At 68.7% G+C, this 57240-nt stretch carries 51 protein-coding genes (2 of these 51 cut by a window edge); 23 read left to right on the forward strand and 28 right to left on the reverse strand.

Annotated features, from left to right (window positions below; translation table 11 throughout):
* From P2PM1_RS16140 to P2PM1_RS16180, 9 genes are all read right to left on the reverse strand, one after another.
* Positions 1–597: the 5' portion of an ABC transporter permease gene (locus tag P2PM1_RS16140; protein ID WP_186387837.1), read on the reverse strand. 498 nt of this gene lie to the left of the window's left edge; only the first 597 of its 1095 coding nucleotides appear in the window; the start codon lies at positions 595–597; its stop codon lies beyond the left edge, outside the window.
* Positions 594–2150, reverse strand: coding sequence for an ABC transporter ATP-binding protein (locus P2PM1_RS16145; protein ID WP_186399754.1), 1557 nt, complete (start codon positions 2148–2150; stop codon positions 594–596). The genes P2PM1_RS16140 and P2PM1_RS16145 overlap by 4 nt, the downstream gene beginning before the upstream one ends.
* Before the next feature lie 82 nt (positions 2151–2232).
* Positions 2233–3237: a BMP family protein gene (locus P2PM1_RS16150; protein ID WP_186387835.1), complete on the reverse strand. Its 1005-nt coding sequence runs from the start codon at positions 3235–3237 to the stop codon at positions 2233–2235.
* A gap of 274 nt (positions 3238–3511) precedes the next feature.
* Positions 3512–5119 carry a murein biosynthesis integral membrane protein MurJ gene (gene murJ / locus P2PM1_RS16155; RefSeq protein WP_186399755.1) on the reverse strand — a complete coding sequence of 536 codons (1608 nt, stop codon included), beginning with the start codon at positions 5117–5119 and terminating at the stop codon, positions 3512–3514.
* Between the two features lie 104 nt (positions 5120–5223).
* The gene (locus P2PM1_RS16160; RefSeq protein WP_186395922.1) at positions 5224–8055 is read right to left on the reverse strand and encodes a [protein-PII] uridylyltransferase; all 2832 of its coding nucleotides are present in this window, start codon (positions 8053–8055) and stop codon (positions 5224–5226) included.
* 179 nt (positions 8056–8234) lie between these two features.
* Entirely contained in the window at positions 8235–8606 is a 372-nt protein-coding gene (locus P2PM1_RS16165; protein ID WP_186387832.1) for a helix-turn-helix domain-containing protein, read from the reverse strand.
* On the reverse strand, positions 8603–9190 hold the full coding sequence (locus P2PM1_RS16170; protein ID WP_186387831.1) for a Smr/MutS family protein: 588 nt from the start codon (positions 9188–9190) through the stop codon (positions 8603–8605). Before P2PM1_RS16170 ends, P2PM1_RS16165 begins: the two co-directional genes overlap by 4 nt.
* Positions 9187–10248 (reverse strand): murein transglycosylase A, encoded by a 1062-nt coding sequence (locus P2PM1_RS16175; RefSeq protein ID WP_186399756.1) that lies wholly within the window; start codon positions 10246–10248, stop codon positions 9187–9189. The genes P2PM1_RS16170 and P2PM1_RS16175 overlap by 4 nt, the downstream gene beginning before the upstream one ends.
* Before the next feature lie 103 nt (positions 10249–10351).
* A complete protein-coding gene (locus P2PM1_RS16180; RefSeq protein WP_186387829.1) occupies positions 10352–11065 on the reverse strand; it encodes a Tim44/TimA family putative adaptor protein in 714 nt (237 codons plus the stop codon).
* A 355-nt stretch (positions 11066–11420) separates the two neighbouring features.
* Here P2PM1_RS16180 and P2PM1_RS16185 point away from each other — a divergent pair, with 355 nt between their 5' ends.
* The 3 genes from P2PM1_RS16185 to polA all read left to right on the forward strand — a co-directional run bounded on the left by P2PM1_RS16185 (position 11421) and on the right by polA (position 16235).
* A complete protein-coding gene (locus P2PM1_RS16185; protein ID WP_186399757.1) occupies positions 11421–11957 on the forward strand; it encodes an FxsA family protein in 537 nt (178 codons plus the stop codon).
* A gap of 106 nt (positions 11958–12063) precedes the next feature.
* On the forward strand, positions 12064–13140 hold the full coding sequence (locus P2PM1_RS16190; protein ID WP_186399758.1) for an acyltransferase family protein: 1077 nt from the start codon (positions 12064–12066) through the stop codon (positions 13138–13140).
* 77 nt (positions 13141–13217) lie between these two features.
* Complete coding sequence (gene polA, locus P2PM1_RS16195) at positions 13218–16235, forward strand: DNA polymerase I (RefSeq protein ID WP_186399759.1); 3018 nt, start codon at positions 13218–13220, stop codon at positions 16233–16235.
* 29 nt (positions 16236–16264) lie between these two features.
* Here the strand turns inward: polA and P2PM1_RS16200 are convergent, their stop codons facing one another.
* A complete protein-coding gene (locus P2PM1_RS16200; RefSeq protein WP_186399760.1) occupies positions 16265–16708 on the reverse strand; it encodes a MarR family winged helix-turn-helix transcriptional regulator in 444 nt (147 codons plus the stop codon).
* Between the two features lie 112 nt (positions 16709–16820).
* Here P2PM1_RS16200 and hmgA point away from each other — a divergent pair, with 112 nt between their 5' ends.
* From hmgA to P2PM1_RS16265, 13 genes are all read left to right on the forward strand, one after another.
* On the forward strand, positions 16821–18146 hold the full coding sequence (hmgA, locus tag P2PM1_RS16205; RefSeq protein ID WP_186399761.1) for a homogentisate 1,2-dioxygenase: 1326 nt from the start codon (positions 16821–16823) through the stop codon (positions 18144–18146).
* A 3-nt stretch (positions 18147–18149) separates the two neighbouring features.
* Complete coding sequence (locus tag P2PM1_RS16210) at positions 18150–19166, forward strand: fumarylacetoacetate hydrolase family protein (RefSeq protein ID WP_186399762.1); 1017 nt, start codon at positions 18150–18152, stop codon at positions 19164–19166.
* A 37-nt stretch (positions 19167–19203) separates the two neighbouring features.
* Positions 19204–19743 carry a hypothetical protein gene (locus P2PM1_RS16215; protein WP_208985310.1) on the forward strand — a complete coding sequence of 180 codons (540 nt, stop codon included), beginning with the start codon at positions 19204–19206 and terminating at the stop codon, positions 19741–19743.
* Between the two features lie 55 nt (positions 19744–19798).
* Positions 19799–20758 (forward strand): MBL fold metallo-hydrolase, encoded by a 960-nt coding sequence (locus P2PM1_RS16220; protein WP_186395931.1) that lies wholly within the window; start codon positions 19799–19801, stop codon positions 20756–20758.
* An 87-nt stretch (positions 20759–20845) separates the two neighbouring features.
* Positions 20846–22474: an FAD-dependent oxidoreductase gene (locus P2PM1_RS16225; protein WP_186399763.1), complete on the forward strand. Its 1629-nt coding sequence runs from the start codon at positions 20846–20848 to the stop codon at positions 22472–22474.
* Between the two features lie 35 nt (positions 22475–22509).
* Positions 22510–22734, forward strand: coding sequence for a DUF2783 domain-containing protein (locus tag P2PM1_RS16230; RefSeq protein WP_186399764.1), 225 nt, complete (start codon positions 22510–22512; stop codon positions 22732–22734).
* Between the two features lie 121 nt (positions 22735–22855).
* Positions 22856–23398 carry a VOC family protein gene (locus P2PM1_RS16235; RefSeq protein WP_186387918.1) on the forward strand — a complete coding sequence of 181 codons (543 nt, stop codon included), beginning with the start codon at positions 22856–22858 and terminating at the stop codon, positions 23396–23398.
* Positions 23399–23611: 213 nt separating this feature from the next.
* The gene (locus P2PM1_RS16240; RefSeq protein WP_208985312.1) at positions 23612–24649 is read left to right on the forward strand and encodes an OmpA family protein; all 1038 of its coding nucleotides are present in this window, start codon (positions 23612–23614) and stop codon (positions 24647–24649) included.
* Positions 24650–24749: 100 nt separating this feature from the next.
* Positions 24750–25988 (forward strand): lipase family protein, encoded by a 1239-nt coding sequence (locus tag P2PM1_RS16245; protein ID WP_186399765.1) that lies wholly within the window; start codon positions 24750–24752, stop codon positions 25986–25988.
* A gap of 501 nt (positions 25989–26489) precedes the next feature.
* A complete protein-coding gene (locus P2PM1_RS16250) occupies positions 26490–28046 on the forward strand; it encodes an ABC transporter substrate-binding protein (RefSeq protein ID WP_186399766.1) in 1557 nt (518 codons plus the stop codon).
* Entirely contained in the window at positions 28043–28972 is a 930-nt protein-coding gene (locus P2PM1_RS16255; RefSeq protein WP_186387817.1) for an ABC transporter permease, read from the forward strand. The genes P2PM1_RS16250 and P2PM1_RS16255 overlap by 4 nt, the downstream gene beginning before the upstream one ends.
* On the forward strand, positions 28969–29805 hold the full coding sequence (locus P2PM1_RS16260) for an ABC transporter permease subunit (protein WP_186399767.1): 837 nt from the start codon (positions 28969–28971) through the stop codon (positions 29803–29805). The genes P2PM1_RS16255 and P2PM1_RS16260 overlap by 4 nt, the downstream gene beginning before the upstream one ends.
* A complete protein-coding gene (locus P2PM1_RS16265) occupies positions 29802–31286 on the forward strand; it encodes an ABC transporter ATP-binding protein (RefSeq protein WP_186399768.1) in 1485 nt (494 codons plus the stop codon). Before P2PM1_RS16260 ends, P2PM1_RS16265 begins: the two co-directional genes overlap by 4 nt.
* A gap of 14 nt (positions 31287–31300) precedes the next feature.
* On the opposite strand, the gene nikE is transcribed toward P2PM1_RS16265, so the two are convergent.
* The 11 genes from nikE to P2PM1_RS16320 all read right to left on the reverse strand — a co-directional run bounded on the left by nikE (position 31301) and on the right by P2PM1_RS16320 (position 42012).
* On the reverse strand, positions 31301–32134 hold the full coding sequence (gene nikE, locus P2PM1_RS16270; RefSeq protein WP_186399769.1) for a nickel import ATP-binding protein NikE: 834 nt from the start codon (positions 32132–32134) through the stop codon (positions 31301–31303).
* Positions 32131–32964, reverse strand: coding sequence for a nickel import ATP-binding protein NikD (locus P2PM1_RS16275; RefSeq protein WP_186399770.1), 834 nt, complete (start codon positions 32962–32964; stop codon positions 32131–32133). Before P2PM1_RS16275 ends, nikE begins: the two co-directional genes overlap by 4 nt.
* The gene (gene nikC, locus P2PM1_RS16280; RefSeq protein WP_186387813.1) at positions 32961–33854 is read right to left on the reverse strand and encodes a nickel ABC transporter permease subunit NikC; all 894 of its coding nucleotides are present in this window, start codon (positions 33852–33854) and stop codon (positions 32961–32963) included. The genes P2PM1_RS16275 and nikC overlap by 4 nt, the downstream gene beginning before the upstream one ends.
* Complete coding sequence (gene nikB, locus P2PM1_RS16285; protein ID WP_186399771.1) at positions 33851–34795, reverse strand: nickel ABC transporter permease subunit NikB; 945 nt, start codon at positions 34793–34795, stop codon at positions 33851–33853. The genes nikC and nikB overlap by 4 nt, the downstream gene beginning before the upstream one ends.
* Positions 34796–34800: 5 nt before the next feature.
* On the reverse strand, positions 34801–36336 hold the full coding sequence (gene nikA / locus P2PM1_RS16290) for a nickel ABC transporter substrate-binding protein (protein ID WP_371636873.1): 1536 nt from the start codon (positions 36334–36336) through the stop codon (positions 34801–34803).
* A 215-nt stretch (positions 36337–36551) separates the two neighbouring features.
* Positions 36552–37103, reverse strand: a complete 552-nt coding sequence (gene nikR / locus P2PM1_RS16295) for a nickel-responsive transcriptional regulator NikR (protein WP_186399773.1) — start codon at positions 37101–37103, stop codon at positions 36552–36554.
* A gap of 89 nt (positions 37104–37192) precedes the next feature.
* Positions 37193–38314: a hypothetical protein gene (locus tag P2PM1_RS16300; protein ID WP_186399774.1), complete on the reverse strand. Its 1122-nt coding sequence runs from the start codon at positions 38312–38314 to the stop codon at positions 37193–37195.
* Positions 38315–38399: 85 nt separating this feature from the next.
* A complete protein-coding gene (locus tag P2PM1_RS16305) occupies positions 38400–39098 on the reverse strand; it encodes an MgtC/SapB family protein (RefSeq protein WP_186399775.1) in 699 nt (232 codons plus the stop codon).
* Positions 39099–39116: 18 nt separating this feature from the next.
* Positions 39117–39353, reverse strand: a complete 237-nt coding sequence (locus tag P2PM1_RS16310; protein ID WP_186399776.1) for a hypothetical protein — start codon at positions 39351–39353, stop codon at positions 39117–39119.
* Positions 39354–39537: 184 nt separating this feature from the next.
* Positions 39538–40920, reverse strand: coding sequence for a magnesium transporter (gene mgtE / locus P2PM1_RS16315; RefSeq protein ID WP_186399777.1), 1383 nt, complete (start codon positions 40918–40920; stop codon positions 39538–39540).
* 684 nt (positions 40921–41604) lie between these two features.
* Positions 41605–42012, reverse strand: coding sequence for a helix-turn-helix domain-containing protein (locus P2PM1_RS16320; RefSeq protein ID WP_186399778.1), 408 nt, complete (start codon positions 42010–42012; stop codon positions 41605–41607).
* 267 nt (positions 42013–42279) lie between these two features.
* Here P2PM1_RS16320 and P2PM1_RS16325 point away from each other — a divergent pair, with 267 nt between their 5' ends.
* Positions 42280–43023 carry an alpha/beta hydrolase gene (locus P2PM1_RS16325; RefSeq protein ID WP_186387806.1) on the forward strand — a complete coding sequence of 248 codons (744 nt, stop codon included), beginning with the start codon at positions 42280–42282 and terminating at the stop codon, positions 43021–43023.
* A 213-nt stretch (positions 43024–43236) separates the two neighbouring features.
* On the opposite strand, the gene P2PM1_RS16330 is transcribed toward P2PM1_RS16325, so the two are convergent.
* Both P2PM1_RS16330 and P2PM1_RS16335 read right to left on the reverse strand, forming a co-directional pair.
* Complete coding sequence (locus P2PM1_RS16330) at positions 43237–44487, reverse strand: DUF5996 family protein (protein WP_186399779.1); 1251 nt, start codon at positions 44485–44487, stop codon at positions 43237–43239.
* 26 nt (positions 44488–44513) lie between these two features.
* Positions 44514–45449: a pirin family protein gene (locus P2PM1_RS16335; protein WP_186399780.1), complete on the reverse strand. Its 936-nt coding sequence runs from the start codon at positions 45447–45449 to the stop codon at positions 44514–44516.
* A 360-nt stretch (positions 45450–45809) separates the two neighbouring features.
* Here P2PM1_RS16335 and P2PM1_RS16340 point away from each other — a divergent pair, with 360 nt between their 5' ends.
* The 4 genes from P2PM1_RS16340 (at position 45810) to P2PM1_RS16355 (ending at position 50515) form a co-directional block, all read left to right on the forward strand.
* Positions 45810–46463, forward strand: a complete 654-nt coding sequence (locus P2PM1_RS16340) for a hydrolase (protein WP_186399781.1) — start codon at positions 45810–45812, stop codon at positions 46461–46463.
* Positions 46464–46636: 173 nt separating this feature from the next.
* On the forward strand, positions 46637–47323 hold the full coding sequence (locus P2PM1_RS16345; RefSeq protein WP_186400059.1) for a type 1 glutamine amidotransferase domain-containing protein: 687 nt from the start codon (positions 46637–46639) through the stop codon (positions 47321–47323).
* A 130-nt stretch (positions 47324–47453) separates the two neighbouring features.
* Positions 47454–49109, forward strand: coding sequence for an acetolactate synthase large subunit (locus P2PM1_RS16350; RefSeq protein ID WP_186399782.1), 1656 nt, complete (start codon positions 47454–47456; stop codon positions 49107–49109).
* Positions 49110–49132: 23 nt separating this feature from the next.
* Complete coding sequence (locus tag P2PM1_RS16355) at positions 49133–50515, forward strand: aldehyde dehydrogenase family protein (protein ID WP_186399783.1); 1383 nt, start codon at positions 49133–49135, stop codon at positions 50513–50515.
* A gap of 10 nt (positions 50516–50525) precedes the next feature.
* Here P2PM1_RS16355 and P2PM1_RS16360 read toward each other — a convergent pair whose 3' ends face one another.
* Entirely contained in the window at positions 50526–51989 is a 1464-nt protein-coding gene (locus P2PM1_RS16360; RefSeq protein ID WP_186399784.1) for a catalase, read from the reverse strand.
* 238 nt (positions 51990–52227) lie between these two features.
* Positions 52228–52839, reverse strand: coding sequence for a TetR-like C-terminal domain-containing protein (locus P2PM1_RS16365; protein ID WP_186399785.1), 612 nt, complete (start codon positions 52837–52839; stop codon positions 52228–52230).
* 251 nt (positions 52840–53090) lie between these two features.
* Here P2PM1_RS16365 and P2PM1_RS16370 point away from each other — a divergent pair, with 251 nt between their 5' ends.
* Complete coding sequence (locus tag P2PM1_RS16370) at positions 53091–54032, forward strand: helix-turn-helix domain-containing protein (protein ID WP_186399786.1); 942 nt, start codon at positions 53091–53093, stop codon at positions 54030–54032.
* Complete coding sequence (locus tag P2PM1_RS16375; protein WP_186399787.1) at positions 54029–54940, forward strand: AraC family transcriptional regulator; 912 nt, start codon at positions 54029–54031, stop codon at positions 54938–54940. Before P2PM1_RS16370 ends, P2PM1_RS16375 begins: the two co-directional genes overlap by 4 nt.
* Positions 54941–54976: 36 nt before the next feature.
* Here the strand turns inward: P2PM1_RS16375 and P2PM1_RS16380 are convergent, their stop codons facing one another.
* The 3 genes from P2PM1_RS16380 to P2PM1_RS16390 form a co-directional block, all read right to left on the reverse strand.
* Positions 54977–56005: a homoserine dehydrogenase gene (locus P2PM1_RS16380; protein WP_186399788.1), complete on the reverse strand. Its 1029-nt coding sequence runs from the start codon at positions 56003–56005 to the stop codon at positions 54977–54979.
* 122 nt (positions 56006–56127) lie between these two features.
* Entirely contained in the window at positions 56128–56958 is an 831-nt protein-coding gene (locus P2PM1_RS16385) for an alpha/beta fold hydrolase (RefSeq protein ID WP_186399789.1), read from the reverse strand.
* Between the two features lie 75 nt (positions 56959–57033).
* Positions 57034–57240: the 3' end of an MFS transporter gene (locus P2PM1_RS16390; protein WP_186399790.1), read on the reverse strand. Its footprint extends 1377 nt past the window's final position; the window shows 207 of its 1584 coding nt (coding positions 1378–1584); the start codon falls outside the window, past its right edge; its stop codon occupies positions 57034–57036.

The following is a 57240-nucleotide window of genomic DNA, read 5'->3' on the forward strand; positions in this document are numbered from 1 at the left end:
GGCATGGACACGCATGCGGTCGAACAGCTTTGGCAGCGTCGCCGCATCCGCCATCGGCTCGGATTGCGGCCAGCCCATGCCCATCGGGTCCTTCATCGGCCCTTCCAGCATCATCTGCACGAAGAGCACCACGACGAAGTTGAGCAGCAGGGTGGTGACCACCTCGTCGGCGCCGAGCCGCAGCTTCAACAGCGCCGGCACCAGCATCATCATCGCCCCCGCCAGCGCGCCGGCGAGCAGCACCAGCGGGATCATCACCGCCGGCGGGGCGGAGATCGCCCCGGACCCAATGGCAACGGCGGCAAGCGCGCCGGCATAGAGCTGGCCCTCGCCGCCGATATTCCACAGCCGCGCCCGAAAAGCGAGGGCGGCGGCAAGGCCGGTGAGGATCAGCGGGGTCGCCCGCGACAGCAGTTCGGAGACGGCGAAGAACGAACCGAAGGCACCCCTCGCCATCAGCACATAGGCCTGCAGCACCGGCGCACCCGCCGCCATGATCGGCAGGGCGGCGAGCGCCAGGGCGGCCAGCGCGGCGGCGACCGGAACGCCGGTGCGCAGGAGAGGCGAGACGGTCTCGCGCGGCTCGAAGCGGATCATGCGGCCTCCTCCGCGTGGCCGGCCATCATCAGGCCGACAGTGGCGCGGTCGAGCTCGCCGGCATCGCGCGCCGGGGTGAGATGGCCGCGATGGATCACCGCGATGCGATCCGACAAGGCGAAGAGCTCGTCGAGATCCTCGGAAATCAGGATGACGCCGGCCCCACGTGCCCGCGCGGCGAGCAGGCGGCGATGCACCTCGCCGGTGGCGCCGATGTCGAGCCCGCGCGAGGGCTGCGCGGCAAGCACCACCGCCGGCTCGGCGTCGAGCGTGCGCGCCAGCACGATCTTCTGGATGTTGCCGCCCGACAGCAGCCGCGAGATCGCGGAGCCGCCCCGGCAGCGGATGTCATGGGCGGCGATCGCCTCACGGGCGCGCGCCGCGATCGCCCCGAAATCGAGGAAGCCGAGGCGCTGGTAGCGGGCGGAGCGGATTTCCTCGATCACCAGGTTCTCGGCAACGCTCATCGCCCCGACGATGCCGTCGCGGTGGCGATCCTCCGGGATCCGGGCAAGGCCGGCGGCGATCATCGCCCGGGCATCCTGCGCCGTGATATCGCGTCCTGCGAGCAGGATGCGGCCCGACGTGGCGCGCTCCAGACCGGAGACGAGGCGGGCGAACATCGCCTGACCATTGCCGGAAACCCCGGCAATGCCGAGGATCTCACCCGAGCGCAGGGCCAGCGAAAGGTCCCTGACCGCCTCGCGGCCGCTGCCGGCGGAGACGCCCTCAAGCGCCAGCAGCACCTCGCCGGGGGCGCGCGGCTCGCGCCGGCTCTGGGACAGCGAATGGCCGACCATCAGTTCGGCGAGCTTCTGGCGGTCGCACTCGGCGGTCGGCAGGTCGGCGACCTTGCGGCCCATGCGCAGCACCGCCACACGGTCGGAGGCGCTGAGCACCTCGGCCAGCTTGTGCGAGATGAAGACGATGGCAAGGCCGCTGTCCGCGAGCTGGCGCAAGGTGGCGAACAGCCCTTCGGACTCCTGCGGCGTCAGCACGGCGGTCGGCTCGTCCAGCACAAGGACGCGCGCATCGCGATAGAGCGCCTTGAGGATTTCCACCCGCTGCTGTTCGCCGACCGACAGGCGCGAGACGCGCAGGTCGAGATCGACGGTCAGCCCGCTGTCGCGCATCAACGCTTCCAGCCGCTGCCGGTCGGCGCGGGAGGAGGTGGAGGGGGCCAGCAGCGGCCTTGTGCCCAGCACGATGTTCTCGAAGGCGGTGAGGTTCTCGGCCAGGGCGAAATGCTGATGCACCATGCCGATGCCGGCATTGAGCGACGCATGGGGCGAGCCGGGCTCGAGCGGCACGAGTTCGCCGTCAGGACCGACGATGCGCACTTCGCCCTCATCGGCGACATAGTGGCCGAACAGGATGTTCATGAGCGTGGTCTTGCCGGCGCCGTTCTCGCCGAGCAGGGCGACGATCTCGCCCGCATGCAGGTCGAGATCGACCGCCTCGTTGGCGGTCATCGCGCCGAAGCGCTTGGTGATGCCGGCGAGCGACAGCACGGTCTTGCGCTCGTGCGGCCGGCCGGGCAGCGGCTCGCTCATCTCCACTCCGGGGCAAAAGGGAAGCACGGCGAGCCCGCCCCCGGTCTCTGTCTGAGACCGGGGGCGGGCCGCGATCAGGCGATCACATGGTCGACTTGGGCTCGGCGTCGTTGACGTTGACGCGGAACAGGCCGCCGAGAATGTCCGCCTCCGTCTCGCGGGCGGCCTTCACCACCTCCGCATCGGCAAGGCTCTCGTCGACGACGAAGCTGCCGCCGCCATAGGACATGAAGGAATACTGGCCGTAGTCCGAAGGCTCGAAGCTGTCGGAGGTGACCGCCTCGATCACCCGGTCGATGGTCGGCTCCATATGCCACAGGGCGCTGGCGAGAATGGTGCCGGGATAGTCGCCGGCGGTGTCGATGACATTGCCGATGGCGAGGATGCCCTTCTCCTTGGCGGCATCCGACACGCCGAAGCGCTCGGCGTAGAGAATGTCGGCGCCCTTGTCGATCATCGCAAAGGCCGACTCCTTGGCCTTGGGCGGGTCGTACCAGGAATTGATGAAGGTCACCAGGAACTTGACATCCGGGTTGACCGACAGAGCGCCCTCCATGAAGGCGTTCATCAACCGGTTGACCTCGGGGATGGCGTAGCCGCCGACCATGCCGATGACGTTGGACTTGGTCGCCTTGCCGGCGATCATCCCGGTCAGGTAGCTCGGCTCGTGGATCCAGTTGTCGAAGACCGCGAAATTCGGCTGCGCCGGACCGAAGGACGAGCCCATCAGAAAGGCGGTGTCGGGATATTCCGCCGCCACGCTGCGCGCCGCCCGCTCCACGGCGAAGGCCTCGCCGACGATCAGGTCCATGCCGCCTTCGGCATATTCGCGCATGACGCGCTCATAGTCGGTGTTGGCGACATTCTCGGAATAGGTGTAGGTCACGTCGCCGCGCGCCTGCGCCGCCTGCAGCGCCTGGTGGATGCGCCCGACCCACTGCTGCTCGACCGGCACGGTATAGATCGCCGCCACTTTCAGCGGCTTGTCCTTGGCCAGCGCCGGCAGGCCGCCTGCCATGACCGCAAACGATGCGGCAAGCCCCAGGACGGCCCGACGCGTCCAGGCGAAATGATCGTTGATTGCCATCTGACTCCCCCTCGCAGACTTCTGCACCCCGCCGCGGTTTGCACGAGGGCGCGCCCGTTTCATCACCCTGCGGAAGCCCTGCTGCGGCCCCTCGCCCGGCGAGCGAAATTGGACCACATTCCAGGCACGCTCACAATGGAGGCAGCGCCTGTTCGCGGCTGTTTTTTGAACGGATGGACAAAGTTTGATCGTCTGGTCAAAAATTAAGCCGACAAAGCACGCGGCGACGGCAACCCGACCACCTGCGCCGCGTGTTCGGCCAAGACCTCACAGCCTATCCGAGCGGATCGTCCGGGGCGGGGGGCGGGGCGGCACGGCGGCGGGCGCGAGCGGCGCGGGCGCGCGCGAGGTAACCCTTGAGATCGACCGCGCCGGTGAGTTGCACGAACAGCGCGAACAACACCATGCCAGCCGCCACCAGGAGGCCCAGCGCGGCGAAACGCACCAGCACCGAGGGCGCGCCGATCAACGGCGCCAGCAGCCAGTCGCCGAGCAGCAGGCCGCCGCCCATGGCCAGGCTCGCCAGGGCCAGCAGCGGCAGGCGGCGGCGGGCGCTGCGATCGACGCGGAAATGTCCCCGCCGCCACAGCGCCGCGCCCAGCAGTCCGGCATTGACCCAGCCGGCGAGCGAGGTGGCGAGCGCAATGCCGACATGGCCGAGGAACGGAGCGAGCGCCAGCGCGCCGATCACGTTCACCGCCATGCCGATGCCGGCGAACCACATCGGCGTCACGGTGTCCTCGCGGGCGAAGAAGCCGGGCGAGAACACCTTGTTGAGCACGAAGGCCGGCAGGCCGAACGCAAAGGCGATCAGCGCGGCGGTGGTGGCGCTGGCTGCCTCGGCCCCGAACTCGCCGCGCTGATAGAGCACCGAGACGATGGGCTCGGGCACCGCGATCAGCGCAATGGTTGCCGGCAGGGTCAGGGCGAGGGCGAATTCCATCGCCCGGTTGAGCGTGCCGTTGGCCTGACCGTTCTCGCCGGCACGCAGCGAGCGCGACAGGTCGGGCAGCAGCACCACGCCAATGGCGATGCCGACGACACCGAGCGGCAATTGGTAGATCCGGTCGGCATAATAGAGATAGGAGACCGCGCCGGCCTGGGCGGACGCGATCACCGTGCCGACGACGATGTTGATCTGGGTGATGCCGCCGGCCAGCACCCCCGGCACGCCGAGCCGGCAGAGACGGCGAACGCCGGCGGTCAGACGCGGCCGCAGGATGGGCACCGAAAAACCCATGTGGCGCACGGCGCCGACAAGCAGCGCCAGTTGCGCGAAACCGGCGACCGCAACACCGCTGGCGAGCACCACCCCGAGCATCGTGCCCGGCTCGAGCCCCGCATACCAGATGCCGGTGAGCACGGCGATCATCACCAGGTTGAGGATCACCGGCGCGAAGGCGGCGGCGGCGAAGCGGCGATAGGTGTTGAGGATGCCCGACAGGCAGGCGACCAGCGACATGCACAGCAGGTAGGGAAAGGTGATGCGCGACAGCAGCACCGCCAGCTCGAACTTCCCCGGATCCTCGGTAAAGCCGGGGGCAAGCAGGAAGACCAGCCCCTGCATGGCAAGAAGGGCAACGGCGGTCAGCGCCAGCAGCGTCCACAGCAGGGCGGCGATGATCTCACCGGCGAAGCGGCGCGCGCCCGCGTCCCCCTGTTCTTCCAGCGCCCGGGCGAACAGCGGCACGAAAGCGGAATTGAACGCGCCTTCCGCGAACAGGCGGCGGAACAGGTTGGGCAGGCGGAAGGCGACGAAGAAGGCGTCGGCCACCGGCCCGGCGCCGGCAAAGGCGGCGATCATCACGTCGCGGACAAAGCCGAGGATGCGGCTCGCCATGGTGGCGCCGCCGACGGTAACGAAGTTTCGCAGGAGACTCATCGAGCCAGCCATGGGCGGAAGGTCCGTTCAGGAGTGACGGGAAGGCGCATCGGACGGCACAGGTCAGGTAGCACGGTTCTGGACACCACGGCCGGGCAGGGCGATCAGGCGGTGCCCGCGCGGCGCGGACGACGGCGGGCCGGCGGCTCCTCGGTCGCCTCCCCCTCGACCGCCTCGCGCAGACGCTCGCGGATCGCCTCCTGCCGGCCGATATTGCCGATCTTCTGTCCGGTCAGATCGGTGACATAGAAGACGTCGACCGCCCGCTCGCCGAACGTGGCGATATGAGCGGAATTGATGTTGAGATTGAGGCCGGAGATCGCCCGCGTCAGATCGTAGAGCAGACCGGGCCGGTCGAGACCGGAAATCTCCAGTACCGTGTAGCGGTTCGACCAGGAATTGTTGACCAGAACCTCGGTCTCGACGCGGAACGCCTTCATCCGCGAGCGGGACGCCGCCTTGCGGGCGACGCTGTCGGGCAGACGCTCCTCGCCGCGCAGCGCCTTCTCGATCAGCCGGCAGACGCGCTCGCCGCGGCGGATCTCGTCGTCGTCGCCGGGCAGCTCGCGGGAAATGTAGATCGTGTCGAGGGCGAACCCGTCCGTCGTCGTGTCGATCTGCGCGTCGACGATATTGGCGCCGGCGACGAAACAGGCACCGGCGATGGTCGACAGCAACCGCGGATGGTCGGCCGCCAGCACGGTGATCTCGGTGACCTCCTCGAAGGCATGGGTGACGACCCGCGAGGAAAAGCCGGTGCCGGCGCGGTCGGCGGCGCGGATCATCTGCGCATCGGTGATCTTGCGCTCCAGCGGCACGCGCAGCCAGTAGGCCGGATAGTGACGCTCCAGATAGGCGGCCAGTTCCTCCTCGTCCCAGGAGGCGAGCGTTGCCGCGAGCTCGCGCTTCGCAGCCTCGACCCGCATGCCATGCGGCAACAGGCTGTGGCCGCCGGTCAGCACCGGCTCGCACTCGTAATAGAGCGTGCGCAGGAGCTGGCCCTTCCAGCCGTTGAAGACATTCGGGCCGACGGCGCGGATGTCGGCGACGGTCAGGATCAGCAGCAGCTTCAGCCGCTCGAGGCTCTGCACCTCGCGGGCGAAATCCTCGATCGTCTTGCGGTCGGCGAGATCGCGAGACTGGGCGATGGTGCTCATGTCGAGATGATGCTCGACCAGCCAGGCGACGGTCTCCGTCTCCGAGGGGGTCAGGCCGAGACGCGGACACAGGCGGCGGGCGATGCGGGCGCCGGCGATGGAATGGTCCTCCGGCCGGCCCTTGGCGATGTCGTGCAGGAACATGGCGACGAAGAGGACCTTCCGGTTCTGGATCGTCTTGATCAGGTCGGTGGAGAGAGGATGGTCCTCGCCCGCCTCGCCGCGCTCGATCTCGCCCAGCACGCCGATCGAACGGATCAGGTGCTCGTCGACCGTATAGTGGTGGTACATGGAGAACTGCATCATCGCCACGACCTTGCCGAAATCGGGCACGAAGCGGCCGAGCACGCCGGTCTCGTTCATCTTGCGCAGCACGGTCTCGGGATCGTTGCGCGAGGTCAGCACCTGCAGGAACAGCCGGTTGGCTTCCGGATCCTCGCGCACCTGGCTGGTGATCAGTTTCAGCGACCGGCGAACCAGCTTCAGCATCTCGGGATGCAGCATCACCGCGTGCCGGTCGGCGATCGCGAAGAGACGGATCAGGTTGACCGGATCCTTCTCGAACACATCGTCGGCAACGGCGTTGAGCCGCCCCTTGTCGATCACGAAGTCGGGCGAGCCGGTCTGGACCTGGCGGCGGCGGGCGCGGGCGGCGATACGGTCGATCAGCTTCGACAGCGGCTGCGGCGCCTTGGCGTGCTGCTCCTCCAGCGCGGCGCAGAAGATCCGGGTCAGGTCGCCGACATCCTTGGCCACCAGGAAATAGTGCTTCATGAAGCGCTCGACGTCCTTCATGCCCGGATGCTGGGTATAGCCGAGCCGCACGGCGATCTCGCGCTGGACGTCGAAGGACAGGCGCTCCTCGGCCCGGCCGGTGAGAAAATGCAGGTGGCAGCGCACCGCCCAGAGGAAATCCTCGCCCTTCTTGAAGCGCTGGAAGTCGGAGCGGGTGAAGACGCCGGCCTTGACGAGGCCCGAGCCGGAGCGCACGCGGTAGAAGTATTTGGAGATCCAGAACAGGGTGTTGAGGTCGCGCAGGCCGCCCTTGCCTTCCTTGACGTTGGGCTCGACCAGGTAGCGCGAGGTGCCCTGGCGGGTGTGGCGGGCATCGCGCTCGGCCAGCTTGGCAGCGATGAATTCCGGGCCGGTGCCGGCGACCACGCTCTTGTCGAAACGGGCGATCAGTTCGTCGGTGAGCGGCTCCTCGCCCCAGACATGGCGTGCCTCCAGCAACGCCGTGCGGATCGTCATGTCGGTGCGGGCAAGGCGGAGGCACTCGTCGATGTTGCGGGTCGCGTGGCCCACTTTCAGGCCGAGATCCCACAGCATGTAGAGGATGTATTCGACGATCTGCTCGCCCCAGGGCGTCTGCTTGTAGGGCAGCAGGAACAGCAGGTCGACATCCGAGCCCGGCGCCAGGGTGCCGCGGCCGTAGCCGCCGACGGCGACGATCGACATGCGTTCGGCCGCGGAAGGGTTCTTGACCCGGTAGACGTGATGGATGGCGAAATCGAAGATCACCCGCAGGATCTCGTCCTGCACATGGCTGAGCCGCTTGGCGCAGAGCGTGCCGCCGCCATCGGCGAAGAGCAGTTCCTCGACCCGGACGCGCGCGTCGCGCATCGCCGCCTTCAGTTCGGCGAGGACCTGCCCGCGAACGGCAAGGTCGGACCCGTCCCCGTCTTTCGCGGCAGTCAGCGCCGTTAGCCGGTGGCGCAGGTCATCGGCGTCGATCAGCCCGGCAAAGGGGTCGGCGGCGCGGGCGGAGGTCTTCGGCATCGTCACTTGCAGCGCGGTCCTTCTTGCGGCGCAGTCGTTCTCGTCGCCGCATGGCTTGGGGCGAGAGGCCCGCGCGGCCCTGCCGGCGGCGACTGCGGACCCTACGCCCGCCGCCCGCCCCGCTCAAGGGGCGCCGGAAAAGAACCGGAGGTCGTTCGATGACCTTCAGATTCGGGCAACTAGATCCTGTCTCGCGCCGCCGCCACCCGCACTTGATGCAACAGATGGGCAAGACTGTCGCGCGACAGGCCGGAAATCTTCGCCGCCAGCAGGTTTGCGAGTTCCGTCGCCTCCGGCTGCAGGCCGGCCGTGTCGATCGAGACCTTCGGGTCGGAGATCTCGGCGAGCCGCTGCAACTCCTCGGCCTCGTCCCAGATCACGTTGAAGAAGGCGATGATCCGCTGCACCATGTACCAGGTCGGGCGGCCGCGCCTGCCATGCTCCAGCGCCGAAAGATAGGCCGCCGACACGCCCAGCGCCGCCGCCATGTCGGACAGGGTGATGCCGCGTTTCTTGCGCAACTCCCGCAGCTTCGCACCGAACGGCGTCATCGTCCCCTCCGCTCTCCGCCCTTGCGGATCCTGACATAGAGTGCGCCGCCGCCGCCATGGGCGGCATGCGCCTCCTCGAACCCGACCACCAGCGGACGAAACTCGGGAAAGGCCAGCCATTGCGGCACGACGCGGCGCAGGATGCCGCGCTCTCCCGCGATCGGGCTGCCGCCGGGGGCGCCCTTGCCGGTGATCACCAGCACGAGGCCGGCACCGCTCGCCTGGGCATGGGCGAGAAACCCGCGCAGGCGCACATGCGCCTCCGCCTGGGTCAGGCCATGCAGGTCGATGCGCATGTCGATGGCGCGGCTGCCGCGGACGATCCGGCGCCGCTGGCGCGGCTCGAGCGGCGACAGGGGTGGCGGCGCCGGCGGAGCGGGCGGACGCAGCGCAGAGGCGCCCGTCGCCGCAGGCTTCGCCGGCAGAGCCGCCGCCGGCACGGGGGCGGGTGCCTCCTCGGCTTCCGCTTGTCGCGCCTCGGCCCTTGCGCGGCCGCGCGGCGCCAGCGGATCGACATCCGCCGTCACCTGCTCCCACAGGCGGCGTTCCTCGGGCGAGGGCTGGCGGCCCCGGCGACGGCTCACGGCGCGCCCTCGCGTCCGCGCGGCACCAGCAGCACCATGTCCGCCCGGTGCTGGATGCGCCCGGCCCGCTCGCCGGCCACCTCGCCCGAGCCGAAGAAGATGTCACCGCGTGCCGGGCCGACAATGGCCGAACCGGTGTCCTCGGCGATCATCAGGCGGCGAAACTGCTCCTGCGCGCCATTCGGGCCCGAGGGAAGATCGGCGGAAACGAAGACGAGCGCCCCATAGGCGTGATGCGCCGCATCGACGGCGAGGCTGCGCCCGGGCAGCAGCGGCAGCCCGGCCGCCCCCACCGGCCCCTCGTGCTCCGCCGCCTCGCTCACCTCGCGGAAGAAGATATAGGAGCGGTTGCGGCGCAGGACGGCGTCGATCTCGGCCGGGTTTTCCGCCAGCCACTTGCGCAGCACCTGCATGGTGACGGTACCGGGCTCGGCAAGGCCGCGCTCGATCATCACCCGCCCGATCGGGCTGTAGGGATGGCCGGTCTTGCCGGCATAGCCGACGCGCAGGCTGCCGCCCTCGCGCAGGCGGATGCGGGCAGAGCCCTGGACATGGACATAGAAGGCATCGACCGGATCGGCGAGCCAGACGAGTTCGAGGCCCCGTCCGTCCAGCGCCCCGTCCATGATCTCACCCCGGTCGGGCGGCGCAACCAGGCGGCCCGCGCTGTCGGCAAAGGCGAAGGGCGCGTCGGCCGGCAGGCCCTCCGGCACGGGTCGCCCGGCCAGGGCGACGAGCTCCGGCGGGCGGGCAAGCAGTGGGGTATCGTAGCCGCCGCCCGGCTGCCTTGCACCGTCATATTCGGGCTCGAAATAGCCGGTGACGAACCCGTCGGCGACAATCCGTCGCGGTTCGAAATGGCGCTCCAGGAAGGCGCGGGCGGCCAGCGGCTCGTTGCTTTCGGCGGCGGCTCGTGCCGGCGCGCAGAGCCGCGCCAGATCGCCCGGCAGGACCGGCAGCCGCTCGCGGCAATGGCGCAGGAAGGCGGAAAGGGCGGCTCGGTGGTCGTCGCCGGCCCAGCCGGACAGGTCCGCGAAGGTCAGGGGCGCAGACAGCATGAGGGGTTTTCCGCGCGCCAGAGCCGGACCCGCCACAGCGATACCGGCAAGCAGTGCCGCCGCCAGGCCGGCAGCAAGGGCCGTCCGGCCGGCGGCACGCACATCACTCGACCGATTCGGTCGCCACCAGACGCCAGTTGGGATCGCGCGAATTGGTGTCGCGGGCGAAGGTCCAGATGTCGGTGACGTCGCTGACCGCGTTCGGGTCGCCGTCGACGATGGCGCCGTTGCGGTCGCGGGTGGCGGAGATCAGTTCGGAGCGGAACTTGACGGTGACCTGGGCGATGGAGCCCTTCAGCGCCGCCTCGACGATATCGGCCTTGTCGATGCCGACAAAGGTGGACTCGATGGTCTCGCCACGCGATTCCCGGTCGGAGATGGCGGCGACGAAGCCCTCGTAAACATCCCTGGACAGCAGGTTCTTCAAGGTCTTGCGGTCGCCATTGGCGAAGGCGGTGACAATCATCTCGTAGGCCGCGCGGGCGCCCTGCAGGAAGCCCTGGGGTTCGAACGAGCGGTCGGCGGAGAGGATCTGCCGGAGCGCCTGGTTGAGCGCGCTGCCTTCCGGAGCCACCTTGTCGAGCGTCGCCGAGGCGGGAGCCGGCGACGGCCCGCCCTGCGGCGCGGTCTGCCCGGGCAGCGGGATGACGTTGTCGTCCTGGACCGGACCGCCGGCGCCATTGTCCCGCTCGGGGGCGGAATAGGGATCGAAGGGCGGGCGCTCGTTGCCAGTGCGCCGCCCGAGGACGCTGCGCAGCCTGAAGAAGATCACGACCGCCAGGATCAGGAAGATGATAGTGGTGATGTCGTTGAACATATGATCCGTTTCACATCCGGCCGGTTGCGTCGCAGACGCCGTCACGGCATTCCGCCAGTCGGGTTCGTTTCCGGGCCCGCTGCCGGGTTCGGGTGCGGCCCTGCAGCGGACCGTCACCGACGCCCCGCGCGGCAGGCCACAGCTTTGACCCCATCGTAGCTTATGTAAGCTCCCTTGAACCAACATCCAGCCTTCAACACAAGTGTCCGTCGCAGTTTTCGTGGTCCGAAACCACATAAAGCTCGCATTTGCGTCACTTGGTCCTTACCTGAGGGGCGACGATTCCGGCCCGGCGCCGCCTGTGCCGGCCGGAATCGCCGCTAATCGCACATCATGAGACCGTGTCGCCAACGCCATGCCCATCGGACTGATCCTCCTTCTTGTCGTAATCGGCCTGCCGCTGATCGAGATCCTCGTCTTCGTCGAGGTCGGTTCGGAAATCGGCGCGGTGCCAACCGTGCTTCTGACCATCGCGACAGCGGTCGCCGGCAGCCTGATGCTGCGGCTGCAGGGCCTGTCGCTGCTGCGGCGCGTGCGCGCCGAGATGGAGCGCGGCGAGGTGCCGGGCGAAGACATCCTCCAGGGCTCGCTGATCGTTGTCGCCAGCGTGCTGCTGCTGATCCCCGGTTTCGTCACCGACGCGCTCGGCCTGCTGCTGTTCGTGCCGCCGCTGCGGGCGGCCATCGCGCGGGTGATGGTGCGCAACGCGAAGGTGACCGTGGTGCGGGCCGGCGCCCGCCGCCGCGGCGAGGGTGTCGTCGATCTCGACCGGGACGACTGGGCCGATATCGATGGCGACGGCAAGGGCGGACGCGGGCCGGACGGCTCGTCCCCATGGCGGGGACAGATCGGCGACGGCCGGGGCGGCCAGGGTCCGGATCCGCGCGACTGACCGTCGCGTCGCGCCGCCGCCTCACCAAATTGTGAAAACGGGTTAACCCCCCCTACACCCGTCTGGCGCAAACTCCCCGCCAAACACAACCGGGAAGCAGGACGTCATGACCGGACGGGAGACGGGCATCGCCGGCCCTTCGGGACGCATCGCCACGGGACGCATAGACTGGGTCGATACGGCCAAGGGGCTTTGCATCATCTTCGTGGTGATGATGCATTCGACGCTGGGCGTCGAGAATGCCGCCGGCCGCGAGGGCTGGCTCGGACTGGTGGTCGAGTTCGCCCGGCCGTTCCGCATGCCGGACTTCTTCATGATCTCGGGCCTGTTCCTGGCGCTGGTCATCGATCGGCCATGGCGCCGCTATCTCGACCGCAAGGTCGTGCATTTCGCCTATTTCTACGTGCTCTGGCTGACGATCCAGTTCGCCGTCAAGGCGCCGTCCATGGCCGCGGAGACCGGATGGGGCAGCGTCGTCAGCGACTATCTTCTCGCCTATGTGCAGCCCTTCGGCACCCTGTGGTTCATCTACATGCTGCCGGTGATGTTCGTGATCACCAAGGTGCTGCACGACCGCGGCGTACCGTGGCAACTGGTGCTCGCCGCAGCCGCCGTGCTGCAGATCGCCCCGATCTCGACCGGATCGGTGCTGATCGACGAATTCAGCTCGCGCTACGTCTATTTCTACGCCGGCTACATCTTCGCCACCCGGGCCTTCGCGCTCGCCGACTGGGCCCGGCAGCATCCGGCCCTCGGCATCGCCGGCCTCATCGCCTGGGGCATCGTCAACGGCGTTCTGGTGTTCAACGGTCTCGCCGACCTGCCGCTGGTCGGCCTGGCGCTCGGCACGGCCGGCGCGCTGGCGGTGATCGTCACCTCGGCGCTGCTGACCCAGGCCGGCATCGCGGCACCGTTCGCCCATTGCGGCCGCCAGTCGATCGTCATCTATCTCGCCTTCTTCTTCCCGATGGCCGTGACCCGGATCGTGCTGTTGAAGACCGGCCTGATCCCGGATGTCGGCACGGTGTCGGCGATCGTCACCGCCGCCGGCGTCGTCGCGCCTCTGGTGCTGGCGTGGCTGATCGAGCGCACCGGCTATGGCCGGTTCCTGTTCCACCGTCCGGCCTGGGCACGGCTGGAGCGCGACCCGCCGCGCCGTCCGGTCGCGCAGGCGGCCGAATGAGCGGGGCCGAACAGGCGGGGTGAAATAAGCGGGGCAGGGGGCGAGAAGCAGGCTTTTCTCGCGCGGCCAACGCGGGCATGATCCGCGCCATGTCGAACGAAGCCGCCTCCGCCCTCACCGCCGACGACCACCTGATCCTGGTCGACGGCTCCACCTTCATCTTCCGCGCCTATCACGCGCTGCCGCCCTTGACGCGCAAGTCCGACGGCCTGCCGGTCGGCGCGGTCTCCGGCTTCTGCAACATGCTGTGGAAGCTCTTGCAGGAGGGGCTCACACCGGAGGAAGGCGACGAGCCGACCCATATGGCGGTGATCTTCGACCATTCGGCGAAGACCTTCCGCAATGAGATTTACCCCGCCTACAAGGCCCAGCGTCCGGAGCCGCCGGAGGACCTGATCCCCCAGTTCGGCCTGATCCGCGAGGCGACCCGCGCCTTTTCGGTCCATTGCATCGAGCAAGAAGGGTTCGAGGCCGACGACCTGATCGCCACCTATGCAAGGGCCGCGGCGGCGGCGGGCGCGCGCGTCACCATCGCCTCCGGCGACAAGGACCTGATGCAGCTCATCGGCCCGCGCATCGGCATGATCGACACGATGAAGAACAAGATCTTCGGCGAGGCCGAGGTCTTCGAGAAATTCGGCGTCGGCCCGGACAAGGTGATCGAGGTGCAGGCGCTGGCCGGCGACAGCGTCGACAATGTTCCCGGCGTGCCGGGCATCGGCCTGAAGACGGCGGCGCTGCTGGTCAGCGAGTTCGGCGACCTGGAGACGCTGCTTGCCAGCGCCGACACGATCAAGCAGGCCAAGCGCCGCGAGAACCTCATCGCCTTTGCCGACCAGGCGCGCATCTCCAAGCAGCTCGTGACGCTGAAGGACGACGTGCCCGTCGAGCAGCCGGTGGAAACGCTCACCGTCAACGGGCTCGACGGCACCCGCGCCATCGCCTTCCTCAAGGCGATGGAGTTCACCACCCTGACCCGACGGGTCGCCGAGGTCACCGGCCTCGACATTGCCGGCGTCGAGCCGGCGCGACTCGTCGTGCGCGGCTGGCACGAGCCGGACGGCAAGGGCCGGATGATGGAGGGCGGCCCCGGAGCCCAGCCGGACGGCGGCGAGACCAGTGCCGAGGCCGCCAGCGGCGGGTCGGGCGGCGATGCCGTCGCAGCGGCCGTCGCCGGACGGGACGGGGCGTGGACGCCCCAGGCGGTCGCCGACGCGGCGGCCGCGCAAGCGCTGGCGCAGACCATCGACCCGTCCGGCTACGAGACGGTGATGGATCTCGACCGGCTGAGGGCCTGGGTGGCGGAGGCGAGCGAACGCGGCCATGTGGCGGTCGATACGGAGACGACCTCGCTCGATGCCATGCAGGCCGATCTCGTCGGCGTGTCGCTGGCGACGGAGCCGGGGCGGGCCTGCTACATCCCGCTCGGCCATGTCGACGGCGAGGGCGACCTGCTCGGCGGCGGCGGCCTGATCCCCGGACAGATCGCCCTGGGCGAGGCGCTCGCCGTGCTCAAGCCGCTGCTGGAGGACCCCGGCGTCCTCAAGATCGCGCAGAACCTCAAATATGACTGGCTGGTGCTGAAACGCTACGGCATCGAGGTCGCCCCGTTCGACGACACGATGCTGCTGTCCTATGCGCTGGATGCCGGCAAGGGCGGCAACGGCATGGACGCGCTGTCCGAGCGCTGGCTCGGCCACACGCCAATCCCGTTCAAGGAAGTCGCCGGCTCCGGCAAGGCGATGATCACCTTCGACAAGGTGCCGCTCGACAAGGCCTCCGCCTATGCGGCGGAGGATGCCGACGTCACCCTGCGCCTGTGGCAGGTGCTCAAACCGCGGCTTGCGGCCGAGCATATGGCCGGCGTCTATGAGCGGCTGGAGCGGCCGATGGTGCCGGTGCTCGCCCGCATGGAAGAGCGCGGCATCTCCATCGACCGGCAGATGCTGTCGCGCCTGTCGGGCGAGTTCGCGCAAGGCATGGCGGCGCTGGAGGACGAGATCCGCGAGCTTGCCGGCGAGAGTTTCAACATCGGCAGCCCGAAGCAGCTCGGGGACATCCTGTTCGGCAAGATGGGCCTGCCGGGCGGCAAGAAGACCAAGACCGGCGCCTGGTCGACCTCGGCCTCGGTGCTGGAGGACCTTGCCGCGGAAGGGCACGAACTGCCCGCGCGCATCGTCGACTGGCGACAGCTCTCCAAGCTCAAGTCCACCTATACGGACGCGCTGCCGGGGTTCGTCAATCCGCAGACCGGGCGCGTGCACACGTCCTACGCGCTGGCGGCGACGACCACCGGCCGCCTGTCCTCATCCGAGCCGAACCTGCAGAACATTCCGGTGCGGACCGAGTCCGGCCGCAAGATCCGCAAGGCCTTCGTCGCCGGCAAGGGCATGAAGCTGGTCTCGGCCGACTACAGCCAGATCGAGCTGCGCGTGCTCGCCCATATGGCCGACATCGGCCAGCTCAAGCAGGCCTTCGCCGACGGGCTGGACATCCACGCGATGACCGCCTCGGAAATGTTCGGTGTCCCGATCGAGGGCATGGACCCGATGGTCCGCCGCCGAGCCAAGGCGATCAATTTCGGCATCATCTACGGCATCTCGGCCTTCGGGCTTGCCGCCCAGCTCGGCATCCCGCGCGGCGAGGCGGCGGAGTATATCTCCACCTATTTCAAGCGCTTCCCCGGCATTCGCGACTACATGGAGGAGACGAAGAAGTTCGTTCATGCCAATGGCTACGTGACGACGATCTTCGGCCGCCGGGCGCATTATCCGGAGGTGAACACCTCCAATCCGAACATGCGCGCCTTCTACGAGCGCGCGGCGATCAACGCGCCGATCCAGGGCTCGGCAGCCGACATCCTGCGGCGGGCGATGGTGCGGATGGACGACCGGCTGTCGGCCTCCAGGCTCGCAGCCCGCATGCTGCTGCAGGTGCATGACGAGCTGATCTTCGAGGTGCCGGAAGCGGAGGTGGACGCGACCATCGCCCTGGTGCGCCAGGTGATGGAAACGGCGGCCGAGCCGGCCGTGACGCTCTCCGTGCCGCTGCATGTGGACGCGCGCGCCGCCGACAACTGGGACGAGGCGCACTGACGCGCGCGCGCCCGCCCGGCGGGCACGGCTTACCCCTCGCGGAGGAAGCGCTTCTCCACCGCCGCAAGGCCGGCATCGAGCCGGTCGGCAGCCTCGAAGCCGAGGTCGCGCAGCAGCTCGGCCTGGAAGGCGCGGGCAAGGTCCACCAGTTCGCCATAGACCCTGGCACCTTCCGGCGTCAGTTCGAGCTGTTCGGCCCGGCGGTCGGCCACATCGGTCGCGCGCGACAGCCAGCCGCGCTTTTCCAGCGTCGCCACCGCCCGGCTGACCTTGGTCTTGTGCATGGCGGAGCGGCGGCCGATCTCGGTCGCGGTGGTGTGGCCGAGCTGGCCGAGAATCGCGAAGGTGCGCCATTCCGGGCGGCTGATGCCATAGGCCGCGCGGTAGCGGGCGGCGAAGCGGCGGCTGACCAGCTCCGACGCCCTGACCAGCCGGTAGGGCAGAAACTCGTCAAGCAGCAGGCGTCCGGTCATTTGCGGCCCCCATGCCGATAAAATCCGCCGAGCGGCGTCTCGCACGTTGATAGTTTCAGATAAAACAGTTACACATGCAACCATCAACTGTCTGGATCAGGAGGGATCGGACATGGCACTTTCGAACAGCCCGGCCTATATGCCGGGCTTCGGCAACGATTTCGAGACCGAGGCGCTTCCCGGCGCCCTGCCGCAGGGACAGAACTCGCCGCAGCGCGCGCCCTACGGCCTTTATGCCGAGCAGCTTTCCGGCTCGCCCTTCACCGCGCCGCGCGGCACCAACGAGCGGTCCTGGCTCTACCGCATCCGCCCGTCGGTGAAGCATTCGGGCCGCTTCTCGCCCGTCTCCCTGCCCGAGTGGAAGAGCGCGCCGACGGTCGACGACCATTCGCTGGCGCTCGGCCAGCTTCGCTGGAACCCGGTGCCGATCCCGCAGACGCCGGTGACCTTCCTGACCGGCATGCGCACCATCACCACGGCCGGCGACGTCAACGGCCAGGCCGGCATGGCGAGCCATGTCTTTGTCGCCAATACCGACATGGTCGACGACTATTTCTTCAATGCCGACGGGGAACTGCTGATCGTGCCGCAGGAAGGCGGGTTGCGCATCGCCACCGAACTCGGCGTGATCGAGGTGGTGCCCAAGGAGATCTGCGTGATCCCGCGCGGCATGGTGTTCCGCGTCGAATTGCTGGACGGCAAGGCGCGCGGCTATGCCTGCGAGAATTACGGCGCCAAGTTCACCCTGCCCGACCGCGGTCCGATCGGCGCCAACTGCCTTGCCAACCCGCGCGACTTCAAGACGCCGGTTGCCTGGTTCGAGGACAAGGAAGGTCCCTGCCGGCTGGTGGTGAAGTGGTGCGGCCGCTTCCACGAGACGAAGCTGGAGGCCTCGCCGCTCGACGTGGTCGCCTGGCACGGCAACTACGCGCCCTACAAATACGACCTGACCACCTATTCGCCGGTCGGCGCGATCCTGTTCGACCATCCCGATCCGTCGATCTTCACGGTGCTGACGGCCCCGTCCGGCGAGGAAGGCACGGCGAATATCGACTTCGTCATCTTCCCCGAGCGGTGGATGGTCGCGGAGCATTCCTTCCGCCCGCCATGGTATCATCGCAACATCATGTCGGAGTTCATGGGGCTGATCTACGGCCGCTACGACGCCAAGGAGGAAGGTTTCGTGCCCGGCGGCATGAGCCTTCACAACATGATGCTGCCGCACGGGCCCGATGCCAGCGGCTTCGAGAAGGCGAGCCGCGCCGAGTTGAAGCCGCAGAAGCTGACAGGCACCATGGCATTCATGTTCGAGACCCGCTTCCCGCAGCACCTCACGCGCTTCGCGGCGGAACTCGACACCCTGCAGGACAACTACCTCGACTGCTGGTCGGAGCTGAAGAAGCGCTTCGACGGCACGCCTGAGGGCAACTGGGACTGAGCCATGAAACTCGCAACACTTCGCGATGGCAGCCGCGACGGCAGGCTCGTCGTCGTCAACAAGGCGCTGACCCGCTGCACCGAGGCCACCCACCTCGCCCCGACGCTGCAGGCCGCCCTCGACACCTGGGACGAGGTCGCGCCGAAACTGGCGATCCTCGCCGAGAGCCTCGAGCACGATGCGGTGCCGAGCCTGCGCTTCCACGAGCACGACGCACTGTCGCCGCTGCCCCGCGCTTACCAGTGGGCGGACGGCTCGGCCTATGTCAATCACGTGGAGCTGGTCCGCAAGGCGCGCAATGCCGAGATGCCGGCGAGCTTCTGGACCGATCCGCTGGTGTATCAGGGCGGCTCGGACGCCTTTCTCGCTCCGCGCGAGCCGATCCGCATGGCCGACGAGGCCTTCGGCATCGACATGGAGGGCGAAGTCGCCGTGATCACCGGCGACGTGCCGATGGGCGCCACGCCGGACGAGGCGCGCGCGGCCATCCGCCTCGTCATGCTGGTCAACGACGTGTCGCTGCGCGGCCTGATCCCGGCCGAACTCGGCAAGGGCTTCGGCTTCTTCCAGTCCAAGCCATCGTCCGCCTTCTCGCCGGTGGCGGTGACACCGGACGAGCTGGGCGAGGCCTGGGACGGGGGCAAGGTACACCTGCCGCTGCATGTCGACCTCAACGGCCAGCCGTTCGGCCGGGCCAATGCCGGCATCGACATGACCTTCGACTTTCCGACCCTGATCGCCCATGCGGCCAAGACCCGGCCGCTGTCGGCCGGCGCCATCATCGGCTCCGGCACGGTGTCCAACAAGATGGACGGGGGCCCCGGCAAGCCGGTCGCCGAGGGCGGGGTGGGCTATTCCTGCATCGCCGAGATCCGCATGATCGAGACGATCGAGAGCGGCGCGGCCACGACGCCGTTCATGCGCTTCGGCGACACGGTGCGCATCGAGATGCTGGACGCGGACGGCCACTCGGTCTTCGGCGCCATCGAGCAGACGGTCGAGAAATACGAGAAGGCTTGAGGCGCCGTGCGGCGCTGATCGAAGGAGGGACTTCGCGATGAAGACTGTGCGGATGCTGGCGGCGTTTGCCGCTCTTGCCCTCGGCACGGCAGCGATCACGCCGGTGCGGGCCGCCGATATGACCGCGCCGGTGCGGGCGCTGATGACGGCGGCGGAGGCCAACTGGGCCGACACGCCGCAGGAGTATCAGGATTATTTTTCCGAGGAGCGCCTGGCCAGCCTCTACAGCGCCGACCTCGCCGCCCGCTACCGCAAGGCGGCGGACACGCCCTTCGCCAAGGAAATCGGCACGCCGCTCGACTGGGACGTCGTCGTCAACGGCCAGGACGGCTGCCCCTTGAAGGAGATCAGCATCGCGGCGGCCGGGCAGGAGCGCGGGGCGACCCGCGTCGTCGCCCGTTTCCGCGGCCTGACCTGCTTCGGCCCGGACGCCGAGTACCAGGGCTTCCAGGAGGCGCATTTCCTCGTCATCGAGGAAGGCGGCCGGCCGGTCATCGACGACATCGTCACGCCGATGGACGGCGAGGCGCAGTCGCTGAAGGCCCAGCTCGACATCATCGCCTCGGACGCACAGTAACCGCGCCCAACGGGGCCGCGATGCGGCCCATCGAAATCTGAGAGGACTATCTCCCGTGAGCAAGCAATTCGCCTCCCAGGGCGACATGACCGAGAAGAAGATCTCCTTCACCGAAATCGGCGACGGGCTTTGGGCCTTCACCGCCGAGGGCGACCCGAACACCGGCGTCATCATCGGCGACGACAGCGTCATGATCGTCGAGGCGCAGGCCACCCCGCGCCTTGCCGGCAAGGTGATCGAGAAGGTGCGCGAGGTCACCGACAAGCCGATCAGCCATCTGGTGCTGACCCATTACCATGCCGTCCGCGTGCTGGGCGCTGCCGCCTATCAGGCGCCGACGATCATCATGAGCGACAAGGCCCGTTCGATGGTCGCCGAACGCGGCGCCGAGGACCGGGAGTCCGAGTTCATGCGCTTCCCGCGCCTGTTCCAGGGCTATGACAATGTCGCCGACATTCCGCCGCTGACCTGGCCGACGACCACCTTCACCGACAGGATGAGCGTCTTCCTCGGCAAGCGCCGCGTCGACCTCAGCTTCCTCGGCCGCGCCCATACGGCCGGAGATATCGTCATCCACGTGCCGGACCAGAACGTCATGTTTACCGGCGACATCGTCGAGTACCACTCCGCCTGCTATTGCGGCGACGGCCATTTCCGCGACTGGCCGGGCACGCTCGAGCGCATCCGCGCCTTCGACGTCGATGCCATCGCGCCGGGCCGGGGCGATGCGCTGGTCGGCAAGGAGATGGTCAACGCGGCGCTCGACGCAACGGCCGACTTCGTCACCTCGACCTTCCGTCCGGTGGCGCAGGTGGCAACGCGCGGCGGCTCGCTGAAGGAAGCCTGGGACGCGGCCCGCGCCGCCTGCGATCCGAAGTTCTCGTCCTACGCGATCTACGAGCACTGCCTGCCGTTCAACGTGGCGCGCGCCTATGACGAGGCGCTCGGCATCGATACACCGCGCATCTGGACGGCCCAGCGCGACAAGGAGATGTGGCAGGCCCTGCAGGGCTGACGAGACCTGCCGTCGCCGGCCGGTGCGCGAGGACGCTCCGGCCACGACGGTTTCAGCCCGCAGAAGACCGGCCAGGGAGGGCCGCTGATGACGAAGATCTTCGAAACGCCGCTCTATCCGTACACGCGCTGCGCCGACCAGGACGCCGCAGCGCCGGCCCGCCACAAGGTGGTCGTGATCGGCGCCGGGCCGATCGGCCTGGCGCTCGCCATCGACCTGGCGCAGCAGGGCGTCGCCGTCACCGTGCTCGACGAAAACGACAAGGTGAGCTGGGGCTCGCGGGCGATCTGCTTCGCCAAGCGGCCGCTGGAGATCCTCGACCGTCTGGGCTGCGGCCAGAGGATAACCGATAAGGGCGTCGTGTGGAATCTCGGCAAGGTCTTCTTCGACGAACGCAAGGTCTACGAGTTCAACCTGTTGCCCGAGGGCGGGCACAAGCGGCCGGCTTTCATCAACCTGCAGCAGTATTACCTGGAACAGTATCTGGTCGAGCGGGCGCTGGAGATCGGCCGCGACACCGGGCTGCTGGAGCTGCGCGGCGGCAACAAGGTGAGCGCAGTGACGCCGCATGGCGACGGCGTCGAGCTGACCGTGGAGACGCCGGAGGGGCCCTATCGAATCGAGGCCGACTGGCTGGTCGCCTGCGACGGTGCCGGCTCGCCGACCCGCGCCATGCTCGGGCTCGACTTCCTCGGCCGGGTGTTCGAAGACAATTTCCTGATCGCCGACGTGGTCATGAAGGCGGACTTCCCGACCGAGCGCTGGTTCTGGTTCGACCCGCCGTTCAACCGCGGCCAGTCGGCGCTGCTGCACCGCCAGCCGGACGACGTCTGGCGCATCGACCTGCAGCTCGGCTGGGATATCGACCGGGAGGCGGAGAAGGACCCGGCGCGCATCGCGCCGAAGCTGAAGGCGATGCTCGGCGAAGATGTCGACTACGAGCTGGAATGGGTGTCGATCTACACGTTCCAGTGCCGGCGGATGGAGAAGTTCCGCCACGGCCGGGTGATCTTCGCCGGCGACAGCGCCCACCAGGTCTCGCCCTTCGGCGCGCGTGGCGCCAATTCCGGCCTGCAGGACACGGACAACCTCGCCTGGAAGCTGAAGCTGGTGCTCGACGGCACGGCGCCCGAGGCGCTGCTCGACAGCTACGATGCCGAGCGCGTCTTCGCCGCCGACGAGAACATCCTCAACTCGTCGCGCTCGACCGACTTCATCACGCCGAAAAGCCAGGCCAGCCGGGTGTTCCGCGACGCGGTGCTGGAGCTGGCCGAGCATCACGCCTTTGCCCGGCCCTTGGTCAATTCCGGCCGCCTGTCGCTGCCGGCGACCTATGACGGCTCGCCGCTCAACGGCCCGGACTGCGCGGCGATGCCGGCCCGCAGCCGGCCGGGCGCCCCGGCGAGCGACGCGCCGGTTGCCGGCGGCTGGCTGCTCGACCGGCTGGGCAACCGCTTCCAACTTCTCACCATCGACGTCGAGGCGCCGGAAACCCTTGTCATCGACGGCATTGCCGTCGAACGGGTGGCGCTGTCGGCCGGCGACGATCCGAGCGGCGCGCTCGCCGCGCGCTATCTCGGCGAGGCGAAAAGCGCCGTCTACCTGATGCGACCCGACCAGCATGTCGCCGCCCGTTGGGAGGCGTTCGATGCCGGCGAGGTGACAAAGGCGCTGCGGATCGCCACCGCCCGAGGCGAAACCCGCGTGCGGGGATAACGGCCCGAACCGGCCGGAACGCAAGGAAACCCGAAATGAGCGAAACCACCAAGGACACGGGCCTGCGGCTGGCGCCCAACATCGCCGATCCGGACGGCTTCTATGCCGAGCTGATCGCGCTGCACGAGGGGCTGCCGCGCGAGGACAGCGAGGCGCTGAACGCCCGGCTGGTGCTGGTGCTGGCCAACCATATCGGCGACCGCGAGGTGCTGCGCGAGGCCTTCGCCGCCGCCAGACTGCAAGGCCCACCAACGACCTGAGCCTTTCCGCGGCAGCCTGCGGCTGAGGGGCCCGTGGCTGCTGCGAGCCTGCCGAACGCGGACGGGGCGTTCCGTTTCAACGATGAAACCGGGAGAGCCCGCAATGACTGTCCAAGCTGACCTGAAGATCGAGCAGATCCACCACGTCGCCTATCGCTGCAAGGACGCGAAGGAGACCGTGAACTGGTATGTCGACAACCTGAACATGGGCTTCGTGCTGGCCATCGCCGAGGACAAGGTGCCTTCGACGCATGAGCCGGACCCCTACATGCATGTCTTCCTCGACGCGGGCGCGGGCAATGTGCTCGCCTTTTTCGAGCTTCCGACCAAGCCGGAGATGGGCCGCGACCCGAACACGCCCGTGTGGGTGCAGCATATCGCCTTCAAGGTGAAGGACCGCGACACGCTGCTCGCCTACAAGGAGCGGCTGGAAAAGAACGGCATCGAGGTGCTCGGCGTCACCGATCACTCGATCTTCCATTCGATCTATTTCTTCGATCCGAACGGCCACCGCATCGAACTGGCCTGCCCGGATCCGGCCGAGGAGGAGATGCTGAAGAAGCTCGACGCGGTGAAATGGGAGATGCTGGAGGAGTGGTCGAAGACCAAGCGCGCGCCGCAGCACGCCGCCTGGTTGCATGCCAAGGAGCTCGGCAAGGCCTGAGGCCGCCGCGTCCCGCCCCGGATCGCCGCCCGGATCGCCACCCGGCGCGGCGCTTCGGTGCGGCTGTCCGGGGCGGACGGTTTGGGGGCGGGCCAAATTCGGGCCGCATTCTTCCGCTAGGCGATGCAGCCTGAGGTCGCAGGCGCGCAAGACGCCTTGCGGAAACCGGCGGGGCGTCCGGGGTCCACAAGGCAGCAATGCTGGAGACACCGCATGCCGTCCCGATTCCTGGCGAGCTTCCTCCCCCGCGTCCTTCTCGGCCGGCTTCCTCGCCGCGCCACACCCACGCTGGCGTTGGCGCTGATGCTCGGCCTGCCGCTGCCGGCGAGCGGCCAGCCCGCCGACCTTGCCGGGGCGTCCGACCATCCGCTGGTCGGACGCTACGAGGGCGCCGTCATCACCGCTCATGAAAGCCGCGCCTATGACGAGATCCGGCTGCCGGTCGCCCCGCTGGAGCGCGGCGGCAAGGACACGCCGGATGCCTGGCAGGCGGAATTCTCGGGTCGGATCACCTCGCTGCGCTACGAGGGGCCGGGCGGGCGCTCGATGCTGGAGATCCTGCGCAACCACCAGAGCGAGCTGGAGGCGAAGGGCTTTGCGACCCGCCTGTTCTGCCGGGGCAAGGCCGACTGCTCGCCCGGCGGCGCCATCCCGACCTTCTGGGACGCGGGGCGCGCCGGCATCGGCCTGCCGACCACCTGGGACAGCACGGTCTACCTGCTGGCCGAGCGGAACGACGCCGAGGCGCGCGTCACCGTCGCCCTGCTCGGCGTCGAGACGAGGGCACGCGGCGACCGCCCCCTGATGCCGCATCTGGCGGTGACGGTGGTCGAGGCGACGCCGATGGAGACCGGCCGCATCGCCGTGCTGGCCGCCGACGAAATGGCGCAGACGCTGGCCCGCGACGGGCGCATCGCCGTCTATGGCATCACGTTCGAGTTCGACAGCGCCGAGATCACTGCCGAGTCCGCCGACCAGATCGGCGAACTCGGCCGGCTGATGGGCGACAATCCGGACCTTGCCGTGCTGATCGTCGGCCATACCGACGGCAAGGGCGGCTTCGACTACAACCTGTCGCTGTCGCAGCGGCGCGCCCAGGCGGTGGTCGACCGGCTGGCCGGGACGCATGGCATCGCCGCCGCGCGGATGACACCGGCCGGCGCCGGCATGGTCGCCCCCGTGGCCAGCAACAGAAGCGACGAGGGGCGGGCGAGGAACCGGCGGGTGGAGATCGTCGAAATCGTCCGCTGATACAGCCTGAAGTTACATTCCCCCGTTGCCTCGCGCAGCCGGTTCGTGAGATGGATGGCATCGGAACGAGCGTCCGGGACCGGACGGGCAGGGGGCGGAAATGCAGGAAAATCCGAGTGATAGCCGCAAGCGCGGGCGGGGTCGCACGGTCGGCCGGTGGCTGGCGGCTCTGGCCGTGCTGCTCGTCATGGTGCTGGCCGCCGGCTGGTGGATCACCCTGCCGGCGCCGCCCGACGCCTTCTACACGCCGCCGGCGACCCGGCCCGCCGAACCGGGCGCGATCCTGCGCAGCGAGCCCTATGACATCGACATTCCGGCCGGCGCCAAGGCCTGGCGGGTGCTCTATACAACCCGTCTGGAGGACGGATCGCCGACGGTGGCAAGCGCGCTGGTCGTGCTGCCGGACCGTCTCGTCGACACCCCGCGACCGGTGATCGCCTGGGCGCACGGCACCACCGGCGCGGCACGCGGCTGCGCGCCGTCGCTGTCGCCGGCGCCCTTCGGCGGCACGCCCGGCATGGAGGATGTGGTCAAGCACGGCTGGGCGATGGTCGCGACCGACTATGCCGGCCTCGGCGGGCCGGGCCATCACGGCTATCTGGTCGGGCAGGTCGCCGCCTATTCGGTGCTGGACGCGGTGCGCGCGGCGCGCCAGGTGGCCGACTGGCAGCTCGGCAGCCGCGTCGTCGTCTGGGGCCATTCGCAGGGCGGCCACGCGGCGCTGTGGACCGGCATGCGGGCCGGCACCGACGCGCCGGAGCTGGAGATCGCCGGCGTCGCCGCGATGGCGCCGGTGACCGAGATCGCGGCGATGCTCGGCCAGGGCGCGGGCAGCGGCTTCGGCGAGATCATCTCGGCCTATCTCTACACCAGCTACCGCCGGCTCTACCCGCAGATCGGCGATGCTTATGTCAGCGATTTCAACGAGATGATCGCAACGGACATCGCCCGCCGCTGCCTTCTCGACTGGCGCGCGGCCTGGTCGCTGGCCTTGACCCGGCTGCTGCCGAAGTCCGGCCTGTTCAGCCAGCCGATCGGCGAGGGGCCGTTCGGCGAGCGGCTGGCGCAGAACGACCCCGATGGGGCCATCGCCGCGCCGCTGCTGCTGGCGCAGGGCCTTGCCGACGAGGTGATCGACCCGGCGCTGCAGGCGGGCTTCGTGGCGCGCCGCTGCGCCGCCGGCCAGGCGATCGACTACCGCACCTTTCCGGGGCTCACCCATGTCAGCCTGGTCGGCCCCGGCTCCGACCTGACACCGCAACTGCTGGACTGGACGAAAGCGCGATTCGCGGGCGATCCGGTCGAGGTGGCAACCGGGGATAACTGTCCGGCCGGCTAGAGGCCGGGCGGGGATAGCGCGCCGATCCGCTTGCGAGCGCTTGCGCAAACGCGGCCCCGCCGCGGCTGCCGGTTTTCAATTAAGATATTGATATAATTCTCTTTTTTCGAAGAAATGCGCTGCGCGATTTTTGCGCGGAAACTTGCGAAATTTTGCGAGATTTCGAGAAATTTCGAGAATCCCGTCTCAATTTCGCCAGGTCCGCCGATCCCGCCGACGGCGACGCCTCCGCGTCGCCCATCAATCTTGGCCGGCGATCCGGGCCCGCCACGCCGCGCCCTGCCCGTGGCCTGCCCGTGACCTGACTGTCTCCCGCTTCTGGCGCTCCTATCTGGCGCTCCTTTCTGGCGCCCGCAGGACCTCGAAGCCTGTTGCGATTGTGGATGTTATAAGATAACGAATGAGCGCGGCGACGCGGCCGACCTCGCGCGCCGGCCCTTATCCTCCGCCTCTCCCCCTTCGGCGGCCGCTCCGCCGCCTTCCCAGGACAGGACCGTTCCGATGCCCCGACTGCTCCCCCCCGTCCCTACAAAGCTCCGGGCAAAACTCCGGGCAAAGCTCCCGGCAGCGCTCCTTGCGACGCTCCTCGCCGCGACCGCGCCGAGCCTTGCCCAGCCCGCCGACGAGACGCTCGACGTCGTCGCGCAATTCGAGATCCAGGCGCCCGAGCCCTCGACCAGCGGCTATATCTTCACCCGGATGGGCCTTGCCGAGACCCTGGTGAACGCGGCCGCCGACGGGCGGCTGGAGCCGGGCCTTGCCACCGGCTGGGAGGTGTCGCCGGACGGGCTGGCCTGGCGCTTCGTCCTGCGCGAGGGCGTGCGCTTCCACGACGACACGCCGATGACGGCGGAGGCGGTGGCGAACGCGCTGGAGATCGCGCGGGCAAAGCCGGGACCGCTGGCCGGCCTGCCGATCGCCGCGATCACCGCCGATGGCGATGCGGTGGCGATCACGCTCACCGAGCCGCTGGCGGCGCTGCCGGCCTTCCTGGCCGAGTTCCGCTCGCAGATCCTGGCGCCGGCCGCCTATGACGGCGACGGCAAGGGCGTCGCGATCATCGGCACCGGCCCCTACCGCGTCACCCAGATGACGCCGCCGCTCGCCCTCAAGGCCACCGCCTGGGACGGCTACTGGGGCGAGGCGCCGCACATCGCCCATGTCAGCTACACCGCCGTCAGCCGGGTGGAGACGCGGGCGCTGATGGCCGAGTCGGGCGACGCCGACTTCGTCTTCGCCCTCGACCCGGCCAGCGTCGCGCGGCTCGGCCTGTCCGACGCCGTCGAGGTGCACTCGGTGGCGATCCCGCGCACGCTGCTGCTGAAGGTGAACGCCGCCCATCCGTTCCTCGCCGAGCCGGCGGTGCGCCAGGCCCTGAGCCTTGCCATCGACCGGGAGGGCATCGCCCGCGCCGTGCTGCGCTATCCCGAGGGCGCCGGCCAGCTTTTCCCGCCGTCGGTGGCGGACTGGCACAACCCGGCGCTGGAGCCGCTGGCGCATGACATTGATGCCGCCCGCGCCCTGCTCGGCGACCTCGGCTGGACGCCCGGCGACGACGGCATCCTGCGGCGCGGCGACGACCGCTTCTCGCTGACCCTGCTGACCTATCCCGACCGGCCCGAACTGCCGCTGGTCGCCGCCGTGCTGGAACAGCAGTTCCGCGCCATCGGCGTCGAGGTGGTGATCAACACCACCAACTCGTCCGAGATCCCGGCCGGCCACCAGGACGGATCGCTGCAGATCGCCCTGCTGGCCCGCAACTTCTCGCTGATCCCCGACCCGATCGGCACGGTGCTGTCCGACTATGCGCCGACCGGCGACTGGGGCGCGATGGGCTGGGACAATCCGGCCTTCACCGCGCTCGCCCGCAGCCTGGCGCGCGGGGAGGGCGGCGCGGCCGAACGGGCCGAGGCCGCGCGGATCCTGCAGGAGGACCTGCCGGTGATCCCGATCGCCTGGTATCGCCAGACGCTGGCGGTTGCCCGCGACATCGAGGGCACGGTGATCGACCCGTGGGAGCGCAGCTTCGGCCTGCCGGCACTGCGGCGGACGCGATGAGCGCCCTCGCCTCCCGGCTGGTGCAGGCGGTGATGGTGGCGGTGCTGATCGGCACCGCGACCTTCGCCATGATGCGCGCGCTGCCGGGCGATGCCGCCTGGCGGATCGCCGCCGGACGCTACGGCTACGACAATGTCAACGCCCAGGCGGCCGACGCGGTGCGCCAGGAACTGGGGCTCGGCGGCCCGGTGCTGCCGGCGCTCGGCCGCTGGTTCGCCGATCTGGCGCGGCTCGACTTCGGCACCTCGCTGGTCTCCGGCCAGCCGGTGATCGACGAGATCGGCCACCAGCTCGGCGCCTCGCTGCAGCTTGCCGTTGCCGCCTTGCTGCTGTCGCTGCTGATCGGCCCGCCGCTCGGCATCCTGGCCGGGCTGCGGCCGGGCGGCGTCCTCGACCGGACGCTGCTGGTGCTGTCGACCGGGCTGAAGGCGGTCCCGCAATTCCTGATGGCCTTGCTGCTGATCCTTTTCCTTGCCGTGCATCTGCGCTGGCTGCCGGCCGCCGGCCATGGCGAGGCGCGCCACTTCATCCTGCCGAGCCTGACGCTGGCGCTCGGGCTGGCCGCCGTCAACGCAAGAATCGCCCGCGACGCCATGGCCCGGATCGCGGCGATGCCGTTCTACCGCTTCGCGCAGTGGAAGGGCCTGTCGCCGCGCCAGGCCCTGCTGCGGCACGGGCTGCGCAACGTCTCGGTGCCGCTCGTCACCTATCTCGGCCTGCAATTCGTCACCCTGGTGGAGGGCGTCGTCGTGGTCGAATCGGTGTTCGGCTGGCCCGGCATCGGCCATGCGCTGGTGCATGCGATCTTTTCGCGCGACGTGCCGATGGTGCAGGGCACCGCCTTGGTGCTGGGGCTCGGCTTCGTGCTGGTCAATGCCGGCATCGACCTCGCCGTGCGGCGGCTCGACCCGAGGGTGAGCGCATGACCGACACCCCCCTCTCCCTTACCGGAAATGCCAACCGGACCGCGAGCCTTGCCGCAAGCTGGCCGCGCCTCGTCGGGCTGCTGCTGGTGGCGCTGGTCGCCGGCTTCGCTCTGGCCGGGCCGCTGCTGGTGCCCGGCGACCCGCTGGTGCAGTCGCTGATCAAGGCGCTGGCCGGGCCGGAGGCGGCCGCGCCGCTCGGCTACGACCATCTCGGCCGCTCGATCTTCCACCGGCTGGCCAGCGCGCTGCGGCTGTCGCCGGCGATCGCCCTGGCCGCCGTCGCCACCGCCGGCCTTGCCGGCCTGGCGCTCGGCACCCTGGCCGCCGCCCGTGGCGGCTGGACCGAACGCGCCCTGGTGACGCTGGCCGACGCGCTGCTGGCGCTGCCGGGCCTGCTGCTGGTGCTGATCGTGCTGGCGATCGTGCCGGGCACGGCGCTCGGCTTCTGGGCCGGCCTGTCGCTGGTGCTGTGGGTCGAGTTCTTCCGCCTGTCGCGCGCCGCAACGCGCGAGACGCTGGCCTCGCCCGCCGTCCAGGCCTCGCGGCTGCTCGGCTTCGGCCCCGCCTACATCTTCCGCGCCCATATCTGGCCGGAGGTCGGGCCGATGATGCTGACCGCCGCCGCCTTCGGCACGGCGACGGCGATCATGGCCATCGCCGCGCTCGGCTTCGTCAATGTCGGCATGCGCGCGCCGACGCCGGAACTGGGCCGGATGATGGTGGAGCTGCTGCCCTATTGGCGCGAGGCGCCGCTGGCGCTGCTGTCGCCGGTGGTCGCCACCTTCACCCTGCTGCTCGGATTGACACTCATGGCCGGGAGCCGCTCCGCATGATCCTGCTTGAGGCCGACGACATCACCGTCTCGGACGGACCGACGACCCTGCTGCAACCGGTCAGCCTGACACTGGAGGCCGGAACGCCGCTGGTGGTGCTGGGCGAGACCGGCTCCGGCAAGAGCCTGCTGGCGCAGGCGCTGATGGGAACCCTGCCGCCGGGCCTTGCCACCAGCGGGCGGGTGACGCTCGGCACCCACCGGCTGGAGACGGCGCGGGCCGGCCGGTTCCGCCCGCTATGGGGCCGCGAGATCGCCGTGCTGCCGCAGGAGCCGTGGCTGTCGCTCGACCCGTTGATGCGGGCGCGGGCGCAGGTCGGCGAGACGCACCGGCTGGTGCGCGCGCTGACGGCGGCCGAGGCCCGCCGCCAGGCGGAGACGGACCTTGCCCGGCTCGGCCTCGACCCGGCGGCGACGCAGCGCTACCCGCACCAGCTTTCCGGCGGCATGGCGCAGCGCGTCGCCATCGCCGCCGCGCGGGCAGGCGGGGCGCGGATCGTCATCGCCGACGAGCCGACCAAGGGGCTGGACGCGGCCCGCCGCGACGATGTCGCCGACCTGCTGCTGCAGGAACTCGGCCAGGGCGGCGGTTTGCTGGTGATCACCCACGACCTGGAGCTGGCGCAGCGGATCGGCGGCCGGCTGATGGTGCTGCGCCAGGGCGAGGTGGTGGAGGCGGGCGAGACCGCGCGGGTCCTCGCCGCGCCGCTGGACCGCTATACGCGGGCGCTGATCGCCGCCGATCCGCGCCACTGGACACCGCGCAGCACCGCTGCCAGCGCCACCGCCAGCACCACCGCCAGCACCTCGTCGGGGCCGCCGGTCGTCTCGGCCCACGGGCTCACGGTCGGGCGCGGCGGGCGGACCTTGATCGACCGCGTCGATCTCGACCTGCGCGCCGGGCGGATCTTCGGCGTCACCGGCCCGTCCGGCTGCGGCAAGTCGACCCTCGGCGATGTGCTGCTGGGCCTGGTGCCGCCGCTGGCGGGAGAGGTGCGGCGGGACGGCGGATTGCCGGCCACCGCGTTCCAGAAGCTCTACCAGGATCCGGTTGCCGCCTTTCCGCGCCGGCTGCGGCTGGGCCGGACGCTGGCCGATGTCGCCCGCCGCCACGGCGCGGGCGCGGGCCGGATCGACGCCCTGCTGGAGCGGCTCGGGCTCAACCCGGTGCTGCTCGAGCGGCTGCCCGACGCGGTCTCCGGCGGCGAGCTGCAGCGGCTGGCCTTGCTGCGGCTGCTCCTGGTGCGGCCGCGCTTCATCTTCGCCGACGAGCCGACCTCGCGGCTCGACCCGATCACCCAGGCGCAGGTCATCCAGCTCCTGTGCGAGACGGTGGAGCAGGACGGCTGCGCGGTGATGCTGGTCAGCCACGACGCGATGCTGATCCGCAACACGGCGGACGAGAGACTGGCGCTCGGCCGGCCGGAGGGCGCCGCCGAGCCGCAGCCGGCGGGCGCGCGGCCCGAACCGGTTCCCGCCTGAGGCAGAAGGGGCGCTCAGGCGACCGGGGCGGGCGCCGGCATGCGCGCCGGCATGCGCACTGGCATGCGCGCTGGCAGGGGCGGCAGGATCGCCGATTTCAGCAGCAGCGAGGCGGGGTGGCGGAGCTCGACAAGCGCCCCGCTCGGCGTTTCCTCGACCACCGTGCCGGCGTCCATGACAACGGTGCGGGCGGCGAAGCGCTCGACCAGCCGCAGGTCGTGGGTGACGAAGAGATAGGCAAGGCCGGAAGCCTGTTGCAGCCGCTTGAGCAGCGCCAGCGTCGCGGCCTGAAGGTGCAGGTCGAGATTGGAGACCGCCTCGTCGAGGACGATCAGCGCCGGCGAGGGCGCCAGGGCGCGGGCGATGCACACGCGCTGGAGCTGGCCGCCGCTGACCTGCGACGGCAGCACGGAGGCGAGCGAGGCCGGCAGCTCGACCATCTCCAGCAGTTCGTCGACCCGGCGGGCGCGGGCCGAAGCATCGAGCGAGGTCAGATGGCGCAGCGGCTCGGCGATGATCGTGCGGATGTCGAAGCGGGGATTGACCGCGCCCGGCGCATCCTGGAACACCATCTGCACCTCGCGGCGGAAGCGGCGCGCGCCTGCCCGGTCGAGACGGGCAAGCGGCGTGCCGCGATAGGAGACGGTGCCGCGATCGGGCCGCTCCAGCCCGCACAGGAGCCGCGCCAGCGTGCTCTTGCCGCAGCCGCTGCGGCCGAGCAGGGCGACGGTCTCGCCGGCCGCGACCGACAGCGAGACGCCGGCGAGCGCGGTGCGCGCGGCGCCCGCGCCGACCAGCGAAAAGCTGCGATAGGTCCGGGACACGCCATCGGCGCGGATTAGCGTCATGGGGCAAGCTCCAGTCCGTAAAGCGCCAGATGCGCCGCAACCAGCATCCGGGTGACCGGATGGCGCGGGGCGCGGAACACCTCTTCGACCGGCGCGCATTCGACCAGCCGGCCGTGATCGAGCACCGCGACCTCGTCGGCGAGGCGGGCGACGACGCCCATGTCATGGGTGACGAGCAGCACGCCGAGGCCGCGCGCGGCAACGAGGCGCTGCAGCAGGTCGAGAATGCGCGCCTGCACCACCAGGTCGAGATCGGTGGTCGGCTCGTCGGCGAAGAGGAACGGCGCCTCGGCGAGGAGCGCCAGCGCGATCATCATCCGCTGCAACATGCCGCCGCTCATCTCGAAGGCATGCAGCGGCAGGATGCGGGCGGGCTCGTCCAGCCCGGCCTCGACCATTGCCGCCTCGATGCGCGCTTCGCTGTCGGGGCCGGAAAGGCCCAGCGCGGCAAGCGTCTCCAGCCCATGGTCGCGCATGGTGCGCACCGGATTGAAGGCGCTGCGCGGGTTCTGCAGGATCGTCGCGACCTCGCGGCCGCGCAGGGCCTCGGGCGCGCACTCGGCACCATTGAGACGGACGCGGCCGGAGAGCGTCCTGGTGCCGGGCGGCAGGGTGCCGAGCGCGGCCATGCAGGTCATCGACTTGCCCGAACCGCTGGCCCCGACCAGCGCCAGCACGCGGCCGCGCCGGAGCTCCAGCGTCAGGTCGCGCACCAGCACGGGGCCGGCACCGTCATGGCCGGCGGCGACCGTCAGCCCCTCGATGGAGAGGGTTTGCGGGGTCGGCGGGACGGGCGCCGGGGAGGTGGGGAACGGCGGAGCGGCGGTCAATGGCAATGCTCCGCCCGCAGATGCGGGTCGAGACGGTCGCGCAGCGCGTCGCCGAGGATGTTGAACGCCATCACCGAGACGAAGAGGGCAAGGCCCGGCCAGAAGATCAGCATCGGCGCGGTCCAGACATATTGGCGCGCGTCGCCGATCATCACGCCCCATTCGGCGGTCGGCGGGGTGACGCCGAGGCCGAGGAAGGAGAGGCCGGAGACATGCAGCATCATGTGGCCGATATCGAGCGTGGCGAGCACCATGAGCTGCGACAGGGTCGCCGGCAGGAGGTGGGCGGCGAAGATGCGCAGCCGGCTCGCCCCGGCAAGGCGGGCGGCCAGCAGGTGGTCGCGGTGGCGCAGCGACAGGACGATGCCGCGGACGATGCGCGCATACCAGGCCCAGTGCGACAGGGCGATGGCGATGATGACATTGACGAGGCCGGTGCCGAGCATGCCGATCATGAACAGCGCCAGCACCAGGGTGGGGAAGGTGAGGAAGACGTCGGTGACGCGCATGATGAGCTGGTCGGTGCGCCCGCCGATGAAGCCGGAAGCGCCGCCGACGGCGATGCCGAGCGCGAGGATGAGCACCAGCGTCACCGCCACCGCGCCGAGCGAGACGCGCACGCCGGCGATCAGCCGCGAGAGCATGTCGCGGCCGAGATGATCGGTGCCGAGCCAGTGGACGGCGTCCGGCGCCTGCAGGCGCGCGGTCAGGTCGATCACGTCGGGGTCATGCGGCGAGATCCAGGGACCGGCGACCGCCGCGACGACCAGCAGGGCGACGACGGCAAGGGCGAGGCGCACCGGCCAGCGGCCCGAGAACGGCGCGGTCAGCCGGGAGAGAAGACGGCGGGAGGGCCGCGCGGAGGAACCATGGAGCGGCAGGTCGGTCATTCCACCCCCTCCGCCGACAGGCGGATGCGCGGGTCGGCCAGCGCATAGACGATGTCGACCACGAGATTGCACAGCATGAAGATGGCGACCATCACCAGGGTGAAGCACTGGATCACCGGATAGTCGCGGTTGAGGATCGCCGAGACGGCGTAGCGGCCGACGCCCGGCCAGCCGAAGATGCTCTCGATGATCAAGGTGCCGCCGATCATCTCGCCGATATGCATGCCCATGGCGGTGATGACCGGCAGCCAGGCATTGCGCAGCACATGGGCGCGCTCGCCCCGCCGCTCGGGCAGGCCGCGCAGCCGGGCATAGCGCACATGCGGCTGGCCGGCGACCTCCAGCATACTGGCGCGCAGCAGCCGGGCATTGATGGCGAGCGACATCAGCGACACGGCGACCGCCGGCATCACCAGATGGGCAAGGCCGCCGCGGCCCATCGGCGGCAGCCAGCCGAGATGGACCGAGAACAGCAGCACCAGGAGAAAGCCGAGCCAGAAATTCGGCATCGACACACCGATGAAGGCGATGAGCCGCACCATCTGGTCCGGCCAGCGCTCGCGGTAGCGCGCCGCCCAGATGCCGAGCGGCACCGACAGGCCGATGGTCAGCGCCAGCGCGACGCCGGCAAGCTGCAGCGTCGCGGGGAGGAAGTGCAGCAGATCCGGCAGCACCGGGCGCTGGGTGGCATAGGAGGTGCCGAAATCGAGCCGCACCGCCTTGCCGAGCCAGTCGAGATACTGGGTCACGATCGGCCGGTCGAGGCCGAGCATCATGCGCGCGTCCTCCAGCGCCTGCGGCGTCGGCGGCACCTTGGACAGGCGCAGATAGTCCATCGCCGGATCGCTCGGCCCCAGCCGCAGCATCAGGAAGATGACCAGCGAGGCGCCGAGCAGCATCGGCAGCAGCAGGAGGACGCGGCGGAGGATGAAGCCGGCCATCTGCCTCAGTCCGCCGCCGGGGTGAGGCGGTCGAAGGGGATCTCGCTCGACATGGCGCCGAAGGGCACCGGGCCCACCTCCTTGCGCGCGACCGCGACGGCGGTGACATAGGTGAGCGGCAGGTAGACCGCCTGATCGTGCAGGCGGGTGAGGAGATCGCGGTAGAGCGCCTGGCGCGCCGCCTCGTCGGTGGTGACCAGCACCTTGCCGATCATCGCGTCGATCTCGGCCTTGTCGGCGAGGCCGAGCTGGGCCTGATAATCGGCATGGGAGGGCACGCGCATGGAGCTGACGAAGGCATGCGGATCGTAAGGCGCGCCCCAGGTGCGGTTGAAGATCAGGCCGAAGCGGCCGTCGCGCTGGCGGGCATAGACGCTGCTCTCCTCCTCGCCGGTGAGCAGGACCTCGATGCCGACGCGGCGCAGGTCCGCCTGGACGATCTCGGCCATCGACTTGGCGATCGCATCCGTGCCGACGAAGCAGAGCTCGACGCTGAGCCGCTCGCCGTCCTTCTCGCGGATGCCGCCTTCGGTCGAAGCCGTCCAGCCGGCGTCTTCCAGCAGGCGCCGCGCCTCGTCGAGGTCGTACGGATAGGGCTCAAGGCCGATATCGGCATAGGGAACGTTGGGCGCGAACAGCGTGTCGGCGCGGCGGCGGGTGCCGTAGAGCACCGTGGCGATCATCGTGTCCTTGTCGACCGCCTGGTTGATCGCCCGGCGCACGGCAAGGTCGCGGGTGGCGCCGCGATTGGTGTTGATCGCCAGGGCATGGGTCTCCAGCGGCTCCGACAGGGCGGCGGTGAGGCCGGCCCGCTCGCCCATGGCGCGGAAGCGCTCGAACGTGTCCGGCGAAATCGGCCCGTCGGTGCCATAGATCAGGTCGATCTCGCCGGTCTCGAAGGCGATGGCGCGGGTGTTGGGATCGGGAATGACCTTGACGGTGATCGCCTGATAGGCCGGCCTGTCGCCCCAATAGGCCTCGTTGCGGGCAAAGGTGTCGCGCTCGCCGAGCAGCGTCTCGGTGAGCATCCAGGGACCGGTGCCGATGGGGGCCGCGATGCCGTCCTTCGTGCCGCCCTCGATGAATTGCGACGGCGCGACGAAGCGGAACGGGCGCGGCAGCGCCAGCTCCTGCAGCACCGGGTAATAGGCGTCCTTGAGGGTCAGCCGCAACAGATGCGGGCCGGCGACCTCGGCCGAGACGATCTGGTTGGCGAGCTCGAGCCAGGCATGGCGGGGCCGGTTGGCGAGCACCGCGTCGAAATTCGCCTTGGCGGCGGCGGCATCGAAGGGCTCGCCATTGGAGAAGGAAACATCCTCGCGCAGGGCGAAGGTGTAGACGCGCCCGTCGTCCGACACCTCCCACGACGCCGCCAGCCAGGGGACGACCGTGCCGTCGGCGCGGTAGCGCACCAAGGGCTCGTAGACCATGGCCTGCGCGAACATCTGGTTCGGCGAATAGAGATGCGGGTTGAGCGGACCGACATTCACCGGCCAGGAGAAGTCGAGTGCCGGGCCGGCAACCGCCGGCGCGGCCGGCATCACCGCCGGGCTGAGGGACAGCGACAGGCCAAGGGGCAGCGCAAGCGCGGCGGCGCGAAGGAGCTTGAACATGTGACGCTTTCCGAAAGGGCGGTTGGTCGGGACGGCAATCGATAGGGGCAAACCGTATGATGAATTAGAATAACATCATACTGCCGCCATCCGTCAAGCGCGACCTCGGCGCAATCCGGCTCCGCCCTGGGCGGCCGGGCGTTTCAGCGGTTGCGGTCGTTCCCGCCACCGTGGCGATGGCCGGGGTCCGGGGCATGATCATGATCGTGATCGTGATCGTGATCGTGATCGGGGGCATGATCATGATCATGGGCATGGCCGCGCAGCAGCAGCGATTCGCCCTCGAGCGCCGGGAAAACATGCAGGCTGCCATGACGCACGCCGCGCTGGCTGACGACACTGTCGGCGAAGCGGCGCAGATCGCCGGCGGTGCCGGCGAGGATCGACACTTCGAGACAGTTCTCGGCGCTGACATGGACATGGGTGGTGGCGACCGACAGGGCGTGATGGGCGTGGTGATTGTCGGTCAGCCGGTTGGGCAGGTCGCGGATGCCGTGGTCATAGACATAGGTGAGCGCGCCGTAGCACAGGCGCTCGTTCTCCAGCTCGTCGTCCGGGCCGATCGCCTCGCGCGCCAGCGCCTCGCGCGCCATGTCGCGGAAGATCTCGGAGCGGCTGGCATAGCCGCGCCTGGCGCCGAGGGCGTCGATCTCCCGCAGCAGGTCCTCGTCGACCGTGATCGTGATGCGTTCCATGACGGGCTTCCCTGACAACGGGGCGGAGGAGACGACGGGGGGCGGCCCCGGTGGCGGGACCGTCCCCCGGACTTCGGAGCCGGGTGACCCTAGACGGCGAAGCGCAGGATGGCGGCAAGGTCGCCCTTGCCGGGCAGGTCGGCGCGGCGCACGCCGAGGACCCGCGCCCCGCTCGCCAGCGCCCGGCCGGCGATCTCGTCGACGATGCCATAGGTGCCGGCGCTGGCGGCTTCCGCGAAGGTGACGGCGCCGCTCTCCTCGTCGACCGTGCCGGCGACCACCGTGTCGATGTCGACCAGCAGCGTGTCGATGGCGCCGAATGTCGCCGCCCGGGCGGCGTCGGAGACATCGGCGGTGGCCCTGCCCTCGCCGGCACGCGCCGCATAGAGCGCCGTCAGCGCCGCAAGGTCGCGGGCATGGGCGGCATCGAGGACGGGGCGCGCGGCCGCCGCCAGATCGGCATCGGAAATCCGGTCGGGGCTGTCGGAAATGTCGTCCGGCAGCAGGTGCGGATAGCTGTTGACGGCGCGGAACACCGAGGCGAGCCGCCCGGTCGCCGCCAGGATCAGCGGTGTCTCGCGCCCGGCCAGGAACGGGCGCAGCGCCGCGTCGACCTTGCGCGCATATTGCTGGAAGCGGACATTCTGCCCCTCCGAGCCCTGGATGCGGCCGCTGGCGGAGCGGTCGTTCAGCGTCGACTTGCCGACGGCGCTGGCCGCGTCCTTCGGCAGCCCGTCGATCCTGACCGTCGCCGCCGGCAGCTCGCCATGGACCTCGACCAGCCGCACGGCGTTTTCCGACAGGGCCAGCACATAGGCCGACTGCGGGAAGGTGACGGCGCGCAGCAGCGGCTTCAGGTGGAACCGGTCCGACACTTCCACCAGGGCGGTGAGATGGTTGGCCAGGCGGAAGGTGCGCAGGCTCTCCGGCGTCGCCAGCAGGGCGAGGCTGTTGGCCTGCAGGCGCCAGAACTCGTCATCCTCCGCCAGCGCGTCGATCTGCTCCTGCAGCGCCGCCAGCCGCCGCTTGTCGAACCCCGCCGCCTCGAGCTGCTCGCGCGCCTGCCGGACGAGATTGCCGAGCTCGATCCGCGAGGCACCGCTCTCCTGGGTGAGCGGCGTCGTCGGCAGGTAGATCGACACGCAGGCATCGCTCCTGGTGCCGTTGAGCGCAGCGATTTCCGAGCGGGTGGGGATATCGACATGAAGCATATGGCTGTCCTTCCGGTACTGTCCGCGGGTGTTCGCGGCCCTCTATATAATCATCATGGCGGCATCCGTCCGCCCTTAAGGCAGATCAATCGCCGAGCGGCTCGATCCGCCATCGCGCGGCGGTCACGGACGGTTCCAGGCTGAGCCGGCCGACGATCTGCTCGATCGGCTTGTCGGAGCGGGTGTCGGCATGGACCATCGCCTGGATCTCCACCCGGTCGCTGCCCTCGATATTGCTGCTGTCGAGCTGGCGAAGATGCATGGCGCTGGCCGCAAGCCCCTGAAGCAGCAGCGCGCGCACATGCGCCTCCTGATCGCTGCGGCAGACGATGCTGACGGCATAGCCGATCTCCAGTTCCGAGGAGGACAGCGGCTGCCGGTTGATCCGGAAGACCAGCGGGCGCAACAGCAGATTGACCACGATCACCAGGCCCGCCACCACCGCCGCGTAGCCGAGGGCGCCGATGCCGGCGAGCACGCCGACGGAGGCCGAACACCACAGGGTCGCCGCCGTGTTCAGCCCGCGCACGTTGAGCCCCTCGCGGAAGATGATGCCGGCCCCGAGAAAGCCGATGCCGGAGACGACCTGAGCCGCCACCCGGGTCGGGCTGGCATCGCCGGGAACGATCGACGAGAACACGACGAAACTGGCCGCGCCCAGCGCGACGAGCGTGTTGGTGCGCAAGCCGGCAAGGCGCTGGCGCCATTGCCGCTCAAATCCGATTGCCGCTCCCAGCAGCATGGCAGCGCTCAGGTTGAGCGCCGCGACTTCGATCGCCATCATCGTTCAATCCATCCTTCCTCAGCGGCTCCGATCGCGCCGGCGGCCCCGGCGCAACAGGCGGATGCCCGCGCGCTGCAGCCGTCCGGCCACGCCCAGCCCCGCCCTTGCCCCGGCGGGACCGACAAGGCCGAGACGATAGAGATGCATCGTGACAGTCGTTACAAGACGCGCCGCCGTCAGCAGGCGCCGGTTGGCAAAGCGGTGCAGGTCCTCGCGCAGGGCGGCAAGCCCGCGCGGCGTCTGGTGCATCGGCATGGGTGCTGGCCTCCTCGCGCCGGGCCGGCCGCCGGCAGGCCTTGAACGCCTGCCGGCAACCAGGCAATGGGCAGGCCTTCAAGGCCTGCCGGCAATCGGGCAATAGGCAGGCCCTCCAGGCCTGCCGGCAATCGGGCAATAGGCAGGCCCTCCAGGCCTGCCGGCAACCGGACGACAGGCTGGCCTATCCGGCGGTCAGCAGATGCCCGAGCAGCGCGTAGGCGAGGCCGAAATAGATGAAGACCCCGAGCAGATCCATGATCGAGGTGATCATCGGCGAGCTCAGCGTCGCCGGATCGGTGCCGATGCGGCGCGCGGCGAACGGCAGCAGCGCGCCGATCAGGCCGCCGAGCACCGTGCAGATCGCCATGGACAGGCCGACCACCAGAAGCACGTCGCCGCCGACACCCTTGCTGAAGAAGGCCAGCACCGCCTCCAGCAGGGCGATGACCACGCCCAGCGTCAGCACCACCGGGATCTCCCGCCGGATCACGAACCAGACATCGCGCCAGCGCAGCTTGAGCTCGCCAAGCGCCATCGCCCGGATGACCAGCGTTGCCGACTGGCTGCCGGTGTTGCCGCCCATGTCGACGATCGGGGCGATGAAGGCGGCAAGCACGATCACCTGGCTCAGCATCTCCTCCTGCGCCGCGACGAAGGTGCTGGTGACGACGCCGAACACCGTCAGCATGATCAGCCAGAACGAGCGCACCTTGAACATCTGCACGAAGCTGGAGGAGCGCAGGTCGAGGTCCGGCCCGCCGCCCGGCGCGACGTTGCCGCCGAACTGCATCACCCGCCGGCCGCGCTGGGCCTCGGCGACGTCCATCGCATCGTCGACGGTGACGATGCCGACCAGCGCATCGCCGCCATTGGTGATCGGCAGCGCCAGCAGGTCGTAGTCGGCGATCTTCTGCGCCACCTCGTCGCGCTTGTCCCCGACCCGCGCGAAGATGACGCGCTTGCGCATGATGTCGGCGACCTGCACCTCGTCGCGGGCGATCAAGAGGTCGCGCAGGGAGACGACGCCGACGAGACGGCGCGCGTCGTCGACCACATAGGCCTCGTAGATGGTCTCCTTGTCGGGCGCCTCGTGACGCAGCCGGTCGATCGCCTCGCGCGCGGTGAGGCCGGGCGCCAGCAGCGCATAGTCCGAGGTCATGATCGAGCCGGCCGTGCCTTCCGGATAGGAGGCGAGCCGGCGGATGTCCTCGCGCTCGGCATGGGCGATGCCCGGCAGCAGCGCCTGCTGCTGCTCCGGCGTCAGCCGGTTGAACAGGTCGGCCCGCTCGTCAGGCGACATGGCGGTGACGAGCCGCGCCAGGTCGGGGCGGGACAGCCTGCCGGCAATGGCAACCTGGAGCGCGGGCTGGAAATAGCCGAAGACCTCCGCCTCGCGGCGCTCGGGCAGCAGCAGCAGGATGGAGGCGATCTCGCCGGGGGCCAGCTCGCCGACATCGGCGGCGATATCGGCGGGATGGCGGTCGGCGAGCGCGGCCTTGATCGAGGCAAGGTCGTTGCGGGCAAGATAGTCACGGAAGGCCGCGGCGGTGATGATGGCGGTCATGGGTCTGAACTCCGTCGGTCGGGGCGCCGGCGACGGAGGACCCGCCCTCATCGATGGGGCTGGACCGGGCGCCGGCAGGCTGTCTGGGAATGTCTTTGGGAAACGACGGCCACGGGGCGCGATGCCCGCGCGGCCGTGCGACTAGAGCCCTCTTCCATGGCGGGCCTCCCGGTGTTTCGGGCCGCGCGCGGGCGGCCGCTGGCGATGCAGGTCGGGCTTGCGCGGCGCGGCAGCCGGGCGGATGGACGCCCCGCGGGTGGACGCGACGGGGATGGCGGCCGCGCGGCGGCGAACCGGCAAGAGCCGGCGGGCGCGCAGTCCTGTGAGGAAGACCGTTCTTGCGGGGAAGAACGTTCTTGTGAGGAAGACAGTGGTCTTCATGGCTCACCTCCTTCGACCCCTCGCGGCGGGGGAGGAGGTGAACGGGAGCCGGCCCTTAAGCCCGAGCGCCGCTCACCCGGCCCTGGCCGGGAGCGATCATCGCTGTACGGAGTGGCGCCCGATGACGGACGCCACGACTAGGGTAGCTGTCCATGGTTCTCTCGATTGACAAAGAGGCCCGCGGCGCGAACCGGCGCGGACGCGAAACAGATAACCTCCCGCGGCGGGCGGATCAAGCCCGCAGGGCACCGTCCGGCTTTCAGGGGCTTGCACCCCCGGTTCCGGCGCAATCATCAGTCCGCGCTAGCTGCCGGCGGCTGCATCGAACCGCTGGCGAGACTGCTCGATCTCCTGCCAGTTGTCCCTGATCCAGTCGGTGAACCCTTCAAGCGCCGGGAGCATCGTCCGGCCCATTGGCGTCAATTGGTATTCGACGCGCGGGGGAACCTCGGCAAAGTAATGGCGCAGGACAAGGCCGTCCCGCTGAAGGTTTCGCAGCGTCAGGGTGAGCATGCGCTGCGAAATTTTCGGGATCCCGTTCCTGATTTCGGAGAAACGCAGAGGCCTCTCCGGCTCCAGCGCGAGAATGCTCACGACGAGGATCGTCCACTTGTCCCCCAGCCGCGCCAGGATGTTGTTCGGCGCGCAGGGCGTGAAGACCGGGCCTTTCTTCGTTTCCGTGTAGGGCCTGCCGTGGATCAGCTTCTCCATGAGTTATCTCCTGGTCACCGGCTTACAGATATGTGCCGTCTTGCGCGCTTCTTATAGCAGTGCCATTTCATAACCATCAATGGTTACCGAAAGGAACGATCGATGGCGAGGGTTGACCCGGCCGGCTGCCGAACCGGTCCGGACAGCCCGCGCGACCTTGGCAACCTGGCCGCGGGACAAGGCACCACGCTGCATGAGCCGCCGGCCGTCTGTCCTTCAACGTGAACAACAGCAGAGATCCCGAACATGGCTCCTCTAAAAGCTCTCATGCTTTCCTGCGCCCTCACTCTGGGTGCGTTGACCGCGCAATCGGGCGCGGCGCTCGCCGATGTGAAGAACATCGTTCTCGTGCATGGCGCGAATGTCGACGGCAGCACCTGGCGCGGCGTCTACAACCGTCTCACGGCGGAAGACTACAAAGTCACGATCGCGCAGATGCCGCTGACCTCCACTGAGGACGACATTGCCGCAGTCCAGCGGATTGTCGACAGTCAGGACGGCCCGATGCTGCTGGTCGGGCATTCCTACGGCGGCATGGTGATCAGCGAAGTCGGCGGCGACCCGAACGTCAAGGGCCTCGTCTATGTCGCGGCGTTCCAACCCGACGCCGGCGAAAGCGGCGTGGCCCTGATGGCCTCGGTTCCGACCGAGTTCACGCCCGACAAGCTCAGGATCTTCGACGACGGTCACTACCTGGTCGATGAAGACACCTTCGTCGCCATCGTCGGAAACGGCTTGTCCAGGGACGACGCGATCTACGTGGCAAGGTCGCAGGCGGCATCGAACACCGCGATCCTCAACTACCAGGCTCGGGTCGCGGCCTGGAACGAGAAGCCGAGCTGGTCGGCCATCGCGACCCTCGACCGGACCATTGCGCCCGGCCTGCAGCGTCAGATGTCCGAGCGGGCCGGTTCCACCATCGTCGATATCGAGAACGGTCACATGCTGCCGATGACGAGCCCGGACGAGGTGGCCGACCTCATCCGGCAGGCCGCCAGGGCAGTCGAATAGGGCGCTTTGCCGCACGGGCCGGGCGAACCGGTCCGTGCGCTTTTCCCGGTGCCCCGCCTTGTTGCCAGCCCGATTCCCGGGCCGATGTCCGGTGGCGCGTTGCGAGGCCGTGAATGCGTGAGTGCTCTCGTTTGGCCCCCGGCGACGGTCCGGGGACCGGAGGGGCGGACGATCAAGGCGCCGGGGAGCGATGTCACGCTCCGCTGCCCCCTCTCAGGATCGGCGCACCACGTCCTGCCATTCCGGGTGCCGTGCGATCTGCGCCTTGGCGAAAGGGCAGAGCGGCAGGATGGCGACCCCTTCGCGGCGGGCGTCCTCGATCGCCTGGCGCACCAGCCGCTCGCCGACCTTGCGGCCGCGCAGCGCGGCCGGCACCTCGGTGTGGTCGATGATGATCATCCCGGAGCCGGCCCGGCTGTAGGTCATCTCGGCCTCGACGCCGTCGACGACGAGGCGGTAGCGTCCCTTCGACGCGCCCTCCTCCCGCTCGACCTGTTCATCGCCCGCCGCAGGCGCATTCCCCGCCCCTGCCGCATCGGGGGCCCGCACCTGTCGCGGCGCCCCGTGCGCGCATTCCAGAAGATCGCGGTCCCAGCCGCCGAGATCGGCCGCCGCCTCGTAGGTCGAGACCAGGAACGCCAACAGGGCTTCGTCGGGATCGGCCAGGGACTGCACGGCCTCGTAGGGCAGGACGAATTCCGACAGACCGTCGTGCCAGAAGGCGGCATCGGGCTGCACGGCCGCAGCGCGGTATCCGCCGGGCGCCGGATAGGCGTAGGCATAGAAGGCCGGATAGTCGATGCCGCCGCCGCCCGGCCAGAAACCCACTGACGAGACCTCGCGGTCGTAAGCCTCCTGCGCGACGTCATCCGGCAAGGCCGGGACGCCGCCGGGATGGAGCGGCGCGCGGCGCCCCGAAAAGCGGGTAACCGCCAGATCGAAGCTGCCCCAGAAAAGATGAACGGGGCTGGACTTGCCGAGAAAGGACGTGCGGAACCGGTTGAAGACCCTGTCGACCGCCAGCAAGGCCTGATGGAAGCGCTGCACGGCTTCGCCGTCATAGGGCCGGTCGCGGTCGTCCTCGGCGAAGGGAACCGGGAAGGGCACCTCGTTCGGGCGGCCGTTGAAGGTCGGGGTGCCGCCGAGCTCCGAAATCAGGCGCACGAAGCTCGCGTGGAAGGCCGCGACCGTGGTCGGCCCGAGATCGAACGCCGCCGTGTGGCCGTTGCCGCAGGTGCCCACGACCCTGTGCTTGCGAAGGTCGAACAGGATTTCGATGCCCGGCCCATCCGGGATGGGCGATGTGGCCAGTCCGGTCGGCGTGACATAGAAGGTCGCGTTCCAGGAGTGATTGAGCCACGGCGTGTGCGCCAGCCGGTATTTGCCGGCGATCTGGAGATAGAGATGCAAGGCTGAACAGGTTTCACGCCAACTGAGGTAATCGAGGCGGGGCCAGGTGGTCATGTCTCGTTTCTCCAGGCTGGATCCGGTCAGTCCGGAAGGGGAATGTGCTCGTTCCGGTCGCCGGCGGGCAGATCGAAGCGTCCCTTGCCCCAGTTCGCGGCGCGCCATTCGGCCTTGGCTGCCTCGATGCGCTCGCGCGAGGAGGCGACGAAGTTCCACCAGATGTAGCGCGGGCCGTCGAAGGTCGCGCCGCCGAGGATCATCATCCGCGCGCCCTCGCCGCCGGCGGCCACGGTGATGCGGTCGCCGGGGCGGAAGACCATCATCCGGCCGGCCTCGAACTCCTGTCCGGCCACCGAGATCGAGCCTTCGACGATGTAGATGCCGCGGTCTTCGTGGTTGTCCGGCATCGGCAGCCGGCTTCCCGGTTCAAGCGTCACATCGGCGTAGAAGGTCTCGGACAGCATCGTCGCGGGCGCGGTCTTGCCGTAGGCGTTTCCGAGAATGAGCCGAACGGTGACCCCGCGATCCTCGATGACGGGCAGGGTGTCCTTGCCGTGATGCTCGAAGCTGGGCGCCACATCCTCATGGCTGTCCGGCAGGGCCAGCCAGGTCTGGATCCCGAACAGGCTGTTCGGACCGCTCCGCGCCGTCGCGGATGTGCGCTCCGAATGGGTGACGCCGCGCCCCGCGACCATCCAGTTCAGCGCGCCGGGGCTGATGATCTGGTCGGCGCCGGTGCTGTCGCGGTGATGGAAATCGCCCTTGAACAGATAGGTGACCGTGCCGAGGCCGATATGCGGATGCGGCCGGACATCGACGCCCTGGCCGGTCAGCAGCTCGGCCGGCCCGGCCTGATCGAAGAAGATGAAGGGCCCGACCATCTGCCGCTTCGGCGCGGGCAGGGCGCGGCGGACCTCGAAGCCGCCAAGGTCGCGCGAACGCGGGACGATCAGGGTCTCGATCGCATCGGTGCCGACCTCGTCCGGACAGCCCGGTTCGATCGATGGGTTCCAGCTCATATGCGTCATCCCCTTGTCTTCGGATCTGTCTTGGTCTTCGGATCTGTCTTGAGATCTGTCTTCGGATCGCCCGGTCCCGCCGGGCGGTCGTCGCAGCCGGCGGCTGCACGCCTGCGATATCCGTTCGGCTTGCCGCGCTCGCCGCAGGGTCTCGCCGTCACGCAGTCCGACCGGCGGACCCGCCAAAAATCTGGTCGCACCCTTTCCGAGAAACCGAACGAACTCAAGCCTGCGCGTCGCGGCGCGCCGGAAAGGGCGCAAGAACGGCACCAGGGCGGCATGTCCTGCACCGCAGAGCAGGGGCGCATTCGCTACTTACCGGCAGTCAATGAGCACTTCCCCCAGACTCAGGAGACTGACATGACCTTCCGCAACGGCCTTGCCTCGCTTCTCCGCCCCGAGGATTCGGTGCTGGTCCTGATCGACCACCAGCCCTACCAGCTCGCCAACCTGAACAGCCACGACCCGCATATGGTGGTCAACAACACGACCGGCCTCGCCAAGGCGGCCAAGGTGTTCGCTGTCCCGACCATCCTGACCACCGTTGTCGCCGACCGCGGCGGAAAGCTGTTCCCCTCGATCACCGACGTGTTCCCGGGCCAGGAGGTGATCGACCGCACCTTCGTCAACACCTGGGAAGACAAGCCGACCGTCGATGCGGTCAAGGCGACCGGCCGCAAGCAGTTGATCATCGCCGGCTTGTGGACCGAGGTCTGCGTCGCCATGCCCGCCATCCAGGCGGCCGGGGAAGGCTGGGACGTGACCGTCGTCACCGACGCGTCGGGGGGCACCTCGCTCGAGGCGCACCAGGTCGCAATCCAGCGTATGATTGCGGCCGGCGTCAATATGATGACGTGGCTGGCCGTGGCGTCCGAATGGCAGCGCGACTGGGCGCGGGCCGAAACGGCGGAAGCGCTCAACGAGGCGATCGGGTCGCACGCCTACGGCAGCGGCATCGCCTATCTGTGGGAGCAGCAGCTCCTCAACACGCCGGTGCCGAACCCGGCGGGCTGATCGGCCTGGATGGCGAGGCGCGGGCAGTCCTCGAACCGGCTTGGCCTCGCCGTCCATCGCGCTCGATCAGGATCAACGATGACTTGCGAGGACCCATCCTCGACACCACGTCGATCGTTTCGCGACCGTCCTTCCCGGCCCGGACCAGCAACATCTGATTGGAGAATAAAGCCATGAAAGTTGTAATGATTCTGACGTCGCACGACCGGCTCGGCAACACCGGCCGCAAGACCGGATTCTGGCTCGAAGAGCTGGCCGCGCCATATTATGTGTTCAAGGAAGCCGGCTACGAGATCACGCTCGCGTCGCCGGACGGCGGCCAGCCGCCGCTCGATCCCAAAAGCAACGAGCCCGCCTTCCAGACCGAGGACACGCGCCGCTTCGAGGCCGACGCCGAGGCGCGGGAAGCGCTGGCGAACACCGTGAAGCTCGCCGAGATATCCCAGGCCGATTTTGATACGGTCTTTTATCCAGGCGGCCACGGCCCGATGTGGGATCTCGCCGAAAGCCCGGTCTCGGCGTCGCTGATCGAGAGCTTCCTTGCCGCGGACAAGCCGGTCGCGCTGGTGTGCCACGCGCCGGGCGTGCTCCGTCACGTCAAGACGCCGAACGGCCGTCCGCTCGTCGAGGGAAAGAAGGTCACCGGCTTCACCAACAGCGAGGAGGCCGCCGTCGGCCTGACGGACGTCGTGCCGTTCCTCGTCGAGGACGAGTTGCAGGCCAAGGGCGGCATCTATTCGAAGGGTCCCGACTGGGGTCCGTACTTCGTACAGGACGGCCTGCTGATCACCGGCCAGAACCCGGCTTCCTCGGCCCCGGCTGCCGAGCGCCTCGTCGAAGTGCTGAAGACATCGGCATGAGCGCCTAAGCGCTCTTCCTTCGGGAAGCTGCCCGACGGCTGCGGGACCGCGGAACGATGGCGGCACTTGCGCGTACCCGTGTAGGATCGCCGTGCGTTCCATCGAAACCGTCAACACGAGGCTCTAAACCATGCCCAAAGGATCGGACCTTTTTGTTGCCGCACTGGAGAACGAGGGCGTCGACCGCGTCTTCGGAGTGCCGGGCGAGGAGAATCTCGATCTCCTGGAGGCGTTGCGAACCTCCGGTATCGAACTGGTCCTGACCCGTCACGAGCAAGCCGCGGCCTTCATGGCCGCGACGCATGGACGGCTGACGGGCAGGCCCGGCGTCTGCCTGGCCACGCTCGGCCCCGGCGCGCTGAACCTCGCCACCGGTGCGGCCTATGCGCATCTCGGGGCCATGCCGATGATCCTCATTACCGGCCAGAAGCCGATCATGAGCGCCAAGCAGGCCCGCTTTCAGATCGTCGATATCGTCGCTTCGATGAAGCCGCTGACCAAGATGACGCAGCAGATCGTCAGCGCGGCCGCGATACCCTCGACCGTGCGCGACGCGTTTCGCGTCGCGACGGAGGAGCGTCCCGGGCCGGTGCATCTGGAACTCCCCGAGGACGTCGCGGCCGAGGAGGTCGAGACCGCGTCCGTCATTCCGGTGCATACCGCGGAGCGGCCGGTCGCCTCGGCCCTCTCGCTCGACGGCGCGGCGCGGATGATCCTTGCCGCCAGGCGGCCGCTGGTGATGATCGGCGCCTCGGGCAATAGGCCTGCGCTGGTCGAGGCGCTTTCGGACTTCGTGACGCGCACGCGGCTGCCGTTCTTCAACACGCAAATGGGCAAGGGCGCGGTCACCGGCGGCTCGAACCTCTATATGGGAACCGCGGCGCTGTCGGAGGGCGACTATGTCCACGAGGCCGTCGAGCGCGCCGACCTGATCATCGCCATCGGCCACGATACGGTCGAGAAGCCGCCCTTCCTGATGAAAAGCGCCGGCGGGCCTCGGGTCATCCATGTCGGCTACCAGTCGGCCACGGTCGAGCAGGTCTACCATCCGGACATCGAGGTGATCGGCGACATCGGCGCTGCCGTCGCGGGGCTTGCCGGGCGGCTGGAAGGAAAGCTGACGCCCGACGAGGGACTGCTCGACCTGCGCCAGCGTATCCTCGCCCGCCTCAACGACCGCGCCGAGGAGGACCGGTTCCCCGTCATACCCCAGCGCATCGTTCACGACGTTCGCAAGGTGATGCCGGAGGACGGCATCGTCTGCCTCGACAACGGCATGTACAAGATCTGGTTCGCCCGCAACTACCGCACCCATGTCGCCAACACGCTGCTCCTCGACAATGCGCTCGCCACGATGGGCGCCGGCCTGCCCTCGGCGATGATGGCGGCCATGCTTCATCCGGACCGCCGCGTCATGGCGGTCTGCGGCGACGGCGGCTTCATGATGAACTCGCAGGAGATGGAAACGGCGGTCCGCCTCGGCCTGAACCTCGTCCTCGTCATTCTCAACGACAGCGCCTACGGCATGATCCGCTGGAAGCAGGCGGTCGACGGGTTCCCGGATTTCGGCATGAGCTTCGGCAATCCCGACTTCGTGCGCTATGCCGAGGCCTATGGCGCGAAGGGATCGCGGGTTACGGCCGCCGCCGATCTGGTGCCCACGCTCGAGGCCGCGTTCGCCGGCGGCGGGGTCCATCTGGTCGATGTGCCCATCGACTATTCCGAAAACACCCGCGTGCTGGTCGACGAGCTGCGCAACCGCACGCCCGACGTGGAATGCGCCTGACTGCAGGCCGAGGAGCACCGCCCATGCTGACAGTCGTGCAAGCCTTCGATCGCACGCCGATCGCGGAGATCGAGACCGACGATGCCGCCGCACTGGAGCGCAAGCTGCAGGCGGCCGGTCGCGTCTTCAGGGATCGCGAGGGCTGGCTGAAGCCGCACCGGCGCATTGCGATCCTGCGCAAGCTGGCCGCCCTGATGGAGGGCAAGCGCGATCATCTGGCGATGCAGATCGCCCGCGAGGGCGGCAAGCCGCTGCCCGACGCCATCGCCGAGACCAGCCGCGCCATCGACGGCGTCCACAACGCCGCCGACGAGCTGCGCAATTTCGCCGGCCGCGAGATCCCGATGGGGCTGTCGGCCGCGGCCGAGAACCGCTGGGCCTTCACCACCAAGGAGCCTATCGGTGTCGTCGCGGCGATTTCCGCCTTCAACCATCCGCTGAACCTGATCGTTCACCAGGTCGCGCCGGCGATCGCAGTCGGTTGTCCGGTCATCGTCAAGCCGGCGTCTACGACGCCGCTGTCCTGCCTCGAGTTCGTGGCGTTGGTTCGCGAGGCGGGCCTCCCCGAGCCGTGGTGCCAGACCTTCGTCACGGAGGACAACGCCCTGGCCGAAAGGCTGGCGACCGACAGCCGGGTCGCCTTCCTCAGCTTCATCGGCTCGGCAAGGGTCGGCTGGTCGCTGCACGCGAAGCTTGCCCCCGGCACGCGCTCGGCACTGGAGCATGGCGGCGCCGCGCCGGCCATCATCGACCGCAGCGCCGATCTCGGCAGGGTCATCGAGCCGATCGTCAAGGGCGGCTACTACCATGCCGGGCAGGTCTGCGTGTCGACGCAGCGCATCTTCGTCCATAGCGACATCGCCGACACGTTCACGCAGCAGCTCGTCGCCCGCGTCGAGACATTGCGCTGCGCCGACCCCACCCTCAAGGACACCGACGTCGGCCCGCTGATCCTGCCGCGCGAGGCCGACAGGGTCGGACAGTGGATCGAGGACGCGGTCGAGGGCGGGGCCCTGCTTGCGACCGGCGGCAAGCGCCTGTCCGAGACGACCCTGCAGCCGGCGGTTCTGCTCGACCCCGCCGCCGATGCGAAGATGTCGACGCTGGAGGTTTTCGGCCCTGTCGTCGCGGTCTATCGCTACCGCGATCTCGACGAGGCGATCCGACAGGCCAATGCGCTGCCGACCGCCTTCCAGGCGAGCATCTTCGCGCAGGACATCGATGTCGCGCTGCGCGCCGCCGACCGGCTCGATGCCTCGGCCGTGATGGTCAACGATCCCACGGCCTTCCGCACCGACTGGATGCCCTTTGCCGGCCGCAGGGAATCCGGCTACGGAACCGGCGGCATTCCCTACACGATGCGCGACATGACGCAGGAGAAGATGATCCTGATGCGCAGGAGCTGATCCCGTTCGATCAGAACTGCGGGTCCAACTCGTCCAGCGCGGCGCAGACGCCATCCCCGAACTCCGGATGAACCTGCCGGAAAAGCTCGATCTGCCGTTCGGCGATGGCATCGGGAATGCCGCGCATCGCCGCGGCGATGTTGGCGAACAGCCGTGCCTTCTGCCCGTCGTCGAACAGCAGGAACAGCGCGCGGGGCTGGTTGAAATCGTCGTTTCCCTGCCGATGATCGAACCGGGCAGCCGAACCTTCGATCCGGAGCGGGGGTTCGGTGAACGAGCGATCCTCCGTCGGACCGCCGAAGCTGTTCGGCTCGTAATAGGCCTCCGGATCGGACGTGTTGCCGAAGAAGCGCATCGCCCCGTCCTTGTGATAGTGATGCACCGGGCATAGCGGCCGGTTGACCGGCAGCGCCTCGTAATACGTGCCCAGCCTATAGCGATGGGCGTCCGCATAGGCGAAGATCCTGCCCTGCAGCATCCTGTCCGGCGAATGGCCGATGCCGCGCACGACGTTCGAGGGGCTGAAGGCCACCTGCTCGATGTCGGCAAAGTAATTGTCCGGGTTGCGGTCGAGTTCGAGCACGCCGATCTCGACCGGCGGAAACCCGGCATGGGGCCAGACCTTGGTGACGTCGAACGGGTTGAAGGGCAGTTCGCCCGCCTGCGCTTCCGTCATGACCTGGACCTGCAGGATCCAGCGCGGATAGTTTCCCTCCTCGATCGCGCCGAACAGGGCTTCCTGATAGCCTTCCCTGGTTCTGCCGACGACCTCTTCCGCCTCGGCGTTGGTGTAGTGGCGGTGCCCCTGAGACGTCTTGAAATGGAACTTGACCCAGACGCGCTCGCCAGCGTCGTTCCACAGGCTGTAGGTGTGGCTGCCGTAGCCGTTCATGTGCATCGGGCTGACAGGCAGACCGCGGTCGGAGAAGAGGATCGTCACCTGATGCAGGCTTTCCGGCGACAGCGACCAGAAGTCCCACATCGCCGTCGCCGACCGCAGATTGGTGCGCGGGTGGCGCTTCTGAGTGCGGATGAAATCGGGGAACTTGAGCGGATCGCGAACGAAGAAAACCGGCGTATTGTTGCCCACCAGATCCCAATTGCCCTCCTCGGTATAGAACTTGAGCGCGAAACCGCGAACGTCCCGCTCATGATCGGCCGCTCCCATTTCTCCCGCAACCGTCGAGAAGCGCGCGATCATCGGGGTCTCGGCGCCGGGCTGCAGCACCCTGGCGCAGGTCAGGTGCGATATGTCGCCCGTGATCCTGAGCGTGCCATGCGCACCCCAGCCCTTGGCATGGACCACCCGCTCGGGGATCCGTTCCCGGTTCTGGTGGGCCAGCTTCTCGATCAGCATCCAGTCCTGCATCAGCACCGGGCCGCGATCGCCGGCGGTCAGGCTGTTCCGGTTGTCGGCAACGGGTGCGCCGGCAGTTGTCGTAAGGCGTGAGTTCCGATCATCCTGCGGAGCCATCCTCGATCCTTCCCTTCGTCCACACCGCGCGCCGTCTGGCGGCGTATCCGCTGGACAGGCTAACAATCTGCGCCGGCAGGGCGTCGCAGCCCCTGCGGTGACGATGCCGTTCTTGCGATGTTTCGCCGAGGGTCGGAAAGGGCCGGAAAAGGACGGGGACGGGAGGGAAGGAGAGGGGCGGGCGGTCACCATGCCGGCGGAACCGGCATCCGCGCACTCCCGTGGTGCTGGCCCTGCTTCAACAGGCCCTTAACGCCGCATGCAGGGCCATGCCCAGCCTGTCGAGTTCAGCCCTTGAGAAGCTCTTCCCCCGGACGATCAAGCGGGAGTAGAGGGGGGCAAAGAGAAGGTCGAGCGCCAGTTCCCTGTCGAGATCCGCGTGCAGTTCGTCGCGGGCAATGGCGCGGTCCAGCAGCCGGTGTCCAAACTGTCGCCGCGCCTCGGCGATGCCGTGCAGCATCGCCGCCAATTCGTTCGATCGCAGACGTTCGGCAACCAGATCGGGGATGATGCGGCGGACCAGAGGATGGCGCAGGACCGCGCGCGTCGCTCGAAGGTATTCTCTGATGTCCGCCTGCAGCGACCCCTGGTCGGTGGTCCCCAACCGCATGACCTCGACACTTCGTATCGCCTCGCAGGCGAACTCCAGCTTCGATGGCCAGCGCCGGTATATCGCCGCCTTGCCTGCGCCCGCCCGTGCCGCCACGCGCTCCAGGCTTACCGCCGCAAAGCCGGTTTCCGCCCACTCCTCGAACAGGGCCCTGAACAGCGCCGTGGTCAGTTCGGGCCGGATGACCGCCGCCCCGGTCGGTTTCCGTCTTTGTGTTAGGTCGATACTCTTGCGTTCCATCCAGAAGTCCTCCACTGTGGATGGAACGGTAGCGTTTCAACCTGTGAGTGAGAAGGGATTGAGGCGAGCTTCACCGGGGTGTTTCTGACTGATTTCGGGGGCGGGAGACGAAGAGCGCGGCACGGCCTTTCGGAGGCCGCCGAAACGAAGGTATTCGCTTTGCCCCAGTGCGTCTACCGGCCGGCCTGCGCGGCATGAAGCAGGCCGCCGGCTCGACCTGGGAGGGCTGCGAGACGCATAGGAGACACAACGTGACCGCCGATGCCTATCGTTCTTTTGCTCAATGGTACAGCGACGGCCACCTGGCGAGCTATGTGCGAACGATGAAGTCCGCAGGCGACATCATTCATCTGCTGGAGGCCGCGCAGCCGGCCGGAGACATGTCCGACCCCGCCGTCCCGGATATCATCCTCTATCAAGACTTGCATGGTGGCTGCCGCGTCAGCGGCGACATGGGAGGCGGGCGCTTCGATGTGAAGAGTGAGAAGGGCGGCTTTTTTCTCTCCGCCCCGCAATTCGCAAACACGGTCATTGTCGACGCCGCCCACGAGCTTCGCAGCCTGTCGTTTCCGTTGGCGCAGTGGCAGTCCGTTCTGGATGAAGCTGCAGACGGGCGGTTCCCCGTGGACTACCAGAAACTGTGTATGGGGACGTTCGCCTCGGCCACTATCCGGTCGGCCATCCGGAACCTGTGGGTCTTGTGCGATGAGGAGGGCGCGCCGTCGCGCCTGCTGGCGCAGGCCGCGGGTTTGGAGGTTCTGGCCGAGTTGTGCCGGTTGGGCGGGGCGCCGTTGACGACTGCAAAGGGCGGTCTTGCTCCATGGGTCCAGCGGCGGTGTCTGGAGCTCATGCATGCCCGGCTTTCGGAAGACATCAGCCTCGACGAACTGGCGGCCGAGGCGCGGCTCTCGCCGTTTCATTTTGCCCGCATGTTCAAGCAGAGCGTCGGCGTGCCGCCACGGGTCTATCTGACCCGGCTGCGGATGGAGAAAGCCTGCGAACTCCTCGAGACGACGGACCTTCCGGTCACCGAGATCGCGCAGGAAGTGGGATATTCGTCCAACCAGGTGCTGGCCCGGGTGTTCATCAAGCATCGGCACATGAGCCCGTCCGACTATCGCCGGGCCGTTCGCGATCCGGCCCGTCCATCGATCTCGCCTCGCGCGCCGTCGGCTCCGGAGGGACGGCAATGACCGCCCCTGCCTACTCGTCATTCGCCCAGTGGCACAGCAAGGGGCGACATGCGTCCTACCTGCGCATGATGAAATCTCCGGGCGCAATTCTCGACCTTCTTGAGGTCCAGCGGCCAGCCGGGGACATGTCCCGCCCGGCGCTGCCGGACATCGTCCTGATAGAGGACCTGCTTGGCTGCAGCCGTGTCCAGGGGGACCTCGGAGGAGGCCGCTTCGATATGACGACCGCGAAAGGCACGCTCGCCGTCGCCGCGCCGAACTTCGCGACCACAGTGATCAACGACGGCAGCCATCGGCTCCGCAGCCTGGCTTTCCCGGTGGCGCAATGGCAGTCCGTTCTGGATGAAGCCGGCGACGGCCGTTGCTCGTTCGACAGTACCCGCATGTACGGCCAAGTGTTCCAGTCTCCGGCGATCCGGTCGGCGCTGCGGAACCTGTGGGCTCTGTGCAACGACGAGGGGGCGCCGTCGCGGCTGCTGGCGCGGGCTGCAGGTTTGGAGATTCTGGCCGAGTTGTGCCGGTTGGGCGGAGCGCCGTTGACGGCTGCAAAGGGCGGGCTGGCTCCGTGGGCGGAGCGGCGGTGCCTGGAGTTCATGCGGGCGCGGCTTTCGGAAGACATCAGCCTCGACGAACTGGCGGCCGAGGCGCGGCTCTCGCCGTTTCATTTCGCGCGTATGTTCAAGCAGAGCGTCGGCGTGCCGCCACGGGTCTATCTGACCCGGCTGCGGATGGAGAAAGCCTGCGAACTCCTCGAGACGACGGACCTTCCGGTCACCGAGATCGCGCAGGAAGTGGGATATTCGTCCAACCAGGTGCTGGCCCGGGTGTTCATCAAGCATCGGCACATGAGCCCGTCCGACTATCGCCGGGCCGTTCGCGATCCGAGGGGGTCTGCCGCGCCGCAGTGACTTCGAGGACGGCGGAAGCCTGCACGGTCCTGCCCGTCATCGCTCTTCTCCCGAACCATGCGTGGCCCGCGCCGCTCTTGCCGTCAGGATGTGTTCGAGATCCTTCAGCGCGGCGGCCGCGGTGGCGAGGGGCTCCGTGCCGGATCCGATCGCGATCGTCTCGCCCATCGCATCCGTGGTGATGCGGATCGCCTTGTTCTTTCCCGACACATGCGCGAGCGGATCGGTCATCGGGTAGGTCCGCACGCCGACGGCCGCCCGCGTCGCCCCGTCGCTCCGCACGAGGCTCCCGACGAGCTTTGGAACGAGACGCTGCGTTCGCCATGTCTCGATATCGCGCGCCGCGACCGACCCAATGCCCTCGACGGCCAGATCGTCCATCGTCAGGCCGGCATCGAGGCCGAAATTGGCGATGAGGACGAGCTTGCCGGCGGTGTCCCAACCCTCGGTGTCGTTGCGCGGGTCGGCTTCCGCGAAGCCGCCTGCCTGGGCGCGCGCCAGCGCCTCGTCGAAGCCGAGGGCCTCCGTCATCATCGCATCGAGCAGGTAGTTGGTGGTGGCGTTCAGGATGCCCTCGATTTCGAGCACCTCGCAGCCTTTCAGGCTGTGCTCTATGAGGTCGATCGTCGGCAGCGCGGCGGCAGCGGCGCCGCTGAGTTTCAGCATCGCTCCCGAGGAGCGCGCCAGGGCGCGCAGATCGGGTCCGCTGTGGACCAGCGCGCCCTTCGATATGACGATCGCGTCGCGTCCCGCCGAGAGAGCGGATCGGAGATAGGCAAGGCCCGGCCCTCCGGTTCGAAAATCGCTGGGACCGGCCTCGATCAGAATGTCGGCGCCGCTCGCCGCGATGAAGGCCGGGCCCGACAGGCCGGGCTCGAGCGCCTCAAGGCGCCCGGCTTCCAGTCCCTCCGGGTCGGCCAGACCGGCGCGCGACCCGCAGACGGCGACGAGGCGGATGTCGGCGTCATGAACCTGCCGGTAGCGCTCGCGCCGGGCCAGGAGAAGAGTGGCCGTGGCGCGGCCCACGCCCCCGAAACCGGCAATCGCGACCCTGACGATCTTCATGATTTCACTGCCTTGTCTTCGAGGCTCAAGCCCGAGACCCCAACGTTTCGAACAGCGCCGGCCGAAGGCGCGCTTGCGGCGGCCGCGCAATCCGCGACCGCCGATCCCCTTGGCGAGCCGTCTCAGGCGCGGATGAAGGCCAGCATATCCGAGTTCACCACCTCCGGATGGGTGGCGAACAGGCCGTGCGACAGGCCGGGATAGGTCTTCAGCGTGCCGTCCCTGACGAGCCTGATCGCCTTGAGGGCCGAGTTCTCGATCGGCACGATCTGATCGTCCTCGCCGTGAATGATCATCACAGGAACGGTGATCGCCTTCAGGTCCTCGGTGAAGTCGGTTTCCGAAAACACTTCGATGCAGTCGTGATGCGCCTTGGCGCCGCCGCTCATGCCCTGGCGCCACCAATTGTCGATCAGGCCCTGGCTGACCTTCGCGCCCATCCGGTTGAAGCCATAGAACGGCCCGCTCGGCAGATCGCGATAGAATTGCGCCCGGTTTGCCTCCAGGGCGGAGCGCAGGCCGTCGAAGATCTCCATCGGAACGCCGTCCGGGTTGGCATCGGACCGGGCCATCACCGGCGGGATCGCCGCGATCAGAATGGCCTTGGCCACCCGGCCGCGCTCGGCCCGCGCCGCATAGCGCGTGACCTCGCCGCCGCCGGTCGAATGGCCGATATGGACCGCGTCGCGCAGATCGAGCGCCTTGGCGATCTCAGCCACGTCCGCGGCATATGTGTCCATGTCGTTGCCGGTGTCGGTCTGGTCGGACCGGCCATGGCCGCGCCGGTCATGCGCGATCACCCGGTAGCCTTGGGACAGGAAGAACAGCATCTGGGCGTCCCAGTCGTCGGCGCTGAGCGGCCAGCCATGGTGAAACATGATGGGCTGCGCGTCTTTCGGTCCCCAGTCCTTGTAGAACAGCGTCGTGCCGTCAGTCAGGGTGATGGTGGTCATGGCATGTCTTCCTTTCGTGGGTTTCGAGGAAATCGCCGGGCGGCGGGACGAGCGGTTCCGCCTGCGCCCGGTCGGTCATAGCGGCCTCAACAGATGCCGCACGACGGGCGGCCGGTCGCCGACATGGAAGGCCTGGAGCAGTTGCTGATCGATCTGGTCGGCATGGGTCACGCGGGCATGCTGGCGCTGGTGCTCGACCCAGCTCTCGACGACGAAGCTCTCGATGACGCGCCCCGGCTCGGCGACGTCCTCCCAGACATCCCAGCGGATGGCGCCGTCACG

This window comes from Stappia sp. P2PMeth1, assembly GCF_900185735.1.
Lineage (GTDB): Bacteria > Pseudomonadota > Alphaproteobacteria > Rhizobiales > Stappiaceae > Stappia.

Bases quoted from the DNA above. Each gene is read 5' to 3' on its own strand.
- P2PM1_RS16200 (WP_186399760.1), bottom strand. From the start codon at position 16,708: ATGACCGGACGCCTGCTGCTTGACGAGTTTCTGCCCTACCGGCTGGTC.
- P2PM1_RS16215 (WP_208985310.1), top strand. From the start codon at position 19,204: ATGAAGACTGTGCGGATGCTGGCGGCGTTTGCCGCTCTTGCCCTCGGC.
- P2PM1_RS16350 (WP_186399782.1), top strand. From the start codon at position 47,454: ATGCCCAAAGGATCGGACCTTTTTGTTGCCGCACTGGAGAACGAGGGC.
- P2PM1_RS16380 (WP_186399788.1), bottom strand. From the start codon at position 56,005: ATGAAGATCGTCAGGGTCGCGATTGCCGGTTTCGGGGGCGTGGGCCGC.
- P2PM1_RS16255 (WP_186387817.1), top strand. From the start codon at position 28,043: ATGAGCGCCCTCGCCTCCCGGCTGGTGCAGGCGGTGATGGTGGCGGTG.
- P2PM1_RS16185 (WP_186399757.1), top strand. From the start codon at position 11,421: ATGCCCATCGGACTGATCCTCCTTCTTGTCGTAATCGGCCTGCCGCTG.
- nikE (WP_186399769.1), bottom strand. From the start codon at position 32,134: ATGACGCTAATCCGCGCCGATGGCGTGTCCCGGACCTATCGCAGCTTT.
- P2PM1_RS16260 (WP_186399767.1), top strand. From the start codon at position 28,969: ATGACCGACACCCCCCTCTCCCTTACCGGAAATGCCAACCGGACCGCG.
- P2PM1_RS16145 (WP_186399754.1), bottom strand. From the start codon at position 2,150: ATGAGCGAGCCGCTGCCCGGCCGGCCGCACGAGCGCAAGACCGTGCTG.
- P2PM1_RS16240 (WP_208985312.1), top strand. From the start codon at position 23,612: ATGCCGTCCCGATTCCTGGCGAGCTTCCTCCCCCGCGTCCTTCTCGGC.
- P2PM1_RS16330 (WP_186399779.1), bottom strand. From the start codon at position 44,487: ATGACCACCTGGCCCCGCCTCGATTACCTCAGTTGGCGTGAAACCTGT.
- P2PM1_RS16225 (WP_186399763.1), top strand. From the start codon at position 20,846: ATGACGAAGATCTTCGAAACGCCGCTCTATCCGTACACGCGCTGCGCC.
- nikA (WP_371636873.1), bottom strand. From the start codon at position 36,336: ATGCCGGCCGCGCCGGCGGTTGCCGGCCCGGCACTCGACTTCTCCTGG.
- mgtE (WP_186399777.1), bottom strand. From the start codon at position 40,920: ATGACCGCCATCATCACCGCCGCGGCCTTCCGTGACTATCTTGCCCGC.
- P2PM1_RS16355 (WP_186399783.1), top strand. From the start codon at position 49,133: ATGCTGACAGTCGTGCAAGCCTTCGATCGCACGCCGATCGCGGAGATC.
- nikB (WP_186399771.1), bottom strand. From the start codon at position 34,795: ATGGCCGGCTTCATCCTCCGCCGCGTCCTCCTGCTGCTGCCGATGCTG.
- P2PM1_RS16375 (WP_186399787.1), top strand. From the start codon at position 54,029: ATGACCGCCCCTGCCTACTCGTCATTCGCCCAGTGGCACAGCAAGGGG.
- P2PM1_RS16365 (WP_186399785.1), bottom strand. From the start codon at position 52,839: ATGGAACGCAAGAGTATCGACCTAACACAAAGACGGAAACCGACCGGG.
- P2PM1_RS16230 (WP_186399764.1), top strand. From the start codon at position 22,510: ATGAGCGAAACCACCAAGGACACGGGCCTGCGGCTGGCGCCCAACATC.
- P2PM1_RS16360 (WP_186399784.1), bottom strand. From the start codon at position 51,989: ATGGCTCCGCAGGATGATCGGAACTCACGCCTTACGACAACTGCCGGC.
- P2PM1_RS16335 (WP_186399780.1), bottom strand. From the start codon at position 45,449: ATGAGCTGGAACCCATCGATCGAACCGGGCTGTCCGGACGAGGTCGGC.
- P2PM1_RS16150 (WP_186387835.1), bottom strand. From the start codon at position 3,237: ATGGCAATCAACGATCATTTCGCCTGGACGCGTCGGGCCGTCCTGGGG.
- P2PM1_RS16310 (WP_186399776.1), bottom strand. From the start codon at position 39,353: ATGCCGATGCACCAGACGCCGCGCGGGCTTGCCGCCCTGCGCGAGGAC.
- murJ (WP_186399755.1), bottom strand. From the start codon at position 5,119: ATGAGTCTCCTGCGAAACTTCGTTACCGTCGGCGGCGCCACCATGGCG.
- P2PM1_RS16165 (WP_186387832.1), bottom strand. From the start codon at position 8,606: ATGACGCCGTTCGGTGCGAAGCTGCGGGAGTTGCGCAAGAAACGCGGC.
- P2PM1_RS16210 (WP_186399762.1), top strand. From the start codon at position 18,150: ATGAAACTCGCAACACTTCGCGATGGCAGCCGCGACGGCAGGCTCGTC.
- P2PM1_RS16245 (WP_186399765.1), top strand. From the start codon at position 24,750: ATGCAGGAAAATCCGAGTGATAGCCGCAAGCGCGGGCGGGGTCGCACG.
- P2PM1_RS16160 (WP_186395922.1), bottom strand. From the start codon at position 8,055: ATGCCGAAGACCTCCGCCCGCGCCGCCGACCCCTTTGCCGGGCTGATC.
- P2PM1_RS16345 (WP_186400059.1), top strand. From the start codon at position 46,637: ATGAAAGTTGTAATGATTCTGACGTCGCACGACCGGCTCGGCAACACC.
- P2PM1_RS16190 (WP_186399758.1), top strand. From the start codon at position 12,064: ATGACCGGACGGGAGACGGGCATCGCCGGCCCTTCGGGACGCATCGCC.
- nikC (WP_186387813.1), bottom strand. From the start codon at position 33,854: ATGACCGACCTGCCGCTCCATGGTTCCTCCGCGCGGCCCTCCCGCCGT.
- P2PM1_RS16300 (WP_186399774.1), bottom strand. From the start codon at position 38,314: ATGCTTCATGTCGATATCCCCACCCGCTCGGAAATCGCTGCGCTCAAC.
- P2PM1_RS16180 (WP_186387829.1), bottom strand. From the start codon at position 11,065: ATGTTCAACGACATCACCACTATCATCTTCCTGATCCTGGCGGTCGTG.
- polA (WP_186399759.1), top strand. From the start codon at position 13,218: ATGATCCGCGCCATGTCGAACGAAGCCGCCTCCGCCCTCACCGCCGAC.
- P2PM1_RS16175 (WP_186399756.1), bottom strand. From the start codon at position 10,248: ATGCTGTCTGCGCCCCTGACCTTCGCGGACCTGTCCGGCTGGGCCGGC.
- P2PM1_RS16325 (WP_186387806.1), top strand. From the start codon at position 42,280: ATGCTTTCCTGCGCCCTCACTCTGGGTGCGTTGACCGCGCAATCGGGC.
- P2PM1_RS16250 (WP_186399766.1), top strand. From the start codon at position 26,490: ATGCCCCGACTGCTCCCCCCCGTCCCTACAAAGCTCCGGGCAAAACTC.
- P2PM1_RS16320 (WP_186399778.1), bottom strand. From the start codon at position 42,012: ATGGAGAAGCTGATCCACGGCAGGCCCTACACGGAAACGAAGAAAGGC.
- P2PM1_RS16305 (WP_186399775.1), bottom strand. From the start codon at position 39,098: ATGATGGCGATCGAAGTCGCGGCGCTCAACCTGAGCGCTGCCATGCTG.
- hmgA (WP_186399761.1), top strand. From the start codon at position 16,821: ATGGCACTTTCGAACAGCCCGGCCTATATGCCGGGCTTCGGCAACGAT.
- P2PM1_RS16385 (WP_186399789.1), bottom strand. From the start codon at position 56,958: ATGACCACCATCACCCTGACTGACGGCACGACGCTGTTCTACAAGGAC.
- P2PM1_RS16265 (WP_186399768.1), top strand. From the start codon at position 29,802: ATGATCCTGCTTGAGGCCGACGACATCACCGTCTCGGACGGACCGACG.
- P2PM1_RS16340 (WP_186399781.1), top strand. From the start codon at position 45,810: ATGACCTTCCGCAACGGCCTTGCCTCGCTTCTCCGCCCCGAGGATTCG.
- nikR (WP_186399773.1), bottom strand. From the start codon at position 37,103: ATGGAACGCATCACGATCACGGTCGACGAGGACCTGCTGCGGGAGATC.